Annotated in this window: 49 protein-coding genes and 1 pseudogene (1 of these 50 running past the window's edge); 22 read left to right on the top strand and 28 right to left on the bottom strand. The window is 71.1% G+C overall.

Going from position 1 to position 57,671, the window contains the following annotated elements; genetic code table 11:
- The 4 genes from ACFUNE_RS30830 to ACFUNE_RS30815 all read left to right on the top strand — a co-directional run.
- On the top strand, positions 1-281 hold the 3' end of the coding sequence (locus tag ACFUNE_RS30830; RefSeq protein WP_383574803.1) for an AAA family ATPase. 832 nt of this gene lie to the left of the window's left edge; only the last 281 of its 1,113 coding nucleotides appear in the window; its start codon lies off the left edge, out of view; its stop codon occupies positions 279-281.
- Positions 278-3,088, top strand: coding sequence for a hypothetical protein (locus ACFUNE_RS30825; RefSeq protein ID WP_383574801.1), 2,811 nt, complete (start codon positions 278-280; stop codon positions 3,086-3,088). Before ACFUNE_RS30830 ends, ACFUNE_RS30825 begins: the two co-directional genes overlap by 4 nt.
- 228 nt (positions 3,089-3,316) lie before the next feature.
- Positions 3,317-3,643, top strand: coding sequence for a transposase (locus ACFUNE_RS30820; RefSeq protein WP_383574799.1), 327 nt, complete (start codon positions 3,317-3,319; stop codon positions 3,641-3,643).
- A 29-nt stretch (positions 3,644-3,672) separates the two neighbouring features.
- Complete coding sequence (locus tag ACFUNE_RS30815; RefSeq protein WP_383574797.1) at positions 3,673-4,197, top strand: O-acetyl-ADP-ribose deacetylase; 525 nt, start codon at positions 3,673-3,675, stop codon at positions 4,195-4,197.
- 69 nt (positions 4,198-4,266) lie between these two features.
- On the opposite strand, the gene ACFUNE_RS30810 is transcribed toward ACFUNE_RS30815, so the two are convergent.
- Positions 4,267-5,415, bottom strand: coding sequence for a helix-turn-helix domain-containing protein (locus ACFUNE_RS30810; RefSeq protein WP_383574795.1), 1,149 nt, complete (start codon positions 5,413-5,415; stop codon positions 4,267-4,269).
- Between the two features lie 224 nt (positions 5,416-5,639).
- Between ACFUNE_RS30810 and ACFUNE_RS30805 the strand changes: the two genes are divergently transcribed.
- The 11 genes and pseudogenes from ACFUNE_RS30805 (at position 5,640) to ACFUNE_RS30755 (ending at position 17,749) form a co-directional block, all read left to right on the top strand.
- Positions 5,640-7,001 carry a flavin-containing monooxygenase gene (locus ACFUNE_RS30805; protein ID WP_383574793.1) on the top strand — a complete coding sequence of 454 codons (1,362 nt, stop codon included), beginning with the start codon at positions 5,640-5,642 and terminating at the stop codon, positions 6,999-7,001.
- Positions 7,002-7,069: 68 nt separating this feature from the next.
- Positions 7,070-7,930 carry an SDR family NAD(P)-dependent oxidoreductase gene (locus tag ACFUNE_RS30800; protein WP_383574791.1) on the top strand — a complete coding sequence of 287 codons (861 nt, stop codon included), beginning with the start codon at positions 7,070-7,072 and terminating at the stop codon, positions 7,928-7,930.
- Positions 7,927-9,339, top strand: coding sequence for an MFS transporter (locus tag ACFUNE_RS30795; RefSeq protein WP_383574789.1), 1,413 nt, complete (start codon positions 7,927-7,929; stop codon positions 9,337-9,339). Before ACFUNE_RS30800 ends, ACFUNE_RS30795 begins: the two co-directional genes overlap by 4 nt.
- Positions 9,340-9,407: 68 nt before the next feature.
- Positions 9,408-10,172, top strand: coding sequence for a GntR family transcriptional regulator (locus tag ACFUNE_RS30790; RefSeq protein WP_383574787.1), 765 nt, complete (start codon positions 9,408-9,410; stop codon positions 10,170-10,172).
- 142 nt (positions 10,173-10,314) lie between these two features.
- On the top strand, positions 10,315-11,439 hold the full coding sequence (locus ACFUNE_RS30785; protein ID WP_383574785.1) for a TIGR03364 family FAD-dependent oxidoreductase: 1,125 nt from the start codon (positions 10,315-10,317) through the stop codon (positions 11,437-11,439).
- A gap of 5 nt (positions 11,440-11,444) precedes the next feature.
- A complete protein-coding gene (locus ACFUNE_RS30780) occupies positions 11,445-12,149 on the top strand; it encodes a phosphonatase-like hydrolase (RefSeq protein ID WP_383574783.1) in 705 nt (234 codons plus the stop codon).
- Positions 12,146-13,303, top strand: coding sequence for an ABC transporter ATP-binding protein (locus tag ACFUNE_RS30775; protein WP_383574781.1), 1,158 nt, complete (start codon positions 12,146-12,148; stop codon positions 13,301-13,303). Before ACFUNE_RS30780 ends, ACFUNE_RS30775 begins: the two co-directional genes overlap by 4 nt.
- Positions 13,296-14,219: a 2-aminoethylphosphonate ABC transporter permease subunit gene (locus ACFUNE_RS30770; protein WP_383574779.1), complete on the top strand. Its 924-nt coding sequence runs from the start codon at positions 13,296-13,298 to the stop codon at positions 14,217-14,219. Before ACFUNE_RS30775 ends, ACFUNE_RS30770 begins: the two co-directional genes overlap by 8 nt.
- Complete coding sequence (locus tag ACFUNE_RS30765; RefSeq protein WP_383574777.1) at positions 14,206-15,003, top strand: ABC transporter permease; 798 nt, start codon at positions 14,206-14,208, stop codon at positions 15,001-15,003. The genes ACFUNE_RS30770 and ACFUNE_RS30765 overlap by 14 nt, the downstream gene beginning before the upstream one ends.
- Positions 15,004-15,052: 49 nt before the next feature.
- Positions 15,053-16,114: a 2-aminoethylphosphonate ABC transporter substrate-binding protein gene (locus ACFUNE_RS30760; protein WP_383574775.1), complete on the top strand. Its 1,062-nt coding sequence runs from the start codon at positions 15,053-15,055 to the stop codon at positions 16,112-16,114.
- A gap of 137 nt (positions 16,115-16,251) precedes the next feature.
- A pseudogene (locus ACFUNE_RS30755) lies at positions 16,252-17,749 on the top strand (alkaline phosphatase family protein).
- A gap of 77 nt (positions 17,750-17,826) precedes the next feature.
- On the opposite strand, the gene ACFUNE_RS30750 reads toward ACFUNE_RS30755, so the two are convergent.
- The 4 genes from ACFUNE_RS30750 to ACFUNE_RS30735 all read right to left on the bottom strand — a co-directional run bounded on the left by ACFUNE_RS30750 (position 17,827) and on the right by ACFUNE_RS30735 (position 23,626).
- Complete coding sequence (locus ACFUNE_RS30750; protein ID WP_383574988.1) at positions 17,827-18,669, bottom strand: GH25 family lysozyme; 843 nt, start codon at positions 18,667-18,669, stop codon at positions 17,827-17,829.
- A gap of 645 nt (positions 18,670-19,314) precedes the next feature.
- The gene (locus ACFUNE_RS30745; protein ID WP_383574773.1) at positions 19,315-20,676 is read right to left on the bottom strand and encodes an MFS transporter; all 1,362 of its coding nucleotides are present in this window, start codon (positions 20,674-20,676) and stop codon (positions 19,315-19,317) included.
- A gap of 180 nt (positions 20,677-20,856) precedes the next feature.
- Entirely contained in the window at positions 20,857-22,509 is a 1,653-nt protein-coding gene (locus ACFUNE_RS30740; protein ID WP_383574771.1) for an amidohydrolase, read from the bottom strand.
- 217 nt (positions 22,510-22,726) lie between these two features.
- Positions 22,727-23,626: an Lrp/AsnC family transcriptional regulator gene (locus tag ACFUNE_RS30735; RefSeq protein WP_383574769.1), complete on the bottom strand. Its 900-nt coding sequence runs from the start codon at positions 23,624-23,626 to the stop codon at positions 22,727-22,729.
- A 212-nt stretch (positions 23,627-23,838) separates the two neighbouring features.
- On the opposite strand from ACFUNE_RS30735, the gene ACFUNE_RS30730 reads away from it, so the two are divergent.
- From ACFUNE_RS30730 to ACFUNE_RS30720, 3 genes are all read left to right on the top strand, one after another.
- A complete protein-coding gene (locus tag ACFUNE_RS30730; RefSeq protein WP_383574767.1) occupies positions 23,839-24,852 on the top strand; it encodes a C-terminal binding protein in 1,014 nt (337 codons plus the stop codon).
- Complete coding sequence (locus ACFUNE_RS30725; RefSeq protein ID WP_383574765.1) at positions 24,849-25,634, top strand: class II aldolase/adducin family protein; 786 nt, start codon at positions 24,849-24,851, stop codon at positions 25,632-25,634. Before ACFUNE_RS30730 ends, ACFUNE_RS30725 begins: the two co-directional genes overlap by 4 nt.
- Positions 25,635-25,814: 180 nt before the next feature.
- Complete coding sequence (locus tag ACFUNE_RS30720; RefSeq protein WP_383574764.1) at positions 25,815-26,555, top strand: esterase/lipase family protein; 741 nt, start codon at positions 25,815-25,817, stop codon at positions 26,553-26,555.
- A gap of 137 nt (positions 26,556-26,692) precedes the next feature.
- Here ACFUNE_RS30720 and ACFUNE_RS30715 read toward each other — a convergent pair whose 3' ends face one another.
- The 6 genes from ACFUNE_RS30715 to ACFUNE_RS30690 all read right to left on the bottom strand — a co-directional run bounded on the left by ACFUNE_RS30715 (position 26,693) and on the right by ACFUNE_RS30690 (position 30,897).
- The gene (locus ACFUNE_RS30715; RefSeq protein ID WP_383574762.1) at positions 26,693-27,046 is read right to left on the bottom strand and encodes a cupin domain-containing protein; all 354 of its coding nucleotides are present in this window, start codon (positions 27,044-27,046) and stop codon (positions 26,693-26,695) included.
- Positions 27,047-27,130: 84 nt separating this feature from the next.
- The gene (locus tag ACFUNE_RS30710) at positions 27,131-27,508 is read right to left on the bottom strand and encodes a DoxX family protein (RefSeq protein WP_383574760.1); all 378 of its coding nucleotides are present in this window, start codon (positions 27,506-27,508) and stop codon (positions 27,131-27,133) included.
- 189 nt (positions 27,509-27,697) lie between these two features.
- Positions 27,698-27,949, bottom strand: coding sequence for a hypothetical protein (locus tag ACFUNE_RS30705; protein ID WP_383574758.1), 252 nt, complete (start codon positions 27,947-27,949; stop codon positions 27,698-27,700).
- A gap of 132 nt (positions 27,950-28,081) precedes the next feature.
- Complete coding sequence (locus tag ACFUNE_RS30700) at positions 28,082-28,990, bottom strand: restriction endonuclease (RefSeq protein WP_383574986.1); 909 nt, start codon at positions 28,988-28,990, stop codon at positions 28,082-28,084.
- Between the two features lie 298 nt (positions 28,991-29,288).
- Positions 29,289-29,552 carry a hypothetical protein gene (locus tag ACFUNE_RS30695; RefSeq protein ID WP_383574756.1) on the bottom strand — a complete coding sequence of 88 codons (264 nt, stop codon included), beginning with the start codon at positions 29,550-29,552 and terminating at the stop codon, positions 29,289-29,291.
- Positions 29,553-29,616: 64 nt separating this feature from the next.
- Entirely contained in the window at positions 29,617-30,897 is a 1,281-nt protein-coding gene (locus ACFUNE_RS30690) for a PIN-like domain-containing protein (protein ID WP_383574754.1), read from the bottom strand.
- Positions 30,898-31,147: 250 nt separating this feature from the next.
- On the opposite strand from ACFUNE_RS30690, the gene ACFUNE_RS30685 reads away from it, so the two are divergent.
- Positions 31,148-31,765: a hypothetical protein gene (locus tag ACFUNE_RS30685; RefSeq protein WP_383574752.1), complete on the top strand. Its 618-nt coding sequence runs from the start codon at positions 31,148-31,150 to the stop codon at positions 31,763-31,765.
- Here ACFUNE_RS30685 and ACFUNE_RS30680 read toward each other — a convergent pair.
- The 11 genes from ACFUNE_RS30680 to ACFUNE_RS30630 all read right to left on the bottom strand — a co-directional run bounded on the left by ACFUNE_RS30680 (position 31,762) and on the right by ACFUNE_RS30630 (position 45,688).
- Positions 31,762-33,297 carry a gamma-glutamyltransferase gene (locus tag ACFUNE_RS30680; protein WP_383574751.1) on the bottom strand — a complete coding sequence of 512 codons (1,536 nt, stop codon included), beginning with the start codon at positions 33,295-33,297 and terminating at the stop codon, positions 31,762-31,764. The genes ACFUNE_RS30685 and ACFUNE_RS30680 overlap by 4 nt on opposite strands.
- A gap of 262 nt (positions 33,298-33,559) precedes the next feature.
- A complete protein-coding gene (locus tag ACFUNE_RS30675) occupies positions 33,560-35,089 on the bottom strand; it encodes a helix-turn-helix domain-containing protein (RefSeq protein ID WP_383574749.1) in 1,530 nt (509 codons plus the stop codon).
- A 150-nt stretch (positions 35,090-35,239) separates the two neighbouring features.
- Positions 35,240-35,440: a DUF4236 domain-containing protein gene (locus ACFUNE_RS30670; protein WP_327113347.1), complete on the bottom strand. Its 201-nt coding sequence runs from the start codon at positions 35,438-35,440 to the stop codon at positions 35,240-35,242.
- Between the two features lie 71 nt (positions 35,441-35,511).
- Positions 35,512-38,379: an FAD-binding and (Fe-S)-binding domain-containing protein gene (locus ACFUNE_RS30665; RefSeq protein ID WP_383574746.1), complete on the bottom strand. Its 2,868-nt coding sequence runs from the start codon at positions 38,377-38,379 to the stop codon at positions 35,512-35,514.
- 40 nt (positions 38,380-38,419) lie between these two features.
- A complete protein-coding gene (locus ACFUNE_RS30660; protein ID WP_383574744.1) occupies positions 38,420-38,776 on the bottom strand; it encodes a GntR family transcriptional regulator in 357 nt (118 codons plus the stop codon).
- Between the two features lie 11 nt (positions 38,777-38,787).
- Entirely contained in the window at positions 38,788-39,732 is a 945-nt protein-coding gene (murQ, locus tag ACFUNE_RS30655) for an N-acetylmuramic acid 6-phosphate etherase (RefSeq protein WP_383574742.1), read from the bottom strand.
- Positions 39,733-39,805: 73 nt separating this feature from the next.
- On the bottom strand, positions 39,806-40,840 hold the full coding sequence (locus ACFUNE_RS30650) for a Gfo/Idh/MocA family protein (protein ID WP_383574740.1): 1,035 nt from the start codon (positions 40,838-40,840) through the stop codon (positions 39,806-39,808).
- A gap of 38 nt (positions 40,841-40,878) precedes the next feature.
- Positions 40,879-41,925 (bottom strand): N-acetylglucosamine kinase, encoded by a 1,047-nt coding sequence (locus ACFUNE_RS30645; RefSeq protein WP_383574738.1) that lies wholly within the window; start codon positions 41,923-41,925, stop codon positions 40,879-40,881.
- Entirely contained in the window at positions 41,922-42,833 is a 912-nt protein-coding gene (locus ACFUNE_RS30640) for a MurR/RpiR family transcriptional regulator (protein WP_383574736.1), read from the bottom strand. Before ACFUNE_RS30640 ends, ACFUNE_RS30645 begins: the two co-directional genes overlap by 4 nt.
- A gap of 16 nt (positions 42,834-42,849) precedes the next feature.
- Complete coding sequence (locus tag ACFUNE_RS30635; protein WP_383574734.1) at positions 42,850-44,169, bottom strand: MFS transporter; 1,320 nt, start codon at positions 44,167-44,169, stop codon at positions 42,850-42,852.
- A gap of 778 nt (positions 44,170-44,947) precedes the next feature.
- Positions 44,948-45,688: a GNAT family N-acetyltransferase gene (locus ACFUNE_RS30630; protein WP_383574732.1), complete on the bottom strand. Its 741-nt coding sequence runs from the start codon at positions 45,686-45,688 to the stop codon at positions 44,948-44,950.
- A 407-nt stretch (positions 45,689-46,095) separates the two neighbouring features.
- Between ACFUNE_RS30630 and acnA the strand changes: the two genes are divergently transcribed.
- The gene (gene acnA / locus ACFUNE_RS30625; protein ID WP_383574730.1) at positions 46,096-48,810 is read left to right on the top strand and encodes an aconitate hydratase AcnA; all 2,715 of its coding nucleotides are present in this window, start codon (positions 46,096-46,098) and stop codon (positions 48,808-48,810) included.
- A gap of 76 nt (positions 48,811-48,886) precedes the next feature.
- Here the strand turns inward: acnA and ACFUNE_RS30620 are convergent, their stop codons facing one another.
- Entirely contained in the window at positions 48,887-50,317 is a 1,431-nt protein-coding gene (locus tag ACFUNE_RS30620) for an MFS transporter (protein ID WP_383574728.1), read from the bottom strand.
- A 139-nt stretch (positions 50,318-50,456) separates the two neighbouring features.
- On the opposite strand from ACFUNE_RS30620, the gene ACFUNE_RS30615 reads away from it, so the two are divergent.
- On the top strand, positions 50,457-51,020 hold the full coding sequence (locus ACFUNE_RS30615; RefSeq protein ID WP_383574726.1) for a TetR/AcrR family transcriptional regulator: 564 nt from the start codon (positions 50,457-50,459) through the stop codon (positions 51,018-51,020).
- 13 nt (positions 51,021-51,033) lie between these two features.
- Positions 51,034-52,263, top strand: coding sequence for an ROK family protein (locus ACFUNE_RS30610; RefSeq protein ID WP_383574724.1), 1,230 nt, complete (start codon positions 51,034-51,036; stop codon positions 52,261-52,263).
- A 41-nt stretch (positions 52,264-52,304) separates the two neighbouring features.
- Here the strand turns inward: ACFUNE_RS30610 and ACFUNE_RS30605 are convergent, their stop codons facing one another.
- The 5 genes from ACFUNE_RS30605 to ACFUNE_RS30585 all read right to left on the bottom strand — a co-directional run bounded on the left by ACFUNE_RS30605 (position 52,305) and on the right by ACFUNE_RS30585 (position 57,472).
- On the bottom strand, positions 52,305-52,724 hold the full coding sequence (locus tag ACFUNE_RS30605) for a hypothetical protein (protein WP_383574722.1): 420 nt from the start codon (positions 52,722-52,724) through the stop codon (positions 52,305-52,307).
- Positions 52,725-52,977: 253 nt separating this feature from the next.
- Entirely contained in the window at positions 52,978-54,357 is a 1,380-nt protein-coding gene (locus tag ACFUNE_RS30600) for a GH1 family beta-glucosidase (protein WP_383574720.1), read from the bottom strand.
- Positions 54,358-54,366: 9 nt separating this feature from the next.
- Positions 54,367-55,221 (bottom strand): carbohydrate ABC transporter permease, encoded by an 855-nt coding sequence (locus tag ACFUNE_RS30595; protein WP_383574718.1) that lies wholly within the window; start codon positions 55,219-55,221, stop codon positions 54,367-54,369.
- Between the two features lie 5 nt (positions 55,222-55,226).
- Complete coding sequence (locus tag ACFUNE_RS30590) at positions 55,227-56,198, bottom strand: carbohydrate ABC transporter permease (RefSeq protein ID WP_383574717.1); 972 nt, start codon at positions 56,196-56,198, stop codon at positions 55,227-55,229.
- Between the two features lie 11 nt (positions 56,199-56,209).
- Positions 56,210-57,472, bottom strand: coding sequence for an ABC transporter substrate-binding protein (locus tag ACFUNE_RS30585; RefSeq protein WP_383574715.1), 1,263 nt, complete (start codon positions 57,470-57,472; stop codon positions 56,210-56,212).
- Positions 57,473-57,671: the final 199 nt, after the last annotated feature.

Raw genomic sequence — 57,671 nt, 5'->3', positions numbered from 1 at the left:
GCAGCGACGACGAGAAGCTGGAGTCCGCGCTGTCCAGTGCCGAACAGATCGGCGTACTGGAGGACGCGATCCTGCACAGCAACTTCTTCGGCGCACGCGAACTGACCGCCCGCACCCTCGCCTCCTCGCTCGTCGGGTCGCTGGCGCGGCGCGAACCGGAGGACCTGGCCATCCTCAACAAGTACCTGCACGGCATCGTCGAGCCGCGCAGCAAGGAAGAGGGCGGCTCCTGGCCGGAGTTCCTGGAGGGCGGCCGCGACGCGATCGCCACCCTGTCATGAGCACCCTGAGCGAAGGGACGCCCTTCGAGGCGCTCCGAGGACAACTGCAGGACGCCGCGACGGAGTTCGCCGACGGGCCGGACGCGCTGCAGGGCATCCTCCTGGGCATCGTCGACGACGTCGACCGCGCCGTGCGCGAACCTCTCGAGATCTTCCCCGTCTGTCACCACTCGCCCGCCTCGGCGGTCGCGATGGCGCGCCGGCTCCGGGAGAAGCAGCCGAAGGTCGTCTACCTGGAGCTGTGCGAGGACATGGCGCCCCTCCTGCCGGAGCTGAGGAACTGCCGGCTCCCGGTGGCCGTCCAGGCGTTCGCGAGCGAGGTCAAGGGGTTCCCCGCCGAGTGGGCGCCGCTCTCGGTGGTCGCTCCGATCACCGAGGCGTCCGCCGAGTACCAGGCCATCGCCTACGCCCTGGACACCCCGGGCGTCGAGCTGGTCCTCGTCGACCGCTCCTCGGACCACGTGTTCCAGTGGCAGGCCGGCGCGAGCGAGCCCCCCGGCCCGGACGCACCGGACGCACCGCCCGCCGAGGAGGAGGCGGCCCTGCACGGCGACGCCGTGGGGGTGGAGATCGGCGATCTCCGTCCCCGGTTCGCCGAGCTGGAGGAGCACCTCCTGCACCGCGGCCGTGTGCGGCACTGGTCGGAGTGGTGGCACCAGTACGTCGAGCTGCCGCTCGGCGACAGCGACCACGACACCTACCGCCAGGTCATGCTCCTGATCGGCAGCCTGTTCCGCCGTCTGGCGCCCGGGGAGACGGACCGCGTCCGGGTGGACGAGGACCGGGAGCGCTACATGTGGACCCGGATGCGCGAGCACCTGGCCGCGACCGGCACCGATCCCGAGGACTGCCTCTACGTCTGCGGCGCGTTCCACGCGTCGAGCCGCGTCGAGGAGTTCGGCGTCCACGGCAGCGACACCTTCGAGATCACCCCGCCGAGCGAGAGCACCTGGCAGCACGGCCTGATCCCGTCCAGCCACGCGTCGATCGAGGCGCAGTTCGGCCTCGCCGCAGGCTCCGTGTCGATCGCCGCGACCCAGTGGGCGAAGAACCTCAAGCGCACCCGGGTGCAGCCGTTCCGTCTCGCGGGTCAGGCAGGCGCCAAGAAGGCGGCGGCGAAGCCCCGGAAGAGCGCCGCGGCCGCCGTGCCGGTGGCACCGGAAGCTCCCTCCGACAAGCTCTCCGGCTTCCTGCAGAGCCCACCCGCCCTCGACCGGCTGGACGAGGCCGAGCTCCTCGGCTGGTCGGTGGAGATCGTGCGCTCCGCCCGTCGCAACGGCTACCTCGCCTCCACCGCCGACGCCATCGCCGTGTTCGAGACATCGATCCTGCTGGCCGGCATGCGCGACCGGGCCAGGCCGACGCCGTACGACTTCCAGGACGCGGCGGTCACCTGCATCGAGAAGGAGACCGTGCCGGGCAGGCGCGACGTGCGCCGCCTCGTGGAGATCCTGATGGGCGGCGACCGGATCGGCCAGGTCGGTTACGACGCGCTGCCGCCCCTGGCCCGCGACGTCCACGACCGCCTCGCTCCGCTGAATCTCAAGCTCCAGCAGCGTGGTGTGCAGCGGGCCCTGCTGGACATGACCTCCGAACCGGAACTGCGGCGCTGCTCCGACGTGCTGTGGATGCTGCGCCACCTCATGCCCCACGGCGCCGCGCGCCCGATCATGGGCGAACGGGAGCTCGGCAAGCAGTCGGTCCAGGAGTCCTGGGACCTCGCACTGGGCACCCACCAGCGGGCGCTGATCGAGCTCGGTTACGAGGGCGTCAGCATCGAGCAGGTGCTGGAGCAGCGCCTGCGCCGCGCCGCCTACGCCCCGAACGCCACCACGGCGCAGGTCCTGGCCGCCGTCGAGGATGCCGTGCTGCACCTGCGCAGCGGCCGCCTCGCCGACGAGCTGGGCACCCGCGCCCTGGAAGTGCTGGCCACCGAGCGCAGCGTCGACGGTGCGCCGGAGGTGCTGCGCAGGGTGCGCCGGCTCCTGGCGTACTACCGCATCACCCGGCCGACCCTGCCGTCGTGGATCGAATCCTTCGCCAAGACGGGATACGCGCACTACTGCACCCTCCTGCCGACGGCGTTCACCGACGACGACGCGACCGTCCGCCAGGTCGCCGCGATGCTGGGATTCCTCTTCAGCATGGAGAGCCTGGCCCTGTCGCTCGGCTGCGACCGGACCCAGCTGGACCTGGCCTTCGCGCAGTCCCACCCGCGGGAGCCGTCCAGGACGGCGCTGCTGTGGGCGGCGCAGGTGCAGCTCGGGCAGCTGTCCCGCGCCGAGCTGCGGGAGCGGTGCGACGCGCTGCTGGACAATCCCCTGGTGGTGCCGGCCTATCCGCGCTATCTCAGCGGTTTCCTGCATGCTCTGGAGCCCGTGCCGCAGCTGGCCGACTTCGTCGTCGAAGCGGTGTCGAAGGCGTTCGCGCGGCTGCCGGACCCGGTGCTGCTGCCCTGGCTGCCGACACTGATCACCACGCTGCGGTCCGAGGGCGCGGACCTCACCCCGCTGCTGATACGCGAGGCCGGACGCGTCTTCCCCGGCCGCCTCGCGGCTCTGGACGCCTGGGTGCCGCCGTGGGAGGCCGTCCCGGAGGCACCGGCCGCCCCGGCGGCGACCGGCGCCACCTCGCCCCGCCGTGCCGTGCTGCTCGCCGCGCACCCGGAGACGTGCGACAGCCTGGCGGAGCTGCTGGGCTGCGAGGGCACCTGGGAGGCGGAAGCACAGGAGCCCTCCGGTGCGGTGCTCGTCGGCCGTCACCCCGAGACGGCGTCGGCGCTGGAGGCGCTGCTGGCGGGAGTCTGACGGCAGTCCGACGGCAGTGGAAGCGGCGGTGCGGCGCGGACGGCACGTGCCGCCGCTTCCTCTGCCGGGGCCGCACCACGATGCTTCCGGCCCCGGCCCCGGCCCTGGCCCCGGCTCTAGCCCGGCCCGGTTCGGTGCGGGACCGGCGACACCCACGTGCCGACGGCCTCACCGGCGGACAACCACGGCCTGTCGTGTCCCGTCACTGAAGGGGTCGTTGAGCCCTCCGTGAGTGGTTCTGGAAGCGAATACCCGTCAGATCTGACGGATGAGCAGTGGATCCTGGTCGAGCCGCTGCTGCCGGCCGCGAGGATCGGCCCGAAGGGCGGGCGTCGGGAGAAGCACCCACGCAGGCGGATCGTGAACGCGCTTCTCTACGTGGTGAGGACGGGGTGCGCCTGGCGCGCGCTGCCCAGGTCCTTCCCACCCTGGCCCACCGTGTACTGGTACTTCACCTGGTGGCACGACGACGGGACCGTCGAGCGGATCCACGACACCCTGCGCGGCCAGGTCCGTACGGCGGACGACTGCGACGTGGGCCGGAAGGCGAAGTGACCCCGCGGCGGTTGCGGCAGGATGACCGCATGACGACACGACCGCACATCGTCCTCGTGCGCGGAGACATCACGGAGCAGCACGCAGACGCCCTGGTCAACGCCGCCAACTCCTCGCTCCTCGGAGGCGGCGGTGTGGACGGCGCCATCCATCGGCGTGGCGGGCCCGAGATCCTCGCCGCCTGCCGCGAGCTGCGGGCCTCGCACTACGGCAGGGGACTCGCCACCGGGCAGGCGGTGGCGACGACCGCCGGCCGGCTGCGCGCGGAGCACGTCATCCACACGGTGGGGCCGGTCTGGTCGCGCGAGGAGGACCGCTCCGCGTTGCTGGCCTCGTGCTACCGGGAGTCCCTGCGGGTCGCCTCGGAACTGGGCGCCCGCACGGTCGCCTTCCCCGCGATCTCGACCGGCATTTACGGCTGGCCGCTCGACGACGGGGCCCGGATCGCCGTTCGCACGGTACGGGAAGCGACACTTCCCCCGGTGGCCGAGGTGCGCTTCGTGCTCTTCGACCAGGAAGCGTACGTCCGCTTCGAAGAGGCACTGACCGACTGAGCCGACGCCGCGACGACCGGCCCGGACGGCGGCGGAACTTCAGCCCCGACCGGCCGGAAGCCTCCGGGGTCAGGGCTGTGCCAGCCAGGTCCTGCACAGCCACCAGGCGTCCACACCGCCGAAGGTCGTGTGCGGGTCGATCCCGGTGACCTGGGTGAACCGCTGGACGCGGTTCCGGATGGTGTTGGGGTGGACGAACAGGGCGGCGGCCGCCGCGGTGACGTCCCGGTCCGTCTCCAGCCAGGTCCCGACCGCCCGGGCGACGGCCCGCGCGGTGGAGCCGAGCGCCGCCAGAGCCGGGCGGTGGTGGTCGGCCAGCGCCGAGGACAGGTCGGCGCGGTCGAGGACCGCGGACAGGGAGGCGACGTCGGCGATGTGGACCGGCCCGGTGCGCCCCGCCGCCTCCGCCGCGGTCAGCGCGGCGAGCGCCAGCCTTCGTGCCGCGGCGAGTTCCTCCGGCCCTGCGGGGCCGGCCACTCCGGCGACGGCGCCGCCCGGCACCGGGGCGGAGCCGGGCGCGCGGGTGAGCACGCCGGTCAGCAGGCCGTCCACCAGGGCCAGCAGCGCCGGCGCCCGGTCACCCGGCGCCCGGTCACTTGGCGCCCGGTCCACGGCCGTGGCCGGGAGCGTGTCGCCGGGCCTCGCCAGCAGCACCCACAGCCCGTCCGTGCCCGTGAGGCCCGCCTCCGCCGCGGCCAGCGCGGCGGCCGAGCCACCCGCGAGGAGCCGGCGCAGCAGTGCCGCGTCCCGGTTCGCGGCGGGCAGGGCCCGCGCCAGCTCCGTCATCCGGTGAGCCGTGATCAGCCTGGCGCGGACCGCCTCGGACCAGTCGTCGTACAGCTCGCGGGCGTCGAGCAGAAGTCCGGCGGAGACCCCCTCCTCGGCGGCCGCCTCCCTGGCTCGTGACCAGATCGCCCGCTCCGCGACATGGATCGCGCTGAGCACCGCCTCGATGGGCACCCCCTGGAGGGCGCGCGCCGTGCCCAGCTCCGAGACGAACGACAGCTCCGCCTCCGTGGGGCCGCGACGGGCCGCCACCGCGCGCGTCGCCGCGGCGAGCAGAGCACGGGTGTGGCCGGAGACGTCGGCCGCGGGCAGCACGGCGACCTCGCGCACCATGGTGCGCACCCCGTTCACCACGGAGGGCAGCAGATCGTCCTCGCCGACGACCCGTTCGATCAGGTGGACCATGGAGGCCCAGTCGCCGGGGGAGTGCATCTCCGGACTATCGCCATCCTTGTGGGATTTCACAAGACCGGAGCGGAACCCCGTGAGGCACCCCATGTCGGAGGGCGTCCTCACCGCCTAGGTTTGGGCTTCACCACAGGGCGGTGCCCCGCGGCGGACCGGTCTTCGTGCGCCGCGGGCGCCCCTCGGCCCCGCGGGAGGCGCCCCCGGTCCCGGGGCCCGCTCCCGCCCGCACCCACCGGAAGAGACTCCGCATGACCACCGACCGCCGTGCCGCCGTGATCGGCGCCGGAGCGGCGGGCCTCGCCGCCACCAAGGCCCTCCTCGACGCCGGAGTCGACGTCGTCACCTACGAGAAGGGTGACGTTCCCGGCGGGCTGTGGGTCCGCGGCAACAGCAGCGGCCTCTCGCCCGCGTACGCGTCCCTGCACCTCAACACCAGCAAGGGGCGTACCGAGTTCGCGGACTTCCCCATGCCCCGTGCCTGGACCGACTATCCCTCCGCCGACCGGGTCGCCTGCTACCTCGGCGACTACGCCCGGACCTTCGGCCTCGACGGCCACATCCGCTTCGGTACCTCGGTGACGGGTGTCGAGCACGCCCGGGAGGGCGGCGGATGGCTGGTCACCACCGAGGGCGGCGACACCGGGCGGTACGACGCGGTGGTGGTGGCCAACGGGCACAACTGGAACCCCCGCATGCCGGAACCCGGTTACCCCGGGGCGTTCTCCGGGACGCAGATGCACGCCCACGACTACCGGACCGCCGAGGTCTTCCGCGACCGCCGGGTCCTCGTCGTCGGCATGGGCAACTCGGCGATGGACATCGCCGTAGACGCCTCCCACACCGCGCGTGGCCCGGTTCTCCTGTCGGCCCGCCGCGGCGTGCACATCGTCCCGAAGTACCTGTTCGGACGGCCCTCGGACGCGACCGGCGGCGCGCTGTCCGTACTGCCCTGGAGGCTGCGCCAGCGACTGGCCGGGACGATGCTCCGACTGGCCGTCGGCACACCGGAGCGCTACGGGCTTCCCGCACCGGCCGGGGGCCTCTTCCAGAACCACCCGACGATCAGCGACACGGTCCTGCACCGCCTCACCCACGGCGAGATCGTCGCGCGCCCCGGCATCGACCGCCTCGACAGTGACGGGGTCGTCTTCCGCGACGGCAGCCGTGACCCGGTGGACGTCATCGTGTGGGCCACCGGATACCGCGTGACGATCCCCTTCCTCGCTCCACGCTGGACCGGCGTAGACCCCGAGGAGCTCCCGCTCTATCAGAGGGTGTTCCACCTGGACGACCCGAGCCTCGCCTTCGTCGGCCTGATGCAGTCGACCGGTGCCGCCTTCCCCGTCGTCGAGGCGCAGGCGAAGCTGGTCGCCGCTCATCTCGGCGGTGCCTACGCCTTGCCCACGGCCGCGCGGCAACAGCAGTCCGCGGCCCGTGCGCTGAGCCGTGCGACGGCCCGCTGGGGCGCCGGCGGCCGGCCCATGATGCGCGTCGACTTCGACGACTACCTCGCCGCGCTGCCCCGTGAGATGCGGGCCGGACGCGCCCGGCAGCGACGAGGCGCCGGACGCCCCTCCGCCCCCGCCGCCCGACAGGAGAGCCCCGCGTGAGCAGTCCCGCCCGGCCGTCAGGAGAGTCCCGCGTGAACAGCCCTGCCCGGCCGACAGGAGATCCCCGCATGAACCGCCCCGCTCACGGCCGCCGCACCCGGCGCCGGCTCCGCCCGGCCGCCGGCCTGCGCGTGCTCGTCACCGGCGCGTCCGGCACCTTCGGGCGCGCCGTCTGCCGCCGCTTCGCCGACCTGGGCGCCGAGGTGGTCGGACTCGACCTCGTCCCGGGCCCGGACGAGGACATCACCGTCCTGCCCTGCGACCTCACCGACGACGCCTCCGTGACCGACGCGGTCGCGGCCGCCCTCGACCGGCTCGGCGGGCTGGACATCCTCGTCAACAACGCCGGGGCCGGTGGCCCCGCACCGGCCGAACTCCCACCGGGTGCGGAGGCGTTGCGCCAGCTCGACCTCAACCTCCTCGGCACCTGGCGGACCACCGCCGCCTGTGTCGACGCGCTCGTCGCCTCCCGCGGCCGGGTCGTCATGCTCTCCTCCCGCATGGCGGTGATGCAGCTGCCGCTCGCCGCCGCGTACGGCGCGTCGAAGCGGGCGCTGGTCGCCTACGCCGACGCCCTGCGCCTGGAACTGGGCACCCACGTCGGGGTCACCTGCGTGTATCCCTCCTCCGTCCGCAGCCCCATCCACGACTCCACCGCCGCCGCCGGCCTCTCCCTGGAGGGAATGAGCCGGTACGAGCCGCTGGAAGGTGTGGTGGACGCGGTGTTGCGTGCCGCGCTCGGCCGCCGGGTGCGCAGGGACCTGCCCACCACCCGGAGGGGAGCCGTCGAGTTCTTCCTCGCCCGCCATCTGCCGGGGCTCACGGACCGGATCGTCGCCCGGACCCTCGCCGGCCGGGTGCGGTCGGGCGCCTTCGCCGACGCAGGACTCGCCGCCGCCCTCGTCGCACGCCACGAGGACGGTTCATGAGCCGTACCGCCGCCGCGTCCACCGGCGCCGACGACGAAGCGCATCGGGCGGACGCCGGCGACGAAGCGCATCGGGCGGACGCCGCCGACCTTGTCCCCTACGCCGTCGGATCGGTCGGCATGGGCATCTGGAGCACCGTGCCGGGGCTGCTCCTGCTGTACTTCCTGACCCACACGCTCGGCGTACCGCCCTTCCTGGCGGGACTGGCCCTGCTGCTGCCCAAGGTCGTCGACACGCTGGTCCACCCCCTGCTCGGCACCCTGTCCGACCGGCACGCGCGCCGGAGCGGGAACCGCCTCGGGCTGCTGCGGACGGGGCTGTCCCTGGCGGTCGCCCTGGTCGCGATGTTCACCGTGCCGCCGGGCCTGACGGGGGCGTCGGCCGCGCTCTGGGTCGGTGGCTGGTTCCTCGCGGGGAACCTGCTCTACGGCTGCTTCCAGGTGCCGTACCTCACCACCCCCTCCGACCTGCGGATCGGCTACCACGAGCGCACGCGCGTCTTCATGTTCCGGATGCTGTTCCTGACCTTCGGCCTGCTGGGGGCCGGGGTCGCCGCACCCGCCCTCGTCGAGTCCGGCGCCCGCGACGACTACACGGTGATGGCCCTCGCGCTCGGTGCGTGCATGCTCGCCACCTGCGCGGTGGGCGTCACCGGGGTACGCCGCCTCACCGCCCGCTGCGGCTTCCGCGTCCCGGAGGGGGGTGGCGGACACACCACCGGGCGGGGGGACATCGCAGCGGTACTGCGTGACCGAGACTTCCGGGCGATGGTCCTGTCGTACCTCTTCACCGGCACCACCACGCACCTCTTCCTCGCGGCGCTGCCCTTCTACACGGAGTACGTCTTCGAGGACAGCGGGCTGACAGCGCTCTTCATGGGAGCCTTCCTGGGGCCCGCGGTGATCGCCGGGCCCGTGTGGCTGCGGGTGTCGCGGCGGATCGGAAAGCAGCGCGGACTGCTGCTGTCCCAGGCGGCGTTCACCCTCGGCTCGCTCGGCCTGCTGGTCGGCAAGGCCCTCGGAGCCGGCCCGACGGTCGCCGTCGTCGCCCTCCTGGGGGCCGCCTTCGCGGGCCTGCAGCTGTTCGCGTTCTCGATGGTGCCGGACGCCGTGGCCGCCGCCGAGGCACGCGGCGCGGCGGCGGCCGGCGCCTACACCGGTGTGTGGACGGCCACGGAGGCCGCGGGCACGGCCGTGGGCCCGTACGTGTACTCCGCCGTCCTCGCCGTGGGCGGCTTCGTCTCCACGACAGAGGGGCACACCGTCGCCCAGTCGGACACCGCCCTCACGGCGCTGCTGACCGGCTTCACCGTGGTGCCCGCCCTGCTGATGGCCATTGCCTTCCTGCTCCAGCGCCGCTGCGCCCTGGACGGCCCGTCCGGCGCGGATGCGGTGCGCGCCCGGAGATGACCGCGGGGACAGCGGCCGCTCGCACCCGGCCGGGGGGTGCGTTCACGTCCGTCTGACACGATCGGACGGTGGACTACCCGAACGACCAGACACCTGGCGCACCGATCCGCTCCGGCATCCCGGAGCACGGACGCGTCCCGAAGTACTACACGGTCAAGGCGCATGTCTCGCTCCTCCTCGACGAGTTGGGTGAGGGCGGGCTGCTGCCCACCGAGCGGGACCTGGCTCTGCGCCACGAGGTCTCGCGCGAGACCGTGCGCCAGGCGCTGCGTGAACTGCTGCTGGAGGGACGGCTGCGCCGGCAGGGACGAGGCACCGTGGTGGCCGGCCCCAAGCTCGAACAGCCGCTCTCACTGGCCAGCTATACCGAAGGTGTGCGGCTTCAGGGCCGCACGCCCGGCCGTCACCTCATCGGGCTCGAACAGTTCCCCTGCCCCGAGGCCCTCTCCGTCGAGCTCGGGGTGCCGCGCGGCGAGCCCGTATGGCACATGGAACGCGTCCTGCTGGCCGACGAGGAGCGTGTCGGCCTGGAGAGCACCTACGTCACCGTTGCCCGGGTCCCGCGCCTCGACGAGGAGTTCGACCCCGATTCCTCCTTCTACGCCTATCTGCGCGACCGGCTCGGAGTGTTCTTCGGCGACGCCGACGAGCGCATCGAGACCGTCCTCGCAACCCCCCGCGAGGCGCTGCTGATCGGGACGCCGCCCGCTCTCCCGATGCTGCTGCTGCACCGATTCTCCCGTGACTCCGCAGGGCTCCCGCTGGAGCGGGTGCGGACCCTCTTCCGCGGCGACCGGTTCTCCTTCACGACCCGCCTGGGACGCCACGGCTGAGGAGTCCGCACCCGGGGACGGCGGGAGCGCCCCTCTCTGATTACGAAAAGGTAACGGGTCTAGTCCAAGATTGACGCCCAGTTCACCGTTCCGTTGCCGCGTGGCCCCGTCCGGGCCATCCGCTCCCAGGAGCGTTGCCGTCGTGAGAGTCATCGTCGTAGGAGCCGGCGTGGTGGGAACCATGCACGCCTGGCACGCAGTGAACCGCGGCCACGAGGTCGTACAGATCGAGCGTGAGAGCGAGGCGCGCGGGGCATCCCTCCGCAATTTCGGACAGATCTGGGTGAGCGGCCGCGCGGGCGGCGAGGAGCTGGAGACCGCGCTGCGGGCGCGTGAGCAGTGGGAATCCATCGGGGAGCGGGTGCCGGATCTCGGCTTCCGTCCCTGCGGATCGCTCACCCCGCTCCGCACCGAGCTGGAGACCGCCGTGGCCGAGGCGGCCGTGGCCCGGCCCGACGCGGCCGCCCGCGGCTACAAGCTCCTCACCGCGGGCGAGGCGCGGGCCGTGAATCCAGCGCTGCGCGGGGCCTTCGGCGCGGCCCTGTGGTGCGAGCGGGATGCGGCGGTCGAGCCGCGTTCCGCCCAGCTCGCCCTCAAGCAGGCCCTGCTGTCCTCGGGGAAGTACACCTATCTCGGCGGCCGTGAGGTGCGCGAGGTGGTGGGCGCCGCGTCCGTCCGCGACGACCACGGTGACGTGCACCGCGGTGACGTCGTCGTCCTCGCCACGGGCGCCTGGCTCGGCGGCCTCGTCCGCGAACTCGCCGGTCCCGGCCTGCCGGTCCGCCGTGTCCGTCTGCAGATGATGCAGACCGATCCGCTCGGCGAACGGCTCACCACCTCCGTCGCGGACCCCGACAGCTTCCGCTACTACCCGGCCTACGCCGGGGAGGCCCTGGACGCTCTCGACGCCGGCCAGCCCCAGGCGCCGACCGCGGCGGCCCACCGGATGCAACTGCTCATGGTGCAGCGCCGCGACGGCGGACTGACCATCGGCGACACCCACGAATACGAGCACCCCTTCGCCTTCGACACCGTGGAGGAGCCGTACGAGCACCTCGCGGGTGTCGTCGAGTCCTTCCTCGGCCGCCCCCTGCCGCGCATCCGCCGCCGGTGGGCCGGGGTCTACGCCCAGTGCACCGACACCAGTCGCGTCGTCCACCGCCAGCAGGTGCGCGACGGAGTCTGGCTCGTCACAGGGCCCGGCGGGCGCGGCATGACGTGCTCTCCCGCCATCGCAGAAACGACCGCCGACGAACTGGGCTGGTGACACAGATGACTTCGACCACCGACAACAGGATGAACCTCGTCGTCCTCGACATGGCCGGTACGACCGTCGCCGACGGCGGGCTCGTCGAGGAGGCCTTCTCCGCCGCCGCGCAACGGCTCGGCATCGAGCCGGGATCGGCTGAGCACACGGATCAACTCGACTACGTCCGCGCCACCATGGGCGAGTCCAAGATCTCCGTCTTCCGGCACCTGTTCGGCGACGAGGAGGCTGCCCGGCGCGCCAACAGCGCCTTCGAGGAGGCGTACGGAGCCCTCGTCGACGGCGGCAGGATCGCACCCCTGCCCGGCGCACGCGAGGCCGTCGAGCGGCTCACGGCCGAGGGCCGTACCGTCGTCCTGACCACCGGCTTCGCCCGCACCACCCAGGACGCCATCCTGGAGGCTCTGGGCTGGCAGGACCTCGTCCCGCTGACGCTCTGCCCGGCCGACGCGGGCGGTCGTGGCCGCCCCTACCCGGACATGGTGCTGGCGGCGTTCCTGCGTACGGGCGCCGTGGACGGCGTAGGGCAGATCGCCGTGGCGGGCGACACCTCCTACGACATGCTCAGCGGCGTGCGCTCCGGGGCCGGGATCGTCGCGGGTGTCCTCACCGGGGCCCACGACAAGGACCAGCTGGCCCAAAACGGCGCCACGCACGTCCTCGGCTCGGTGGCGGAGCTCCCGGACCTCCTCGCCCGGGCGGAAGCATGAGCGGCGCGGCGGCGTCCGGCATCCGCTTCGACGAGGTCACGGTCGCGTACGACGGCAACGTCGTCCTGGACCGGCTAGATCTGACAGTCGAACCCGGTGAGGTCATGGCCCTCCTCGGCCCCTCGGGCTCGGGGAAGACCACCGCGCTGCGCGCCGTCGCCGGATTCGTACGGCCCGCGTCGGGGCGGGTGTACCTCGGCGACCGGGACGTCACCGACCTGCCCCCGCACCGCCGGGGCATCGGCATGGTGGTCCAGCAGTACGCCCTCTTCCCGCACATGCGGGTCCGGGAGAACGTCGCCTTCGGACTCAAGGCCCGCAAGACCGCCAGGGCCGAGATCGCGGGCCGGGTGGCCGACGCCCTCGAACTCGTGGGCATGTCCGCCTACGCCGACCGTCACCCGCGCGAGCTCTCCGGGGGCCAGCAGCAGCGCGTGGCCATCGCCCGCGCGCTTGCCGTCCGCCCCGGCGTCCTGCTGCTCGACGAACCGCTCTCCGCGCTCGACGCCCGGCTCCGCTCCGGGATGCTCGCCGAGCTCGCCCGCCTGCACCGCGAGCTGCCGGACGTCTCGATCCTCTACGTCACCCACGACCAGGTCGAGGCCCTCACGCTGGCGGACCGGATCGCCGTCATGGACAGCGCGCGGCTCCAGGACTGCGACACCCCGCAGGAGCTCTACCGCCGTCCCCGCACGGAGTTCACCGCCTCCTTCGTCGGCAACGCCAACCTGCTGCCCGTCACGGCCGGGAAGCGGCCCGGCAGCGTCGACTTCGCCGGCCACCCGCTCACCGTGGACGCCGGAGAAGCCGTGGCCGGTGCCGCGGCGATCCTCTGCGTCCGGCCGCACCTGGTCGGCCTCGGCGCCGGCCCCAACACCCTTACCGGCAAGCTCGCCGAGATCCAGTGGCGCGGCTCCACCCACCGGCTGTACGTCGACACCGCAGGGCACCGGGTCATGGCGGACGTCCGCGAACTGCGGGAGGCGCCGGCGCTCGGGGACACGGTCACCCTGCACTTCGCCCCCGAGGACGCGGTCCTGCTCCCCGCGGGGGCGGGCGACGGAGGGCGTGTGCTCCCCGAGGGGGCGGCCGACGCGGGGCGTGCCACCACGCCGCCCGTCCTCGCCTCCTCCGCCGGAGGTCCCCATGCCTAGCGCCTCCGGCACAGCCGACGTCACGCCGGCCGGCACGGCCCCGCGCACCGGAGACGTCCCGGTGCCGCCTGCCCCCTCCGCCGCGCGTGCCCCCCGGCGTGTCCCGGCGTCCCTCTGGGCCCTCCCGCCCGTCGTCGCCCTCGCGCTCGCCTTCCTCCACCCGCTGGCCCTCGTCGTCCAGCAGTCGTTCACCCCGGACGAGGGCGGCACCTCCCTCGCCCCCTATTCGGAGGTCTTCGCCTCCGAGTCCTTCCGCTCGGCACTCACCACGACGGTGTGGCTCGCCGTCGGATCCACCGTCGGCTGCCTCGTCCTCGGCTTCGTCCTGGCCCTGGTCATCGCCTTCGTCCCGTTCCCCGGCGCGCGGGCGGTAGCCAGGTTCATCGACGTCTTCCTCTCCTTCCCGTCCTTCCTGATCACGCTCGCCCTGCTCTTCGTCTACGGCACCGTCGGCATGGCCAACGGCATCTGGACGGGCGTCACCGGAGCGTCCGACGGACCCTTCCACTTCCTCACCACGCCCTGGGGCGTACTGCTCGCGGAGATCACCTACTTCACCCCGTTCGTGATGCGCCCCCTGCTGGCTGCCTTCTCGCAGCTCGACACCGCACAGCTGGAGGTGGCGTCCTCGCTCGGTGCCGGTCCGGCCCGCATCGTGCGCCGGGTGATCCTTCCCGAGGCGCTCCCCGCCCTCGCGGCCGGCGGCAGCCTGGTCCTCGTGATGTGCCTCAACGAATTCGGGATCGTGCTCTTCACCGGAGCGAAGGACGTCACCACGCTGCCGATGCTCGTCTACAGCAAGGCGATCCTGGAGTCGGACTACCCGGCGGCCTGCGTCGTCGCCGTGGTCAACATCGTCATCTCCGTCGGTCTCTACGGCCTCTACCGGGTGGTGAGCCGCCGTGCTGGTGCATAGCCGCGCCGGGAGGTGGGCCGCATGGGCCCTCTTCCTCGTGCTCTTCGTCCCGCTGTTCGCGGTGCCGCTGGCGGTCGTCGTCGCCGCGTCCTTCGCCACGAACTGGTCCGGTGCCTTCCCCTCCGGCCCCACCGGCGCGCACTACGCCGCCGCCACGGGCGCCGACTCCCTCCAGGCCCTGGGCACCAGCCTGATGACCGCGCTGGCCGCGAGCCTGCTCGCGCTCACCGCCGGCACCTGGGCGGCCCTGGCCGCCGCAGCCCTGCGCAGCCGCGGGAAGCGGATCCTGGACGCGCTCTTCGTGCTGCCGGTCGCCGTGCCGTCCGTCGTGGTCGGACTGTCGGTGCTCGTCGCCTTCAGCCGTCCGCCGGTCCTGCTCAACGGGACGCGCTGGATCGTGATCCTCGCGCACACCGTTCTTGTCACCGCGTTCGCCTACCAGTCGGTCTCGGCGGCGATCGTACGACTGGACCCCGTGTACGAACAGGCGGCGGCCGGCCTCGGCGCCCGCCCCGCGTACGTCCTGTGGCGGATCAGGCTCCCGCTGCTGCTGCCGTCGCTCACGGCGGCGGCCGGGCTCTGCTTCGCCCTGTCCATGGGCGAGCTGAGCGCCACGATGATGCTCTACCCGCCCGACTGGACCCCGCTGCCGGTGCAGATCTTCGCTGCCACCGACCGAGGTTCGCTCTTCACCGGCGCGGCGGTCGCCGTGGTCCTCATGGGAACGACGCTGCTCGTGCTGCTGGGCGTCTCCCGGATCAGGACCAGGGCCTCCTACCGCTGACCCGCCGGCATCCCCGTCAACCGAACGACCTCCTGGAGATTCGACACCCATGCGCACGAACCCCTTCAAGACCCTGGCCGCCGCGACCGGCTGCCTGGCCATCGCCACCACCCTCTCCGCCTGCGGCGGCACCTCCGCCGCCTCCGACGAGAAGGTCGTCACCGTGTACAGCGCCGACGGCCTGAAGGGCGAGAACGGCAAAGGCTGGTACGACAAGGTCTTCGCGGACTTCGAGAGGAGGACCGGCATCGAGGTCGAGTACGTGGAGGGCGGCTCGGGAGAGCTGGTGCAGCGGACGCTGCGCGAGAAGTCCAACACGCAGGCGGACGTCCTCGTGACCCTCCCGCCCTTCATCCAGCAGGCGGACACGAAGAAGCTGCTGGCCGCGTACAAGCCGGCCGGTTCCGACAAGGTCGACCCGGCGGACAAGGCGTCCGACGGCACCTGGACCTCGGTCGTCAACAACTACTTCGGCTTCGTCTACAACAAGAAGGAGCTGCCCGCCGCGCCGAAGAGCTGGGAGGACCTCCTCGACGGCTCGTACAAGGAGAAGGTCCAGTACTCCACCCCGGGCGTCGCGGGCGACGGTACGGCGGTGCTCATCAAGGCCATGCACGACTTCGGCGGCAAGAAGCCGGCGATGGACTACCTCGGGAAGCTCCAGGCCAACAACGTGGGGCCGTCCGCGTCCACGGGCAAGCTCGCGCCCAAGGTGGACAAGGGCGAACTCCTCGTCGCCAACGGCGACGTCCAGATGAACTTCGCCCAGGCCAAGGACATGCCCAACCTCGGCATCTGGTTCCCCGCCCCGAGCGGTGGCGCGCCCACCACCTTCGCCCTCCCGTACGCGGCCGGTCTGGTCGACCGGGCTCCCCACTCGGAGAACGGCAAGAAGCTCCTGGACTTCATGCTCTCCGAACAGGCCCAGCAGGACGTCAGCGCGGTCGGCGGGGGCTTCGCGGCCCGCACGGACGTGACGGCCACGGACCCCAACGCCACCGAACTGGCCGCGCTGATGAAGGGCGTGGAGATCTTCGAGCCCGACTGGTCGGACATCGGGACCAACCTCGACGGCTACGTGGACGCCTGGAAGTCGGCCACCGGAAGCTGACCGCCGCCGGGCGGTCCACCGGAGCGTCCGGGGCCGCCGGTATGCGGCAGTGGACGTCAACAGATCAGGATCCCTCCTCAACACCGCATGCGGCAGAGCGGTGTTGAGGCCCTTCGCCACCACCACGGAGGTCTCACATGTCCGCAGGCATACCCCGCCGATCGCTCCTCGCCGCCGCCGCGGCCCTCGCCACCGCCGCCGGACCGCTCGCGGCGCTCACCGCGCACGCCGCCGCCCGGACTCCCAAGGTCCTGGTCATCGGGCTAGACGGTGCGATGCTCGGCCGGATCAGGGACGCCGACGCGCCGAGTCTCGACGGCCTCGCGGCGAGCGGCCTGACCTCGGTCAGCCCGCTGTACGCCGAGCCACTGGCCCCCACGCTCTCCGGGCCGGGGTGGTCGACCGTCATCACCGGAGTGTGGCCCGACAAGCACCTGGTGAAGGACAACGCCTTCACCGGCCACGCCTTCGCCCTGGTACCCCGACTTCCTCACCCGGATCGAGACCGCGAAGCCCTCCCTCTCCACCTACGCGGTCGCTTCCTGGGCCCCCGTCACCACCACGATCTTCTCCTCGAAGGTCGACTCGCGGGTGTCCACGCCGTCGGTCGAGTACGACACCGGCACCACCAGCCGTGCGGTGGCCGAGCTGCGCGACGGCACGCGGGACGCGGTCTTCGTCCATCTGGACAACATCGACCACGCGGGCCACAGCCACGGCGCGGCCAGCAGCCAGTACCTCACCGCCATCCACGACGCGGACGCGCAGGTCGGCCTGATCCTCGCGGCCGTCAGGGCCCGGCCCTCGTACGCTTCGGAGGACTGGCTGATCATGGTCACCGCGGACCACGGACACACCGACGCGGGTGGCCACGGTGGCGCGAGCGCGGCGGAGCGTCAGACCTTCCTCATCGCCGCCGGCGGAGGCATCACCCCGGGCTCCACCCGCCACGACATCAAGATGCCTGATGTCGCCGTCTCGGCGCTCGTGCACCTCGGTGTCCCCGTCGATCCGTCCTGGGACCTGGACGGCCGGCCGCTCCAGCAGCCCACCCCGGACGCTTTCGACGCCCTCCGCCCCCAGCTCGGGACGCGTGTCGACGAGACCGGTACCGGCGCTTCGGTCGTCGGCTTCACCCACACGCCACCCGCGGGCTGGACCGTCGACAACACCGCCATGGGCGCCGGCGGCGTGACCGAATGGCGCGGCTGGACCTTCACCACCGACGAGTTCTGGACCGCGTCCGAGCGGGCCCAGGGCCGTGAGAACAACATCCGGGCCCGCAACGTCTTCGCCGTCGCCGACGGGGACGAATGGGTCGACAAGAGCTACAGCGGCACGTTCGACTCCACTCTCGTCACCCCTGCCTGGAGGGTCACCGGCGGTTCGACGGCCGTCCTGCGCTACACCACGTACTACCGGCAGGAGGCCCCCCAGAAGGGCCAGGTGCTGGTCTCGTACGACGGCGGGGCCCCCGTGGCCGTGAAGACGTACACCGCTGACGTCACGTCGAGGGCCGAGAGCGTCACGCTCCAGGTCCCCGCGGGGGCCACCACCGCGCAGATCCGCTTCCGTTACACCGGCGGGAACAACTGGTACTGGACGGTGGACGCGGTCTCCCTCGCCGCTTCCTGACCACTGGCCGGCGCGGCCGCACGGCGGTGCGGTGCGGCCCTCCGATCGCCGGAGGACCGCACCGTGCCCGGCGTCCGTCAGGCGGTGTTGTTGGCCAGGGCCAGCAGCCGTGCCTCCGTGCCGCTGAAGCGGTCGCGGTCCACGGCACCGCTGATGCCGCTCACCGAACCGGTGGAGCTGTACTGCCAGAAGGTCCAGTACGGGAAGCCCGCCGGGATCGAGGGGCTGGCCGCGGTGGTCCAGTGGGCCACGAAGAGGGGGCTCTTGGCGGACATGCCGCTCCAGCTGCCGGTGCAGGTGTTCCACCAGCTCGGACTGGTGTAGATGACGGCGTCGCGGCTCGTCTTCGCCTTGTACGCGTTGTAGAAGTCGGTGATCCACGTCCGCATCGCGGTCGTGGACATGCCGTAGCAGCCGCCTTCGAGGTCCAGCATCCCGGGGAGGGTCAGGTTGTCCTTGGACCAGGCCCCGCCGTGGGCGGCGAAGTAGTTGGCCTGGGCCGCGCCGCCGGAGAGGTTCGGGCGGGCGAAGTGGTAGGCGCCCCGGATCACCTTCTGGCTGTGGGCGTTCCCGTAGTTGGTGCTGAACTGGGGGTCCGTGTAGGTGGTCGACTCGGTCGCCTTGATGTACGCGAACTTGATGCCCGCGGCCTTGACCGACGCCCAGTTGATAGACCCCTGGTAGTGGGAGACGTCAATGCCCGGAAGCTGCGCGGCCAGAGGCGCCGCGGCGCCCTCGGCCCCGAGGTGGAGCGTTCTGGTGTCCGGGGCGAACGCTGCGCCGTCCTGGGTGTAGCCGACGCCCATGTAGCCGGCACCGACGGGAATCGTGCTGCTCGAAGGCGCCGGCTGCGCGGCGGCCGGGCCCGCCGACACCGCCGGCGCGATCACGGCGCCCATGGCGAGCGCGACGGCCGCCATGACGGTCCGGCGGGCGGAACGAGGGGTGCGGACTCGGAACAACACGGATGCCTCCAGGCGCGTCGGGGGTGCGGAAGACAGGTGCGGGGGTGCTCGTCGGCCCGCGGATCTACCCGCGTAGCCGGTGAGCGGTCGTGGTCGGATTCACCGTTTCGGACAGCAGTGCGTGCAAGGCGTGCAGAGCGTGCTGGCGTGCTGGGCAACGGGGTGAGAGGTCCCCGGCGTGCGCCACGGTCACGTGTGATTGATGTGGACGCGTCACGAGTGACCCATGAACGGGCCTGTGAAGTAAAGGGTTTTCGGGCGCCTCTATGGTCTAGACCATCAGGGGGGTCGTCGAGCTGCGGTGATGGCTCCGCGCGGAAGAAGAATTCACGCGCTGAAAACGTCTCGGCCCACGAGCCGCTCGACCGGAGGACCGACGGAGTCCGGCAGAGGCGAGTGCCCGGACACCGCCGGGTCGCCCGCGCCGGAGAGAAGCGTCCCACCGGCCGCCGGCCTGCCCTGCGGCGCGTCGGCGCGACCGTGCGACGGCAGGGTGCGGCTCGGCCGGAGTGAGGACACCGCCCTCGTCCCCGTGGGAGAAGGCCCGGCCGGCTCCGCGCGCTGCGGATACCGGCCGGGCCACCCGATGCCGGGTCGCCGTCAGGCGCCGACGGGCATCGTGACCCGCTCGGCGGGCGGTGTCCCGGCGTCGACCCGGATCCGGTGGTAGGCCCGCAGCCGCAAGGTGCACCAGATACCGATGACGGAGACCACCATCAGAGCCACCGCCGGCGGCCAGTACGCCCCGCCCGCCAGCGACGACAGCCAGACCGCGGTCACCGGGGCGAACCCGGCGAAGACCATGTTGCACACCTGGTAGGAGAGCGAGATGCCGGTGTAGCGCACATGCGGGGCGAAGCCGTCGGCGAGGATCGCCGCGATCGGCCCGTACAGCGCGGACATCACGAGCCGCATGGCCAGCATCGTCAGGTAGATCAGGACGACGCTGCCCGTGCCCATCACCATGAACTGGGGCAGGGACAGCAGCACGACGCCCGCGAGCCCGGCGACGACGACCCGGTGTGCCCCCACACGGTCACCCAGCAGGGCGAGGAAGGGGGTGACGACCAGTTCCAGGAACGCGGCGAGGGAGAGGCCGTTGAGGAGCATGGACTCGGACAGGTGCAGTTCGCCGGTGCCGTAGGACAGCAGGTAGCTGGTCACGACGTAGTAGCCGCCGGTGGCCGTGGCCAGCGCGAACACGCCCACCAGGACCGTCTTCCAGTCCTTCTGGAGCACCTCGGCGACCGGCAGCCGGCTCGTGCCGGACTGCTCCGCCTTCTCCGACTGCCCCGCGTGGATGTCGTCCATCACCGGGGTGTCCTCGAGCTTGGTGCGGACGACCAGACCGATGATCACGAGGACGGACGAAGCAAGGAACGGCACGCGCCAGCCCCAGCTGTGGAAGGCCTCACTCCCGAAGAGGTTCATCAGGCTGAAGGCACCGGTGGACAGCAGGGCGCCGACCGACGAGCCGAGCTGCGCGAACGAGCCGAAGAAGGTGGCTCTGCCCTTCGGGGCGTTCTCGACCGCGATGAGCACGGCCCCGCCCCACTCGCCGCCGATCGCGACGCCCTGGATCAGCCGCAGGGTGATGAGCAGGATCGGAGCGAGGGCGCCGACCTGCCCGTACGTCGGCAGCAGACCGATGGCGAAGGAGGCGATGCCCATCATCAGCAAGGTGATGACCAGTGTCTTCTTGCGTCCCACCCGGTCGCCTATGTGACCGAAGACGATTCCGCCGAGCGGACGGAGCAGGAAGCCGACCGCGAACGTCGCGAACGAGGCGATCGTCTTGAGGGCCGTCGGCATGTCGGCGGGGAAGAAGACGTCGTCGAAGACGAGCGCGGCGGCCGTGGCGAAGGCGTAGAAGTCGTACCACTCGATGGATGTGCCGGCCAGGGCGGCGAAGGCGGACCGGTACGGACTCTGAGGCTTGTTCGGGGTGGTGCGGTCCGTCATGGGGACCTCCGGCGGGATCAGCGGGCGGGGACGGGGGCGCCGGGGCGTCCGCCCGTGCCCCGCAGGGCATGGGCGGACGCCCCGGGAGGGGGCAGGGCGCGAGCGGTGGGAGCGGAGGCAGCGGTGCCCGAGCCTGCCGGGGACGGAGCGGGAGAGGGGTGGGGAGTGCCGGGTGACGGATCAGCGGCCCGGAGCGGCCCAGGCGCGCCGGCCGCCCACCCATGTCTCCCGGACACGGATGCCGGTGAGCTCCTCGGTGGGCACCGTCAGCGGGTCCGCGTCCAGCACGACGAAGTCGGCGAGCATGCCCGGAGCTAGCGCACCCACGGCGTCCTCACGGTGCAGCGCCTGGGCGGCGGCCGCCGTGTGGGCGTGCAGCCCTGCCTCGACGGACAGGCGCAGCGACTCGTCACCGAGGACCGTACCGAGCACGGTGCGGCGGGTCGCCGCTGCGGCCACGGCCTCCAGCGGGGCGGGCGGTGCCACGGGCGCGTCGGACGAGAAGACCACGGGGACACCGGCGTCCGCGCAGCGGCCCGCCGGGTTGTACCGGTGGCCGAGCTCGCCCACGGCGGTCAGCGTGCCGTCGCCGGTGCGCAGGTGGTGCTGCGGCTGCATGACGGGGATGACTCCGAGCGTCCCCATACGGTCGATCTGCTCGTCGGTGGGCAGGCCGCAGTGCTCGATGCGGTGCCGCATGCCTGGGCGCTCCCGGTCGGCCTGAGCCTTCTCGACGGCGTCGAGCACCATGCCGATGGCGTACGGGGACTGGGCGTGGGTGGCGGTCTGCAGCCCGGCGGCGTGGGCGCGGCGGACGATGTCCGCGTACTCCTCGACCGAGTGGTAGAGCTGGCCGTGGTGGCAGCAGTCGGCGGCGTAGCCCTCGGGGAAGTAGGCGGTCCAGCCGCCGAGCGTGCCGTCGGCGTAGAACTTCACGCCCTGGATACGGAACCGGTCGTCGCCGAATCCGCGTACCGCGCCGAGCTCCAGGGCGGTGTCCAGGAGCGCGGACGTCAGGTACGCCGACACCCGCATGCGGAGGCTGCCGTCGTCCGCGGCGCGCAGATAGGTCTCCATCTCGCGCCGCGAGACCTGGGCGTCCCCGATCGTGGTGACACCGGCCGCCAGGAACACCTCCTGGGCGCGCAGCAGATGGTCGGCCATGATCGCTTCGGGCTCGGAGAGGTGGAAGTTCGGCCCGTGGTTGCCGATCTTCACGCCGGCCGGTCCGGTCAGCAGGTCGCAGGCCGCGTCCCACAGCTGCCCGTCGGGCTCACCGTCGTCGAAGTGACCGATGCTGCCGCCCTCGGGCGACGGGGTGCCCGCGGTGATGCCGCAGGTGCGCAGGGTGTGGGAGTTGACGACGCCGCCGTGTCCGGAGGCGTTCATCACGTAGACCTCGCGGTCCTCGGCGACCCGGTCCAGGTCGTGGCACGTGGGGTGGCGCTGCTCTGCGAGCCTGCGGTGCTCGTAGCCGAAGCCGCGGACAGGGACGCCGGCCGGCAGATCGCGTTCCGCCTCGCGCAGCACCTCGACCAGGGTCTCGATGTCGGGCACGCGCTCGGGGCGGAGATCGACCCAGGCCAGCGCCTGCCCGTACATGACCGGGTGGCAGTGTGCGTCGATGAAACCCGGGTGGACGAGGCCGCCGTCCAGGGAGAGCTCCTCGTCGACCCGGCCGAGGGCCGCGCGGGCGTCCTCGGCGGTGCCGACGTGCACGATGCGGTCGCCGCGCACGGCCAGGGCTTCGGCGCGGACCGTGGTGCCCGCGGCGGCTACGGCGGCACCCGTGACGAGCAGGGTGCGCTCGGGTGTCTCGGTGTGACGGGACATGGGGAGGCTGCTTTCGAGCGGAGATGTACAGAAGAGTGCCGACAGGCGTTTCGGCTCGCTGAACGATATGAAACGAACGACTGATTGACCAGAGGTGAAGATGGTCAATTTTTGTAAAGCCAGATCGGTTCGTGGGTTACGTATCGTCAGTCCTGCTCTTCTCGGGACTCCTGCTCTACCCGGCCGCCTGGGCGCGTGCTCCGGCGGACCTTCCGGATCAGGCGGGTCGCGGACCGATGTCGTAGCGCTCCTTGACCAGCTCCAGGTGGAACCAGCTCTCGACCTCGCGCACCGCGGGCAGCGCGCGCATCTCCTCGAGCGCCGCGCGTACCGCGCCGATCGACTCCGCGGTGATCGTGCCGACCAGCTCGGCGCGGCCCAGGCACGTCGACAGGAACGTCACCCGGGTGAGCCGCTCCACCTGCGCGGCGACCGCGGACGCCTCCCCGGCCACCCGCAGGCTGAATCCGCAGAGGAAGCCCATCCCCAGGACGTCGGGCCGCACCAGCGCGACCACCTTGGCCACGCCGCCGTCGAGGAGCCGGAGCGTCCGGGACCGGGTCGCTCCCGCGGACAGCCCCACGCGCTGGGCGAGCTCGGCGAAGGGGAGCCGCCCGTCGTCCTCCAGCTCGGCGAGGATCCGCTGGTCGACGGCGTCCAGGGCCGTGACCGTCGGCTCCTCGGTCAGCAGGTACGGATCCTTGACGTGCCGAGTCGCGACCAGGGGGTCCACGGTGCGTACGCCCGGAGTCGCGCGGATGCGCTCGATCGCACGCTCCAGCTCGCCGAATCCTGCGGTCCGCAGCTCCGTCATGATCGCCCAGCGTCCGCTCGTCAGCGTCACGAAGGGGGCCTGGGGGAGCGCGGCGATCGCCCGCGCCACCTCGGCCGCGGCGCCCTCGGTGCTGATGGACAGGTGCGCGGAGGCGGACAGGCTGCGCACCGCCGGGTGCACGATGGCGACCACCCGCACGGCCCCCGACTCCTGCAGCCGCTGGACGCGCATCCGGGTCGCCGGGCGGGACAGGCCGACGCGCTGGGCCAGGGTCTCGTACGTGAGCCGTCCGTCCGTCTGCAGCTCCCGCACGATCGACAGGTCCGTCTCGTCGAGCTCCATGTGGTGATCCCCTCCGTGCTTCGGTTCCGCCCGGCCGTGCAGCGGCCGGGTGCCCGCTCATTGTCGGTCAGCCGCCCGGATGCTTCGTCGATGGAGCATCCGGGGGAGTCGATGGTCGTACGGTCAATCATCTCGTTCGATGTAGACAAGGCGTACAGCGGAAACGTAAGTTTCGGCATGAAGGAACGATCGAATCATCTATGGAGGTCGATGTGGCGCGCCCTGTCGCCGTGATCACCGACACGGAGGAGCTTGATCCCGCCCCCGGCGTGCAGCTGCTCGCCGACGGCGGATTCGAGGTCCGTGTGGTGAACAGTCGCGATCCGGAGAGGATCGCCGCCGCCGCCCACGACGCCGTCGCGCTGGTCGTCGGCTACGCGCGGGTCGACGCGGCCCTCCTCGACCGCCTGCCCGGGGTGCGGATCGTCGCCACCATGTCCGCGGGCCACGACATGGTCGACACCGCAGAGGCCGCCCGCCGCGGGATCTGGGTCACGAACCTGCCGCACGCGGCCACCGAGGACGTCGCCGTGCACGCCCTCGCCTCGTCGCTCTCCCTGACCCGCCGGCTGCCGCAGGCCGACGCCGTGGTCCGGTCCGGCGGCTGGAACGAGGATTTCGCCGAGGTGCCCCGCCGTGCGAGCGAGATGACCCTCGGCCTCGTCGGCTTCGGCCGCATCGCGCGCACCTTCGCCCGCCTCGCCGCCCCTGTCTTCGGCCGAATCACCGCGTACGACCCGCACGCGGGCGACGCCGACGGGCCGGAGGGCGTCGAACGGCTCGGCCTGGACGAGCTCGTCGAGCAGGCCGACATCCTGTCGCTCCACACCCCGTCCACCCCGGCGACGCGGGGCATGGCCGACGCGGCCCTGTTCGCCCGTATGCGCCCCGGCGGCCTGTTGGTGAACGTCTCCCGCGGCGACCTCGTCGACCCCGGGGCGCTCCTGGACGCCCTCGACAGCGGACACCTCGCCGGTGCCGCCCTCGACGTCTTCCCGGTCGAACCCCCGGCCCCGGACGACCGCCTGCGCACCCACCCCCGCCTGCAACTCTCGCCACACAGCGCGTTCCTGACCGACACGTCCCTGCGCGCCTACATCCTCGAACCCGCCCGAAACGTCCTCGCCTGGTGGACCACCGGACGCCCGCACACCCCCGTCGTCGTCCCGGACGCCCAGGCCGACGGATCCCAGCCCGCCTCCCTCCGGCAAGGAGCACCCGCGTGACCGAGACACCCACCACCCCCGCCACCGCCGAGGACATCGCGGCCGAGGAGCTGCGCCTGCGGCGCGAACTGGCCGCCGTCTACCGTCTGGTCGCGCACTTCCGCATGACGGACCTGATCTTCACTCACATCTCGCAGCGTCTGCCCGGCCCGGACAACCACTTCCTGATCAACCCCTACGGGCTGATGTTCGAGGAGATCACCGCCTCCAACCTGGTCAGGATCGACCTGGAGGGCAATGCGGTCGAGCCGACCCCGCATCCCGTCAACCCGGCCGGTTTCGTGATCCACAGCGCTATCCACAAGGCGCGCACCGACGCCCACTGCGTGCTGCACACGCACACCAGGGCGGGCTGCGCCGTCGCCGCGCAGCAGGGCGGGCTGCTGCCGGTCAACCAGATGTCGATGGAGTTCCACAACCGCGTCGGGTACCACAACTACGAGGGCGTCGCCCTCAACCTCGACGAGCAGGAGCGCCTGGTCGACGACCTGGGCGGCCATCCGGCACTCATCCTGCGCAACCACGGTCTTCTCACCGTCGGCGAGAGTGCCGCCCAGGCCTTCCTGCGCATGTTCTACCTGGAGAAGGCCTGCGAGATCCAGGTCACCGCACAGGCGGCCGGGGCCCTGCTGGTGCTGCCCTCGGAAAAGGTCTGCGAGTACACCGCCCGGCAACTCGCGGGCGAGGCCACGGCCGACTTCCAGGACGACATCGCCTACGACCTGGCCTGGGCTGCGCTGCTGCGTCTCGTCGAGCGGATCGCCCCCGACTACAAGGACTGACGGAGACGGGTCCACCGGCCATCGGGCCCGACGGGCCCGGTGGGCTCCGTCATGGCGAGGCGGGGCCACCGGGATCCGGGTGTGCGGCGCATGTACTGGCGATTTCGCCGATGGTGTCCGAGCTCCGGCGTGGAGAGTCTGGTCGCGTCAAGCACCCGCATCCCCGTCAGGAGTGCCCCCATGCGTCGTCGTTCACCGCGCCGGCTTCTCGGCGTTCTCGCGGCCGTCACGGTCGCCTTCAGCCTGTTCTCCTCGGCATCGACGGCCGGCGCGGCCGACACCGCCCCCAAGGCGGCCCCGGCCCCCGCCGCGTCCGCGGCTGCGGCGCTGTCGACCAGCACGCCAGTCGTCTTCGTCCACGGGTACACCGGCAACGCGTCCAACTGGGTCACGGCCAAAAGCGTCTTCCAGCTCAACGGCTGGTCCAGCTCCAAGCTGTTCACGTACGACTACAACTCCTACGGGAACAACATCACCAACGCCCAGGGCCTCGCGAGCTTCGTCAACAACGTGAAGTCGCAGACCGGGGCGAGCAAGGTCGCCATCGTCAACCACTCGATGGGCGGCCTCGTCAGCCAGTACTACCTGAAGGTGCTGGGAGGCAACACCAGCGTCAGCCACCTGGCCTCTATCGCCGGCGCGAACCACGGGACTACGTTCGCCAGCGCCTGTCTGATCTACGTGACCTGCCAGCAGATGTACCCGGGCTCCTCCTACATCTCCCAGATCACCTCGGGTGACGAGACCCCCGGCGCCACCAGGTACGCCACCTGGTACTCGGCGTGCGACGGCGTCATCCTCCCGTACACCAGCACCAAGCTGGACGGCGCGACGAACAACAACGTGGCCTGCCAGACCCACATCGGGTACCTGACGGACACGCTCACACTGGGAGCGATCGCCCGCTTCGTCGCTTCCTGATCCGAGCGGGACGCCTCCGCGGACCCCGGAAGCCGCCGGCGGTCCGCGCTGGTCGCCCCGGCACCCCGGGCCCCCGCAGAACCGCCCGGGAGACCTGTCCGGGCCGCCCGGCAGGTCTCCTGCCCGGATCCGCCGCCTCAGGGCAGAGTGATTTCGTACGCCTTGCGCAGGGTCTCGTGGACGGTCCAGGTGGTCCGGTCGCCCTCGCGCAGGACGCAGAGGTCACCGGCACCCACGGTGAGGGTGGGGCCGCCGTCCACCTCGATGGTGGCGCGACCGTGGACGACGACGAAGAGCTCGTCTGCCTCGGTGTCGGTCACCACCCCGGGGGTGATCTGCCAGATGCCGCGGATCCGCCGGCCGTCCTCCGACGCCCAGAGGACCTTCCCCGACACCTCCGGTGTCCCTTCGAGGATCTGCGAGGGATCGAGCGGGTCCGGCGCGAGTTCGGCATCGGGGATGTGCACGGCGAAGGTCGTGATCTGGCTCATGCAGGTGACGTTAGGCCGTCCTCAGCACGCTTTCCCATCGGCAGACTGTCGCGCCGAAGTCCACTGGGCGCGGCGATCCGTCGATCAAGCCTGGCGGCCGGCCGCGCGGGCCCAGAGGTAGAGCGGGAGCTGGAGCGGCAGCCTGCCGTAGGCGAGTGCACGGGCCGGTGCGGGCTGGTCACGCCAGTCGTACGCCATCTTGATGTTGGCGGGGAACACGCCGACGAAGAAGAGCGCGGTGGCGCGGGCGCTGAGGCTCCGGGTGCGCGGCAGGGCGAGCCCTGCCGCGAGCGCCAGCTCCACGGCACCGCTGGCCCGGGTCCAGGACCTCGGGCTGCCCGGCAGGCTTCGCGGCACGGTCCCGTCGAACGGTGCGGGGGCCGCGAAGTGAGCGACCCCCGCGGCGGCCATCAGCCCTGCGAGCAGCAGGGGCGAGCGCGGGACGAGCGGGACGCGTGCCATACGGGACTCCTGGAGCTCGGCCGGGGCGACGGGGCTTGATGTTACTAGGAGGTAGGAACGCCTGCGGGGCCGTAGCGGGAGTGCTGCCCGTGGCGTCGGATCCGTACTCCTCCTGCCCCAGCACACCTGTGTCCGGGACTCCGGCCGGAGTCCCGGACACAGGTGCCGAGGGGACGGGGCGCGACGTTCTCACTGTTCCACCGGATGCCCGCCGTCCCCCTCGACCACGACACGGTCCTCACCGGCCTCCTCGGCGCGCTCGACCATGGTGACGTCGATCTCTCCGTCGCCGGTGGTGTCGAACTGGTAGACGTCGGCCTTACCGTCGCCGGTGGTGTCCGTCATCCAGACGTCGGCCTTGCCGTCCCCGTTGGTGTCCGCCGCCAGCACCACGTGGTGCTCGTTACCGCGGGCCTCCACAACTTCACCGTTTCTGTCCATGACCGCCGCTTGCCCCTGGGCCGTCAACCGAAACGTCGGCCTGGCGGGCTTGCAAGGGCAGGGGGTTCGGTAAGTCTGCCGACGCCATCTCTACGGCTTGCCGGCGAGACGCACACCGGATTCGTCACGCCCTCACGGGCGCTGGTTGAGCTTCTTGGCGTCGGTGAGTATGCGGGCCCGATCCATGAATCCGACGCCACGATCCTTGAGGACCTTGTCGACGTGGTGCGGCTTGCTGCCGGCGCGGAGCAGAGATGCGGCCTCCGTCACCAGGCCGTCCTGCCGGGCCGTGGGGGCCACCGTGACGGGTTCGGGCGTGGGGCGCGGTACACGAGTCCGGACTGCCGCGGCCGCCGGGTGAGTCCCTGGTCGGCGAGCGATGGCTGCCCGAAAGGGCCGGAACGTGAAGGAGACGCGGTAGCCGAACCGCGTGGCCATCAGGAACGTGCCGAGCGACCAGCACACCAGGAGAATGCCGATGAACTTCAGGATGTCAAGGGCGAGCGGGCCGGTGTAGGTCTTTTCGTCCCCGATCGAGCCGAGTGGCGCCATGAGGAGGGAAACCCCTGCGACCACCCGCCAGTTCCGCTGCCAGAACGTAGGGACCGGGGGCGTTCCGGGATTCCGAGCCGCTGTGGGCAGGGCGGATACGGACGAGCGGTGGATGCGGCGTGCCACGTCGTTGACCGGCGTCATCGCGCCGTCCAGCCGATACGTGAAGAGCGCGATGCTCCACTCCTGGGCGTAGGCCGCAGCGGTGCTCGTGTATGCGCTGCCGGTGAAAAAGATGAGCTGCGCGGTCGATCCGTAGGGGCGCGCTCCCACAAATCGTTGCAATTCCGGACGTCCGACCTGAGCGGCTTGGTACTTGACCTGCCCCAGCGCACCACCGGCGCGGACATCGATGCCGGAGTCCGGCCCTCCGGGGTGCGCGACGGCATCGATGAAGCCCCAATGGCGCATCCAGCGCGCTGCGTTGAGCTCGGCCTGCTGCCAGGACGAGATCTGCATCGGCGCCGGCGGCTCGATCCTCGACTGCATTTCGGCCACGTCTCTCCTCATGTGCTCGCTCTCGCCCCGGCAGATCACTGCTCAGGGCGGAACAAGAACGCGCACCTGGCAGGGGTCATGATGTGCTGACGCCGAGCCGCCTCATGATACGGGGCGCAGTGATAGTCGCACCGGCGAGAAACGGTGCAGCCGGCCGCGCGACGATCTCCGGGGCGCCTCAACTTGATGAGGTTTGATCGAGCTCCTGTCGTCGGAAGCCCAGCGGATTCACAAGGCTCCGGAGGTGCCGGCTGGCGTAACCGTCACCGCGGCGCTCCGACGCCCACCGTCAAGAGGCGGCAGGCTCCTGGAAGCCGTTCGCTTCGATGTGGGCGATGGCTGACGGATGGGTGGTTAGCCACTCGCCGCACACTCGCCAGTGATGGACGCTGCCGTCGCGGAACTCGGTGCGCACTTCCGCGACGAGCTTCTTGTCGCACTCGCCGCTCGTGGCCATGGAACAGATGACCTTGTCGTGCTGCTCGAACGCTGGAATGTACGGGTCGATCGACAGGATCGGAGAGCGCATCTCCCGCGCTGCTGAGTGAGACATGGCGCGGAGAGTAACAACGCGGCTTCGCCGACTCCTTACGTTCCGTGAAATATCCGGTCGGCGGTCACGACTCGCCTTCCTCCCCCAACTCGTTGATGAGCGGTACGAGGAGCGGGTGGACGGAGAAGCCGGACGCGCGGCCGCCGGGGTCCGCGTCGTACTCGGCCTTCAGGACCTGGACGGCTGATTCCGGGATCTTGCCCAGGTTGAGCAACAGGCCGGCGATGCGGGTGACCGGTTTGGTAAAGCCTCTGAGGGAGCGGCCCGAGGGGTAGTGGCAGATGTCGTAGACACTCTTGGCGTCCGCGACGCCGCCCATATCAGCGGCGTACTTGATTACGGCGACCCTGTCCTCGTAGTTTTCGTAGGTCAACCGGTCGAAGAGTTCCTGGAGCGCGTCGGTCGTCCAGCCGCCGTAGGCTCCGTCGTCGGTCCCAATCCGCTCGACGCGTTCGATGTCCTTGACGGAGCCCTCGCGGAGACCGAACTCCAGGATCGGCGCCGCGACCTCCAGGAACTGCTTGGGCGTCAGCATGAAGAGCCGCCCGCCGCCCCGGGCCTTGAGCTCCTCGGTCAGTTCCGGACGAGGTCCGCGGTTGAAACCCTGCTCCTTGCGCCACCAGTCCTCCTTTACGTCCGCCGTCACGAACAGCACGTCGCAGTGGCGGAGGCTGGCCTCGCGGAGGATCTGCTCCCACACGAGATAGTCCGCAGCGGCTCCCACACCTTCCTTCGATTTGTCCATGTAGCCCGGAGGCAGCCGTTTCTCGACGCGGCGCATGCCCTCCGTGATCGCCTTGTCGTGGTCCTGCGGATCCAGCGGAGCGCCGACTCGCCCGCCGAGCGCGGGTTCCAGTTCCGCGATAACCGGATCAGTGCTCGTGTCGTGGGTGATGTTCTGCCACTCGCCCTCGCCGACCTTGACGATCGTCTCCTGCACGTCGTCGAAGACCTCGTTCAGCTGACTCCGCAGACGGTCGGTCTCCTGCTCCGGGAGGGCCACACGATTCGCCCAGGTGCGCAGGGTGCGTTCCGCCTGGGCCGCGTGACCGGCCATGTCCTCGGCGGCCTGCGCACCGGACGACCGTGCCTCGCTCAGGGTGCCCTCACGGTTCCGCCAGAACTCCACGAGGACCTGGTGAGGCACCCACAACCGGTCTTCCACTGCGCCGAGCGCGCGCAGCAGGTCGCCGCGCGCCTGCTCGGTGTACCGGTAGAGGTTGAGCAGGACGTTGGCGTCGGGGGCGACCAGACCGTGGGTCAGTACAGAGGTGAAGTCGTCGGTGGTCGGGGTCCGGAAAGCTCCGAAGTCGTCGAAAAGGCCTCGATTGTCGGCTCCGGTCATCGTGTCCTCTGCCACTGCGCCCCCGTTGCCGCCGTATGCCGTATGCCGTATGCCGTATGCCGTATGCGAGGGGCGTTTCGTAAGTCACGTCCCCTCGCGTTCACCTGTGGGACGGTAGCGCGGCCAAGGCTGCTGTCGGAAGTGAACGGGCGACTCTCGCCCGTCTGTTGACTGGGTGGCCGTCCCGTGTCAGCTGGACCGGTGGTTCACCTCGGCCCAAATTGTCTCGCCTCCCGGCGGATACGGTTCGGTGCCCGAGCGGTCGGCCATCGCGTCGACTCTGAGCAGACCGCAGCCTGTCTCGCTCCCGGCCGCCGAGTCGGTCGGTACGACCGGGCAGGAGGCACTGAGCAGCCCGGAGCTGCCGGACCTCCACGTCGTCATGGCCATCGGGCTTGTCCTGGCGAACGTCGTCCGCAGCAGCGACCAGGACGCTCTTCTCGACGACGTCCAGGAGCGCATCGAGACGCTGTGGAAGAAGGCTGCGCATGAGGGGCGCCCGCCTGCCGTAGGCACGATCCTGGAGGTCGTCACGGAGACGTGGGCCGAGTTCTCCCGGGGGGAAGGAATGGCCAGTTGGGGCATCAACCTCCCCGACTACTCCCAGCTCGCACGGTGCCCGTTCCTCTCCGTCACCCTGCGCAACGGTCTCGTGACCCTCGTGGTCTCCACCCCGGACTGGGCCGCCATCAACGCGGTCGAAGACCCGCAGCAGTGGCACCGGTTGTTCGAGTGCGCGGTGATCAAAAAGCTCGATTACTTCCTGCACGTCTGGGTCGAGCATGTGCCGGGCTTCGACACGATTGCGAATCCCTGCCCCCCGCCGTCCTACTTCGCCAACCTGCGCGCGGAGCGCGGCGTGCCCTAGGCATGGATCGGGGGGAGGCCGTAGCGACTGACGGCCAGGTATGTTTCCGGAGTGGCCGCCTCGAGAAGACCTTCGTCACCCGTCAGGTCGAGCTCCGGTTCCTCGGGACGGCGCAGCAGGTCGCTCCAGTCGCTCGTCGCTCCACGCTCGTAGGCTTCCCGGAGCAGGGAGCGCAGCCGGGGGCGGGCTTCCTCCTGCTGTTCGTGGAAAATCCGCCGCTGGGTGAGCCGCTGCTCGTCCTGAGCGTCTTCGCTGCCCCGCTCGTCGGCGGCCAGCTGGTTCTCGGCGCGCAGCCCCGGGGTACGCCAAGCGATCGCGAGATCTTCCTCGTGGAGGCGCGCGCAGACGGCGAACAGCTTCCGGGACATACCGAGATGTACCTCGGTGCTGGGGATACGACAGGTGAGGAAGTCGTCGATCCCCCAGGAACGGATCTGGGCACGTGGGAGGTGCGACTTGCCGTGAAGTGCCGCTCCGCGGAGGTCGGCCCGCATGGCGAGGGTGCGGTCGTCCTTCTCCAGCGGTGTGGTCAGTCCGTGGCGTCGGTGGCGCGAAGTGCGGTCGGCCGGCACCGGCACCGTGCGCAACTGCGAGGCCGACGCGGAGCGCAGCGCCAGGTAGACGAGCATCTGGGCGCGGGCCGCGCCGATGAGCGCGTCGTCGTTCTCGCCGAGGTGGTCTTCGAGGTTGCCCTCGCCCACCGCTGCCTCGCCGTCGGGGTCGGATCCGGCCGGGGGAAGGGGCGGCTGGCCGGGGTGCAGCGCGTGGTCGATAGTCAGGAAGAGGTCGTCCCCGGGCCGCACGGCGGCTCCGACCAGGACGCTGCGGTGCGCGTACGAGCCGAGGACCTTGCTCCCGGCCTCCAGCTGCGCCCACCCGTCGCGCAGAGTCTTGAAGTCGCAGATACCGCCCTTGGCCTCGATCAGCCAGTACGCCTTCTCCGCCTCGTGCCGTCCCCACAGGTCCGGCAGCTTCCTCTTGGGGTCCTTGAAGGTGGCGCTCAGGGCGGGGATGGGGCCGCCGAGTTCGAGGTGCTCGGTCTGCCCCAGACCCAGCAGTGAGCGGCAGACCCACTCGGTCATCGTCATGCCGAGCCGGTAGGCGGCAGCGCTCTTCGCGGTGCGCTCGGTGCCGTACGCGTAGACCGGGTTCAGCGTCAGGCGCTGGCCCGTGGCGCCCGGCACGGGGGGCTGATGCTCGAAGGGGTGCGCACCTAGGTAGGCGTACAACGGGGCGACTCGGGCGACGAGCTCCCCGTGTGCGTACTGCGGCTGGTTCTGCAGGTGCGGGGTGATGTCGCGGCCGACCTCAGTGGCCGCCTTGATGATCTCCCGCCACGTGGTGGTCGGGGCATACCAGCCGTCCGCCTTCGGGAACCCGTCCGTTGGGCTCCACGCCTTGTGCTCGGCCGTCCGCCACTGCTTCCTGGGCTTGGCCGCGGGCCCGTTACGAAACAGCACCGGTATGTCGAAGCTGTCGGCGTAGGTGAGTGGCGGCTCGTCGGGGACGTGCGCGGGGATCATCGGCGTCATGGGACAACCCTGGCACGAGCCTCGACGCCCCTGGGGCGGACGTTGCGAGGTTGCTTCGTTGACAACTCTGCGTGACGGCTGACGGCTGCTCAGGTTGGTCTGACGCATCGTCGACTATTCAAGATCATCTTGCACATGTGTTGCACAAGGCACTGAAAAACAACAGTGATCAGTGACGGGCCGTGAAGGTGAGTATTCGCAGCTCAGATGGCATGTTGCGGTGTTGTGCCCCTTGGGCCCAAGGGGCACAACACCCCGCCGGTCAGATGTCCCGGAAGATCTCGATCTGCGCCCCCACCGAGTTCAGCCGCTCCGCCAGCTCCTCGTAACCACGGTTGATCACGTACACGTTGCGCAGCACCGACGTGCCCTCGGCGGCCATCATCGCGAGCAGCACCACCACCGCCGGGCGCAGTGCGGGCGGGCACATCATCTCGGCGGCGCGCCAGCGGGTGGGGCCCTCGACCAGGACGCGGTGCGGGTCCAGGAGCTGGAGCCTGCCGCCGAGGCGGTTGAGGTCGGTGAGGTAGATCGCGCGGTTGTCGTAGACCCAGTCGTGGATCAGGGTCTTGCCGTGCGCGGAGGCCGCGATCGCCGCGAAGAACGGCACGTTGTCGATGTTCAGGCCGGGGAAGGGCATCGGGTGGATCTTGTCGATGGGCGCCTCCAGTTTGGAGGGCCGGACCGTCAGGTCCACCAGTCGTGTGCGGCCGTTGTCGGCGGCGTACTCCGCCGTGCGGTCGCAGTCGACACCCATCTCCTCCAGGACCGCGAGCTCGATCTCCAGGAACTCGATCGGGACCCGGCGGATCGTCAGCTCGGACTCCGTCACGACGGCGGCGGCCAGCAGGCTCATGGCCTCGACCGGGTCCTCGGAGGGGGAGTAGTCGACGTCCACGTCGATCTCCGGGACACCGTGCACCGTGAGGGTCGTCGTGCCGACACCGTCGACGCGTACGCCGAGCGCCTCAAGGAAGAAGCACAGGTCCTGGACCATGTAGTTGGAGGAGGCGTTGCGGATGACCGTCGTGCCGTCGTGCCGGGCGGCGGCCAGCAGGGCGTTCTCGGTCACCGTGTCGCCGCGTTCCGTCAGGACGATCGGGCGGTCCGGCCGGACCTCGTGGTCGACCTGTGCGTGGTAGAGCCCGTCGGTCGCCGCGATCTCCAGGCCGAAGCGGCGCAGCGCGATCATGTGCGGCTCGATCGTGCGCGTACCGAGGTCGCACCCGCCGGCGTACGGCAGGGTGAAGCGGTCCAGGCGGTGCAGCAGCGGGCCGAGGAACATGATGATGGAGCGGGTCCGGCGCGCCGCGTCGGCGTCGATCGACTCCAGTTCGAGCTGGGCCGGCGGCAGGATCTCGAGGTCGACGCCGTCGTTGATCCAGCGGGTGCGCACGCCGATGGAGTTGAGGACCTCCAGCAGCCGGAAGACCTCCTCGATGCGGGCAACCCGGCGCAGCACGGTGCGGCCCTTGTTGAGCAGGGAGCCGCAGAGCAGCGCGACGCACGCGTTCTTGCTCGTCTTGACGTCGATGGAGCCGGATAGCCGGCGTCCGCCGACGACCCGAAGATGCATGGGACCGGAGTAGCCGAGAGACACGATCTCGCTGTCGAGGGCTTCGCCGATGCGGGCGATCATCTCAAGGCTGATGTTCTGGTTGCCGCGCTCGATGCGGTTGACGGCGCTCTGGCTCGTGGCGAGCGCCTCGGCGAGCTGGCTCTGTGTCCAGCCGCGGTGCTGCCGGGCGTCACGGATGAGCTTGCCGATACGGGCGAGGTAGTCGTCTTCCATGCCTGCACGCTATCTCAGATATGAGATGAAGATCGTGCCGGGGGTGTGCGAGTCGGGTAACAGCACTGTGCCGGACCGCGGGCGGGCGCCTGATTCGAGGATCAGGCGCGCCCGACGGCCCGGCGTGCGGTGTTCCGCCGATCGGGTGATTCAGCTGCGCCGGCTGCGTTTTGTCGTCTTGCGCCATCCGAAGGGGCCCGGCAGGTCCATCGACGTGGTGCGCCTGCCGGTGCTGCTGTGGGTGCGCTTCGGGCCGTGCCGTCCACCGGTCGTGACGGACCACGAGCGACGGTTGATGTTCAGCCGGACGCCCGGAAGGATCTGGAAACTCTTGCGGAATGTGAGCGGCATCTGCGCCTCCTCTGTCAGGAGTACGGGTATCCCGAAGTCGCCCGCTCATGCCTGCCTGTCGGGCCCTGTTGTCATGCCCCCGGCCGGGTCGCCTCCTCCAGCAGTTCCAGTACATGGCGATACGGGTGGCCGGTCGCCCGGGTCATGCCCATCTCGCAGGTCCGGTTGCACGAGGCGTGCGCCGCGTACTGTCCGGCCACGACCTCCGCCGCCTGGGCCGCTGTGGCCGATGCTGTCAGCTCGGGGTGCAGCAGCCCTCGGTCACCGGCGAAGGCGCAGCAGCCCCAGCTGTCGGGCACGTCCGCGCGCTCGGCGACAGCCCGGCCCAGTGCGATCAGGGCGTCGCCGCTTCCGAGGTGCGTCGTCGAGCACGTCGGGTGAAGAGCCAGGGACGCCAGCCTGCGTGGCTGGGGCAGGCGGGGCAGCAGCGTGTCCGCGGCGAACTGCACGCTGTCCGTGAACCGCAGCGGCGCGTAGCGCCCGCGCTCCTCGGGCGGCAACGCGTCGAGCAGCTGGGTCAGGCCATGCGTGCAGGACGAGGCGTCGCAGACGACCGGCAGGCGGCCGCCGTCGGTCGCCTCCCACAGCACGGCCAGTGTGCGCTCGGCCATGGCCCTGTGGCCGTCCACGAATCCCTTCGACTGCCACGGCGTGCCGCAGCACAGGCCGTCCAGTCCCCGGGGGACGGTGACCGGTACGCCCGCCCTGTCGCAGAGAGCGAGGAACGCCCACGCGGCACCGTCCCCCGAACCGGTGGTGTCCCCCTCGGCCGCGAAGAGCGAACCTATGCACGCCGCGAAGAAGACCGCCTCGGCCCTCTCCTGAGCTCTGGCCCCGGGGCGGGGTCCGCCCGGCTTCGGCATGTCGGAGGGCCAGGAGGGCACCAGCTCGGTCGCGCCGAGCCGGCGGGCGGCCCCGGCTGCCCCGCGGACCAGCGGATCAGGCAGCGCGTGCGCGACGGACAGGCCGGCGCGCACTCCGCTCGCCGCCCCCGCCCAGTGACGGGCCACCGCCTGCCCGGCCTTCCGGGCGAGCGGGCCGTGCCTCTCCGCCCGCAGCCGCTTCATCACGGCACCGGTGTCGATGGCCACGGGGCAGGCCGTGAGGCACAGGCTGTCTGCGGCGCAGCTGTCGACAGCCGCGTACGCGTAGTCCGCGGCCAGCTCGGCGCGGCGCGGCTCGTCGCCCGCCGCCTCGGCGAGTGCCATCTCCCGCATCAGCGCGATCCGTTGCCGGGGACTCGTGGTGGCGTCGGCGCTCGGGCAGACGGGCTCGCAGTACCCGCAGTCCACGCACCGGTCGATGTCCGCGTCGACCTGCGGCACGATCTTGAGGTGTCGCAGGTGTGCCGTGGGGTCGTCGTCCAGGACGACCCCTGGGCTGAGGACTCCGGCAGGGTCGCAGAGGTTCTTGATCTCCCGCATGACGGCGAAGAGCTCGTCGCCGTACTGGCGGCGCACGTACGGGGCCATCACGCGGCCCGTGCCGTGCTCGGCCTTGAGCGAACCGCCCGCTCCCAGCACCAGGTCGACCATGTCGTCGGTGAAGCGCGCGTACCGCTCGACGTCGGCGTCGTCGTCGAAGCCCTGCGTGAGCATGAAGTGCAGGTTCGCGTCACGGGCGTGGCCGAAGACCACGGCGTCCTCGTAGCCGTGCCGCTCGAAGAGCTCGACGAGGCTCTCGCAGGTCGCGGTCAGTGCCGGCATCGGGACGACGATGTCCTCCAGGAGAGCCGTGGTGCCCGCGGGGCGGGCGCCCGCCACGGCGGTGTACAGCCCCTTGCGCAGTCTCCACAGATCCGCGCGGTCCTTCGGCGAGCGTGTCAGCGCGGTGCCGAGGGTGGAGGGCATGGAGCCGAGGACCGGGGACGCCGCGGCGAGCAAGGTCTCCAGCTCCTCCTCACTGTCCTCGGCGAACTCGACCAGCAGGGCGGCGTGGCGGTCGACGCGCAGCCCTTCCAGCGCGGGCGCGGGGAGGTGCCCCTGCTGGGAGACCCTGAGGGAGGCCGCGTCGAGGAGTTCGGCGGTGCGCACCCCGCACTCCTGGAGGGCCGGCAGGGTGTCGGTGGCGTGGGCGACGGACGGGAGCACGAGGAGCCCGGTCGCCGTGTGCGGACGCACGGGTACGGTCCGGAACACCGCTTCGGCGATGAAGCCGAGTGTTCCCTCGCTCCCGATCATGAGGCGCGTGAGGATGTCGACGGGGGCGGTGTGGTCGAGGAAGGCGTTCAGCGCGTAGCCCATGGTGTTCTTCATGGCGAACAGCCGCTCGACGGTGCGGCGGGAGGCCGTGTTGTCGCGGACCCGGTCCCGCAGGCGTACCAGCCCCTCGTGCAGCGCGGGCTCGTGGCCGCGCAGCAGCGCGTCGGCGCCGGGCACCCCCGAGTCCACGACGGTGCCCGACGGCAGGACGAATCGCAGGGATTCCACGGTGCGGTAGGAGTTGTCCTGCGTGCCGCAGTTCATGCCGCTGGAGTTGTTGGCCACCACCCCGCCGACGGTGCAGGCCCCCTCGCTCGCGGGGTCGGGGCCGAGGCGGCGCCCGTGCGGGGCCAGCCGCGCATTGGCCTGACGCAGCGTCATGCCGGGTTGGACGCGGATGCGTCGTCCCTCGTCCAGGACCTCCGCGTCCCGCCAGTGCGTCCGTACGTCCACCAGCACTCCGGGTCCCGAAGCCTGTCCCGACAGGCTGGTCCCACCGGACCGCAGGGTCAGGGAGAGCCCGGTGGAGCGGCAGGCGGCGATGAGTGAAGCCACCTCGTCCGCGGAGGTCGCGCTGACCACCGCCTCGGGCGTCAGCGCGTAGTGGGACGCATCGTGCGCGGCGGCCCGACGGGTCAGTCCCGTGTCGAACCGCGCCGGTTCGGTGAGCGAGGATCTGAGCGCGGCGAGCGTGTCGAGGGACATGTCCGTGGACGGCTGGACGTGTGCGGTGGGCACAGGGCTCCTTGGCAGGGGGAAGGAACGGGTACGGGTGGCGTCAACGGGCGCGCACCACGGCCCGCAGCAGCGTCGCGACACGTGACGCCGTCGCGGGGGAGCCCGTCTCCAGCATCTCGATCGCGGTGTTCAGGAAGGCGACCGGCACGTGGACCGCCGGGAGTTCGGGCATGGTGTGCACCGGGGCGCCGGTCGTCCCGACGACGTAGCCGACACCCTGCACCGGTACGGCGAGGTCCTCGTGCACCAGGATCTGAAGGCTGTGGCGCACGGTGGCGCGCGCCACCGAGAAGCGCCGGCACAGCTCGCGCTCCGACGGGAGCAGCGAGCCCGCCCGCCGCCGGCCGTCGAGGATGTCCCGGCGCAGGACCTCCGCGATGCGCCGGTAGACGGGCAAGGGGCGCGGGCTCATCGTGTCGCGTGCGCGCGCTCTCCGAGCGCGTCCCGCAGGGAGCCCCCGTGGGTTCCCAGGGCAGCGCGTGCCTGCTCGGCAGTGGTGCCGGCGAGGAGGATGTGCACGGCGGTCTTGACCTCGTCACCGGCGGCGTCCAGCGCCGCGTCGATCTCCTCGGTCCCCGCGCCCGTGGCGAGGGCGACGATGTGGTGGGAACGCTTGCGCAGCTTCTCGTTGGTCGCCTGGAGGTCGACCATGAGGTTCCCGTACGTCTTCCCCAGCCGGACCATCGTCGCCGTCGACAGGGCGTTGACCGCGAGTTTCTGGGCCGTGCCGGCCTTGAGCCGGGTGGAGCCCGTGATGAACTCGGGTCCCACCACCACCTCGACGGCGATGTCGGCCGCGCGTCCGAGGGCGGAGTCCGGGCTGCAGGAGACGCCGATGGTGGCCGCACCGAGACCGCGCGCGTGCCGCACCCCGGCGACCGCGTAGGGGGTGCGTCCACTCGCGGCGATACCGCAGACGACGTCCTGCGCGGTGAGCCCGATGGCCTCCAGGTGCTCGACGGCCATGTTCCCGTCGTCCTCCGCGCCCTCGACCGGCAGGGTGACCGCGGAGGGGCCGCCGGCGATCAGCCCGACCACCTGGCCCGGGCGGGTGTTGAAGGTGGGGACGCACTCGCTGGCGTCCAGGACGCCGATGCGCCCGGCGGTGCCCGCGCCCATGTAGACGAGCCGGCCTCCCGCCGCGAGCCGCTCGGCGGTGACGTCCGCGGCCCGGGCGATGGCGTCGGACGCGGCGTGCACCGCCTCGGGGACCCGGGTGTCGTCCTGGGTCATCAGCCGGACCAGTTCCGAGGTGGGGAGCAGGTCGATGTCCGCGCGGTCCGGGCGGTGCTGTTCGGTGGCGAGGGAGCTGAGTTCCTCGGCCGTGAGGGGTCTTGCGTGGGAAGGGAGCATCTCGGTTCTCTGTGTGAGGGAGGGCTGGTGCGGGGTGGGGCGGCACACGGCCGCCCCACCCCGCACGGTTACGTCACTGCCGCGTGCGGGGCTTCAGGTCGACCGGCATGCCGGCGCGCACCGAGTCCTCGATCGCGCACAGGATGCGGGTGATCTCGATGCCGTCCTCCCCGGTCGCGAGAACCGGCTTGTCGAAGACGACCGCGTCGACGAAGTAGGCGATGGCGTCCAGGACGAAGCCGGTCAGGTGCTCGCCGGTCGGCGGGGCGTACAGGTCCGGGAAGGAGCTGCGCTCCGAGGTGTAGATCTCCAGGGTGCGGTTGTGGGAGCCGTCGATGTTGACCGCTCCCTTGTCGCCGAGGATCTCCAGCTTGAGGTCCTTCACCGTCGAGTGCGTGTCGGGCAGGATCCACGCCGACTCGAAGACCGCGACGGTGCCGCTCGCGAACTCCACGGTCGCCACGTGGAAGTCGGCGGTCGGTACGCCCCGTTCGCGGAGGATCTTGTCGCGGCTCACCGCGTACACCCGTACGACCTCGTCGTTGAGCATCCAGCGGACGGCGTCGATGGTGTGGCTGGCGAGGAACCAGAGCGCCGAGGAGTGGCTCGCCCAGGAGAGCATGCCGGTGGCGACCGCCAGGGTGTTGCTCAGACGCGAGTAGACGTACGCGGGCGCGCCGATGTCACCGCGGTCGATGGCCTGCTTCGCGGAGACCATCATCGGGTTGACGCGGTTGTGGAAGTCGACCATCAGCTTGACGCCGTTCGCCCGGGCGGCGTCGTCGATGGCGACGGCGTCCTCCACGGTCGTGGCGAGCGGCTTCTCGACGAGTATGTGCTTGCCGGCCTCCGCCGCGGCCACGGCGAGCTCGCGGTGCAGGTGGTCGGGGGTGGCGATGGAGACCGCGTCGATCGTGGGGTCGGCGAGCACCTCACGGAAGTCGGTGGTCGCCCTGCCCGCGCCGTACGTCGCGGCGATCTCGTCGGCGCGCTCGGCCCGCATGTCGCAGACCGCGGCGAAGTCGGCGTACGGGGAGCGGCTGTAGGCCTGGGCGTGCCGCTCGCCGAAGAGGCCGGCGCCGATCAGGGCGAAACGATTGGTCTTCACGGTGGTTCAGTCCTTGCGTGGTGACGGGGGAGTGATGGTCAGACGGAGCCCGGTGCCCGGGGTGTCCCGGACGCGGGAGGGAGGGAACGTATGTAGGGCGCGGCGTCCGGGAGTTCGTCCGGTCTCTCCACGGACAGCCGCGCCAGGTGGGCGGCACCGTCCAGGGAGGACCCCGCGGGCGGGACGGGGCGGGCCTGGGGCGCGGCCGTCCTCAGCGCGTCCAGGAAGGGATCGGTGAGCAGGTCCCCTGCGGAGAACAACTGCCCGCACCACGAGACGACGGGGTCCACGCCCGAGGGCAGGGCCGCACCCACCGTCCTGGCGAGGTGTACGGCAGCGCGCCGCCAGATGTCGTGGGCGACGGAGTCGCCCCGGTGCGCGGCACGGGCGACGTCCGGTGCGAAGGCGGCCATCCGGCCGGCGACGTCGCCGTGCGGGTAGAGCCGACTCGGCAGGCCGGCGGGTTCCCCGAACCGCTCCACCGCGAGTTCCAGCAGCGGCGCCGAGCCGCCCGGCCGCCGGTCGTGCGCCCGCATGGCCGCTCGCAGGCCGGCGGCGCCGATCCACGCCCCGCTGCCCTCGTCGCCCAGGAGATGCCCCCAGCCGTCGCTGCGCAGCCACTGGCCGCGGAAGTCCGTGCCGAGGGCGACGGCCCCGGTGCCCGCGGCCACGACCGCGCCGGGCCGTATGCCGAGTGCCCCGACGTACGAGGTGACCATGTCCGAGGCGAGCACCACGCGCGGTGCGCGGAAGAGAGCGGACAGCCGGCCGAGCAGGCCGTCGGGCCGCGCGGTGAGTCCCAGCAGACCGCTCATGCCGACTCCCACCGCTTCGACCCGGAGGTCCCGGTGGGCGGTGCGCAGGGTGTGCAGTGCCGTGGCCAGTCCGGCCAGCAGGGCGGCGGAGTCGACGCCGGCCCCGGACACGGTCCTTCCCGGAGCCCGGACGACCTCGCTGGTCGTCCGGCCGTCGCTCAGCCGGACCCGGGCGCCGGTCCCACCGATGTCCACGGCGGCCACGCAGTCACCCGGAGCGCGGGCGTCACCGCGTGCCCCCGCGTGTGTGCCGGTGATCGGATCAGTCATGTGCGGTGCTTCCTGGGCGGGGTGCGTTGGCTCTGGAGGGCCGCGTGCGTGAGCGAGAGGGCCCGCATGCTCCGGTCGTAGGTGCGCTGGGCGATGCCCACGAACAGGCAGTCGATCGTGAGGAGCTGACTGATCCTGCTGGCCAGGGCGCCGGGGCGGAACGCGGTCTCGGCCCCGGCCGGGAGCAGGACGTGGTCCGCGAGCGTGGCCAGTTGTGAGCGCGGGTGGTTGGTGATGGCGACGGTGGCGGCGCCCGCGTCCGCGGCCTGGCGCACGGCCCCGATGACGTCGTTGGTCTCGCCCGAGAAGGAGATGCCCACCGCGATGTCCTCGGTGCCGAGCAGCGCGGCGCTGGTGAGCCCGCCGTGCACGTCGCAGTAGACGTGGCTGGGGAAGCCGATGCGCTCCAGCTTGTGGTGCAGGTCCATGGCCACGAGTCCGGAGGCCCCGGAACCGTAGATGTTGATCCGCCGTGCCCCGATCATCAGGTCGATGATCCGGCGCATCGCGTCGACGTCGAGCTGGGCCGCGGTGTCGGAGATGGCCTGCATCTCCTCGCCGGCCAGCTTCGCGACCACGTCGGCCAACGAGTCCGCGGGCGTGATGTCCCCGGTGACCTGCGGGCCGGTCGTGCCACGCGCTGCTTCGGCCGCGAGGGCCAGGCGCAGCTCCGCGTAGCCGCGGAAACCCAGTGCCCGTGTGGTGCGTACGACCGAGGACTCGCTGGTCCCGGCCATCTCCGCGAGTTCCGACATGGTCCGGCGTGACGCACCGGCTTGGTCGTCGAGAAGGATCTTCGCGATCCGGACACTGGAGGGGTTGAGACTGGGAAGCAGAGCTCGGATGCGGCTCTCCAGGCGTTCGCCACCGGGTGTGTTGACGGAATTCTCTGACGTCTTGTCGCTCATGCGGCGGAGATTACTTTCAGCGGTGGTCGGCATCAACGCTCTTCCTCCCGGACACGGCAGCGGGCGCGTCTCCCGGTTCGTGCGGTACGGAGCCCCCCTGCGCCTCCTGGCGCCGGAGGAGCCTGCCGGGGACGTCGAGCGCGACCAGCAGGACCAGGGTGACGACGCCGATCGCGGTGAGCGTGGCCATGGCCGTGCCGAGGCCCCAGGAGTCGCCCAGGATCGCCCCGAACCACGGGGCTACACCGCCCCCGATGGCGCCGATGTTGTAGACGGTGCCCATGCCGGAGGCGCGGGTGCGCGCGTCGAAGAAGTCGTAGAGGTACTTGGGGAGCAGGCCGGAGATGCCGAAGTTGGTCCCCATGAAGCAGAAGAGGAGGGCCACGAGCGCGATCGTGTGGTCGGCGCCGACGGCGAAGACCGGGAAGAGGAACGCCAGCGAGACGAAGAGGGTGCCCGCGTAGGTGCGGGCCGTACCGAACCGGTCGCCGATGAAGCCGGAGGCCGCGGTGCCGATGACGGTGCCGAGTCCGGCGTAGAACATGATGTCGCCGGTCGTCCCGCGGTCGTAGCCGATGGACTCGAGGTAGGCCGGCATCAGACCGGACACGGGCCAGTTGGTGCAGAAGGCCAGGAAGACGACGACGATCAGCATCAGGGTGACGGGAAGCCTGCGGCGGCCGAAGAGCGCGAGTGCGGAGAACCTGTGCTCCGTTCCGGCCTCCTGGGTCGCGGCCTCCCACTCAGGGGATTCCGGCGCCGACCGGCGGATGTAGACGGCGACGAACACCGGCAGGATGCCGAGGAAGAAGAGGGCGCGCCAGCCGAAGTTCTCGACGACGGGTGCGTACACCTGGGCGGCGACGAGGCCGCCGACGGCGAAGCCCGTGATCAGGAACGCGCTGGCCTTGTTCTTGAGGTGCTGGGGCCAGCTCTCCACCGCGTAGGTGCTGCTCGCGCTGTACTCGCCTGCCATCCCGATGCCGACGATCAGGCGGAAGACGAAGATGGCGGCGAAGCTCCAGGCGAGCCCGCACAGGAACGTGCCGGCCGAGTAGAGCACGATCGACCAGACCATGGCCGATTTGCGTCCGTACCGGTCCGCGACGGATCCGAAGAGGGCGCCGCCCAGCCAGCGTGAGCCGAAGGTCGCCACCAGAAGGGTGCTGGCGGTGGCGAGTGACACGTCGAACTCGGCGGAGATGTCGCTGAGCACATAGGTGAGCAGGACGAAGTCGAACCCGTCGAGCATGTAGCCGATCCATGCGGCCAGGAGCGCGCGCAGCTGCTCCCGGCCCAACTGCCGGAACCACGGCTTCTTCCTGGCTGGGCTCACAGACGACAACACGTACCTCCGAGGAGTGCGACTCACCGCTGGGGGAGATGTCGGGGCATGGGGCATGGATGAGGAAGGCCGGGTCGCCGGAGAACCGAGGGACACGGATGGCGATGCGGTGGAGTTTTCCGCCGCATCGATCTCGACTGGTGGAGATTAACTTCGTCCGATGGCTCGATTCAACCCCTGTTCACGTATTGGTCGGTCGCAGGGTGAGGGCGAGGCGCGTCGAGGTCGGTGCGGGAGGGGGTGGTGACGGGGTGTCCGATGGCGGAGCCGCCCTGCGTCAACGCCTGAGGATCGATCAACTCGCAGACCAGGACCGTGATGTGCGCCGCACCGGATCGTTTCCGGCTGTGAGGGTGCGGCTCGGCGCGGCCGGCGCATGTCGCTGCCCGTCGCCCGGGCTCTTCGGGCCGATGCGGGCAACCGCGCGAGGGGGTGCGCAGGTCGGGCGCTCCGGGCCGGGCGGCAGCTGCTGCGGGTGCCCCGCGGCCCGTGCTCCCGGCCACGGTCGGAGGTCCGGAGGTCCAGAGGTCTGAAGACCCGGAGGTCCAGAGGCCTGAAGACCCGGAGGTCCGGAGGTCCGGAGGTCTGAAGACCCGGAGGTCCGGAGGTCCGGAGGCCCGGAGGTGAGGCGGTGCCCGGGGGTGGCGTGTCGCCCGTGCGCGGCGGTGCCGGCGCCGGGGTGCTGTGGTGGACGCGCCGGCCTCCATCCGGCGGGCCGGGTGCGGTCGGCGCATGCGCCGGCCGCACACCGCTGTGGAGGGCTGTCCCGTCAGACGCGGTGTCCGGCGCCCGTGCCGGCCGAAGGCGGCCTGCCGGTCCCGCCCGCGTTCCTGGGGGTGAGGTCCGTCGGGGCCGGGTCCGGCCCCCTCAAGGCGTTGGCCAAGGGTGCCGCGACGCGCCACCCCGTCGCCTCGTACAGGGCGCGGCCCGCCGTCGTCGACGCCAGCAGGCCCACCGTGGCGCCCCGTTCGGCGGCCGTTCCGGTGAGGGTGCTCATGACCGCCCGGCCGAGCCCGCGGCGCCGGTGGGCCGGGTGGGTCTCCACCCTGTCGACGACCGCCGTGGTGCCGTCGACCGAGATCTGGCCGTGCGCGGCGGTGGTGCCGTCGGGATCGTGCACCCGTGCGTGGGCCACGCCCGAGCGGGTCCAGGTGCGCAGCCGGTATCCGGTGGGGAGCACGGGCGGTGTGCGGACGGCGTCGTGACGCAGGGCCGTGGACATGAGGAAGCCGGTCGTGCCGGTGAGTGCCCAGCCCGGCGCGATCCAGGATCCGAGCGACTCTGCCGGGACGAATGCCTTGAGTCTGACGCCGGGGCCGGTGGCGCCTGCGGTGAGTGCCCTTACGGTCGCCTCGTCGGCGGAGGGCAGGACGTGGCTCACGGGGTGGCCGGGGAGTCCGATCGTCACCGTGAAGCCCCAGGGTTTCGCGCTCGGTTCGCCGGCACCGCGCGAGAGGGCCCAGCCGTGGACCCATGCCCTTACGGCCTCGGAGGTGGTGGTGAATAACATGCGCGCCTTCTCTGGGCCGGGTGGTCGTCGTCGGTGTGCGGCTGCCCTGCCGTGGCGCCCCGGAACGCTGCGCACGGTGACGTCTCGTCACGCTCGGGTGCGCCGGTCCGCCCGCACCGCCGAGGACGCGGCCACCTCGGATTCGGACGGAACCCGTCCGGCCCCTGGTCGTGGCCGTGCGTCATCGCGGAGTGGCGCCGGACACGGACTCCCGGGCATGACCGCGCGGCGGCGATGTACTAGAGTTATCTCGACATCGAGATATCTGCCGAGGCGCACCGCAGCCGCCGCTCGGTAAGGGTTACCTAACTAACCCTTACCTTAGCGGATGGTGGGGGCCGCAGGCGGCGCCGGCCGCACATGAGGCGCGGCGCGGTTGAACGCGCACATTGAAGAAGGAGACTGTCGTGTCGGCGAACAGCTTCGACGCCCGCAGCACGCTGCGCGTGGGCGACGAGTCGTACGAGATCTTCAAGCTGGACAAGGTCGAGGGCTCCGCGCGCCTCCCTTACAGCCTGAAGGTGCTGCTGGAGAACCTGCTCCGCACCGAGGACGGCGCGAACATCACCGCCGACCACATCCGGGCGCTCGGAGGATGGGACTCGCAGGCCCAGCCCAGCCAGGAGATCCAGTTCACGCCGGCTCGCGTGATCATGCAGGACTTCACGGGCGTCCCGTGTGTCGTGGACCTCGCCACCATGCGTGAGGCCGTCAAGGAGCTCGGCGGGGACCCGGCGAAGATCAACCCGCTGGCCCCGGCCGAGCTGGTCATCGACCACTCCGTCATCGCCGACAAGTTCGGCACCAACGACGCGTTCTCCCAGAACGTCGAGCTGGAGTACGGCCGCAACAAGGAGCGCTACCAGTTCCTGCGCTGGGGCCAGACCGCCTTCGACGAGTTCAAGGTCGTCCCCCCGGGCACCGGCATCGTCCACCAGGTCAACATCGAGCACCTGGCCCGCACGGTCATGGTCCGCAACGGCCAGGCCTACCCCGACACCCTCGTCGGCACCGACTCGCACACCACCATGGTCAACGGCCTCGGTGTGCTGGGCTGGGGCGTCGGCGGCATCGAGGCCGAGGCCGCGATGCTCGGCCAGCCCGTCTCCATGCTCATCCCGCGCGTCGTCGGCTTCAAGCTGACCGGCGAGCTCCCGGCCGGCACCACCGCCACCGACCTCGTGCTGACCATCACCGAGATGCTCCGCAAGCACGGCGTCGTCGGCAAGTTCGTCGAGTTCTACGGTGAGGGCGTCGCCGCCACCTCCCTCGCGAACCGCGCCACCATCGGCAACATGTCGCCGGAGTTCGGCTCCACCGCCGCGATCTTCCCGATCGACGACGAGACGCTGAAGTACCTGCGCCTGACCGGCCGCGACGCCCAGCAGGTCGCGCTCGTCGAGGCGTACGCCAAGGAGCAGGGCCTCTGGCTCGACCCGGCCGCCGAGCCCGACTTCTCCGAGAAGCTGGAGCTCGACCTCTCCACGGTCGTCCCCTCCATCGCCGGCCCGAAGCGCCCGCAGGACCGCATCGTCCTGGCGAACGCCAAGGCGCAGTTCGCCCAGGACGTGCGCAACTACGTCGCGGACGACGAGGAGGCGGGCAAGGAGTCCTTCCCTGCCTCCGACGCCCCGGCCGCCTCGAACGGCGTCCCGTCGAACCCGGTCACCGTCACCGCCCCCGACGGTACGACGTACGAGCTCGACCACGGCGCCGTCACCGTCGCCGCGATCACCTCCTGCACCAACACCTCGAACCCCTACGTCATGGTCGCCGCGGCGCTCGTGGCGAAGAAGGCGGTCGAGAAGGGCCTGACCCGCAAGCCGTGGGTCAAGACCACCCTCGCCCCGGGCTCGAAGGTCGTCACCGACTACTTCGACAAGGCGGGCCTGACCCCGTACCTCGACAAGGTCGGCTTCAACCTCGTCGGCTACGGCTGCACCACCTGCATCGGCAACTCCGGCCCGCTGCCGGACGAGGTCTCCAAGGCGGTCAACGACCACGACCTCGCCGTCACCTCGGTGCTCTCCGGCAACCGCAACTTCGAGGGCCGGATCAACCCCGACGTCAAGATGAACTACCTGGCGTCCCCGCCGCTGGTCGTCGCGTACGCCATCGCCGGTTCGATGAAGGTCGACATCACCAAGGACGCCCTCGGCGTCGACCAGGACGGCAAGCCCGTCTTCCTCCAGGACATCTGGCCGTCCGAGGCCGAGGTCAACGACGTCGTCGCCAACTCCATCGGCGAGGACATGTTCAACAAGTCCTACCAGGACGTCTTCGCGGGCGACGCCCAGTGGCAGGCGCTGCCGATCCCGACCGGCAACACCTTCGAGTGGGACTCCGAGTCCACCTACGTGCGCAAGCCCCCGTACTTCGAGGGCATGCAGATGGACACGACCCCGGTCGAGGACATCACCGGCGCCCGTGTGCTCGCCAAGCTGGGCGACTCGGTCACCACCGACCACATCTCCCCGGCCGGTGCGATCAAGGCCGACACCCCGGCCGGCAAGTACCTCACGGAGCACGGCATCGAGCGCCGCGACTTCAACTCCTACGGCTCGCGCCGTGGCAACCACGAGGTCATGATCCGCGGTACGTTCGCCAACATCCGCCTGCGCAACCAGATCGCGCCGGGCACCGAGGGCGGCTTCACCCGCGACTTCACCAAGGGCGACGGCCCGGTGTCGTTCATCTACGACGCCTCGCAGAACTACCAGGCCGCGGGCACCCCGCTCGTCATCCTGGCGGGCAAGGAGTACGGTTCCGGCTCGTCCCGTGACTGGGCGGCCAAGGGCACCGCGCTCCTGGGCGTCAAGGCCGTCATCGCCGAGTCCTACGAGCGCATCCACCGCTCGAACCTCATCGGCATGGGCGTCCTCCCGCTCCAGTTCCCGGAGGGCCACACCGCCGAGTCCCTCGGCCTCACCGGCGAGGAGACCTTCTCCTTCACCGGCGTGACCGAGCTGAACGACGGCACCACGCCGCGCACGGTCAAGGTCACCACCGACACGGGCGTCGAGTTCGACGGCGTCGTCCGCATCGACACCCCCGGCGAGGCGGACTACTACCGCAACGGCGGCATCCTGCAGTACGTGCTCCGCAGCCTGATCCGCAGCTGACGGATCAGGTAGGCAGCGAGGGCCGCACCCCCGGCGACGGGGGTGCGGCCTTCCGCATGCGGGCCTCCGCGTGCGGTCAATTGCGCGGGCCTACCTCCGTTCCCCGGGAAGCGGGATCAGCGTGATCAGCGGGAGAGCCCGGCGGTGGCGTAGCGGCACGGGCCGCGGCCCGCGGGAGCAGCTGGGCGAGTCCGGCGAGGACCAGCGCCACACCGGCCAGGTAGAGCAGCCCGTGCCGGAAGGCGACCGACGGCCCCTCGGAGACGGCGCCGTAATAGAGCACCCCGATCACGCCCACCCCCAGCGCCCCGCCCGTCTGCTGCGCCGTGTTGAGGACGCCGGACGCGGCACCCGCGTGACGGGGGGAGACCCCTGCCAGCACGGTGGACATGATCGGGGCTAGGGCGAGGCCCATCCCGATCCCGTCGATGAGCAGGACGGGCACGAGCCACCCGATCGAGACCTCCTGGGCCACCATGACGCACAGCAGGACCAGCCCCGCCGCCCGCACCAGGGCGCCGATCGCGATCACCTGGCGCCCCATACGCGCCACCAGCCGGGGGGCGAGCATCGACGCGGCCAGGTAGCCCGCGCCGATCGGTACGAACACGAGACCGGCCTCCAGGGCGTCGAGCCCGCGCCCCTCCTGGACGTACAGGGCGAGGACCAGGAAGTACGCGGCCATCCCCATCGTGAACGCCAGATAGGCGAACACCCCTGCGGTGAAGCCTCGTTCGCGGAAGAGGGCGCCGTCGATCAGCGGCGAATCACGGTGCCGCCGTGCGCGGTACGCGAATCCCAGGGCGAGCGAACCGGCGAAGGACGCCCAGGTCCAGAGCGGCCAGCCCTGCTCCCGGCCTTCGGTCAGCGGCAGCAGTAACGCCACCAGGGCGAGGCCGATGAGGGCCGCGCCACCGAGATCCAGTCGTACGGCGTCCGAGGCCCGGCTCTCCGGGACCACCCGTCCCGCGACGGCCAGCACGGCGATCCCGACCGGCAGGTTGATCAGGAAGCAGGCGCGCCAGCCGAGCCCGAACACATCGGCCTGAATGAGCAGCCCGCCGATGAGCTGCCCGAACACCGCCGCCGAACCCATCGTCAACGCATAGGCGTTGACGGCCCGTGCGAGGTCCCGCCCGGTGTGGACGGTACGCACGATGGCGAGGACCTGCGGCATGAGAAGCCCGGCCGCCGCGCCCTGCACGATGCGTGCGGCGATCAGGACCGAGGTGTCGGGGGCCGCTCCGCAGGCGGCCGAGGCAAGGGTGAAGAGCCCGACGCCGATGAGGAACACGCGGCGGCGCCCGTACATGTCGCCGAGCCGGCTGCCGATGATCAGCGTGGATCCGCAGGCGAGGGAGTAGCCCGCCACCACCCACTGGACGGCTGCGGGATCCGCGTGCAGATCGCTCTGAGCCGTCGGGACGGCCACGTTGACGATGAAGAAGTCGAGAATCGTGATGAAGACGCCGGCCAGCACAGCCGGCAGGGTGCTTGCGCGAGGCATGGTCACTCCCGTTTGGAGAGAATGAACGGAGAGCACGAACGGATGGACAGAACCGATGGATAGAACGAATGGTCTACCTGTCGGGTCTCAGTAGATAGACCGGTTGTTCCACTGTCAATGTCGTGCCAGAATCGGAGGCGTGACGCCGACGAGACCAGGACCCCGCGAACGGCTGCTGGACGCCGCCCGCGACCTCACCTACACCCACGGGGTCCACGTGGGGGTGGACGCGATCCTCAAACAGGCCGGGGTCGCCCGGCGTTCGCTCTACCAGCACTTCGGCGGCAAGGACGGTCTGGTCGCCGAGGCCCTGCGCAGCCACCCGGGCGAGGCCCGCTACCGCGAGGTCATGGACCGCGCCGGTCAGGACTCACGGCAGCGGATCCTGGCGGTCTTCGACGAACTGGAGGCGATCACCCAGCGCCCCGCGTTCCACGGCTGCCGCTACACCTCGGCCGATCTGGCGCTGACGGACGCCGCCCACCCGGCCCATGTGGAGGTGCGCGCCTACAAGGACGCCCTGCACGTCCTGTTCGCCGAGGAGCTGACCCGGGACGGGCACCCCGACCCGGACTTCGGGGCGGACCAGCTCCTGGTCCTCGTCGACGGAGCCCTGGCCCACGCAGTCACCCGCCCCGCATCCCACCCCGCGCTCGCCGCCCGGAACATGGCGGAAATGATGATGAATCAGGCAAGGCCGTAGGCTCGACGGTCTGATGAAGAACACCCTCACCTCGCCTGCGGCCAAGGCCGGGCACGAGTCCGTGCGGCGTCACAACCTGAGCCTGGTCCTGCGGACCGTCCGGGACGAGGGCGAGGTCACCCGGGCCCGGGTGGCGAGCCTCGTGGGCCTGACCAGGGCAGCCGTCTCCTCCCTCGTCGAGGAACTCCTCGCCGTGGGCTGCCTCAGCGAGTCCGGCAAGACCTCCAGCGGATCCGCCGGGCGCCCCGGCACCGTGCTGAAGCTCTCCCGCACCGGTCCGGCCGGACTCGGCGTGGAGATCAACATCGACTACGTCTCGGTGTGCGCCGTCGACCTCACCGGCACCGACCGGGTCCGTGTCACCGAGCACACCGACCACCGGGACGTCCCTCCCGCCGAGGTCCTGGTCCACGCGGCACGCCTCACCAACCGCGTCATCGCCTCGGCCCAGGAACAGGAACTGCGCGTGGTCGGCGTCGAGCTGGCGCTCCCGGGCCTCGTCTCCGGCGGCGTCGTCCGGCAGGCCCCCAACCTCGGCTGGAGCAGGGTCGCGGCCGAGGGCATCTTCGGGCAGGCGCTCAGCACGCTGCGCCCGGCCGGCAGGGCGCTGGCCGTCGGCTCCGACAACGAGGCCAATTTGGCGGCCCTGGCCGAGCTGTGGTTCGGCGGACTCGGCGGCGTACGCACCTTCCTCTATCTCACCGGTGAGATCGGAGTGGGCGGCGCGCTCGTGGTGAACGGCGAGATGATGCGCGGAGCCCACGGGTTCGCCGGCGAGATCGGACACGTCGTCGTCGACCCGAGGGGTCCGCTCTGCCGGTGCGGCGCGCACGGCTGCCTGGAGCAGTACGCCGGCCGGGCCGCCCTGCTGCGGGCGGCAGGCATCGACCCGGACACGGGGGTGCGCGGGATCGCCGAGCTGGAGCAGCGGGCCGCGGCCGGTCAGGAGCGGGCCGTCACCGCGCTGTCCGAGGCGGGGGACCGGATGGGGGTGGTGCTGGCCGGCGCGGTCAACCTGTTCGACCCGGAGGCCGTCGTTCTCGGCGGGATCTACCGCAGCCTGATGCCCTGGCTGGAGAAGTCCGCGGACGCCCAGCTCACCGCGCGGGTGGTCTCCGGCCGCTGGCACGAGAACGGCAGCCGTCTGCGCGCCTCGTCCGTCTCCGGCGACGCGGCACGGGGCGCGGCGGCCCGGGTGGTGCACGAAGTGCTGGGCGACCCGGCGGCGTACGCGGTGCGGTGACTGCCGGGTCGCACAGCGGGACGAGCCGTCCGGGCGAGCCGTCAGATGATCCGGAAGGGCTCGCCGCAGACGACGTCGACCCCTTGGGCGGTCAGGCACTCCTGGACGGTGACCCTCCCGAAGAGCGTCAACCTGTCCTTCGTGACAACCCCCTTGCCCGATGCGCTGACGCTGGTGAGGACCTCGCCGCCGTCAGCGGTCTCGGAACGGAGGTTCACACGGGCGCCGTAACCGTCGTCCGCGGTGTCCTTGACGGTCACACCAACGGAGTAGGTGCGGATCTCGGCGGCAGCGATCCACGTGCCCGTTGCCTGCACGCCGGCCACGTCGGCGACCGTGCCGGCTGCGGTCCACGGGTTCTCGGCGACGGCGGCGCCCGCCGTCTGGGCGAGCAGGCCCACGGTGAAGAGTGCGGCAGCCGCGAGAGTGACCGAGGTCTTCAGTGCGGTGGTGACGGGCACGGGAGGACTCCTTGAGGTTGAGGCGCGGGACTCGATCACCGCCCCGGGCGGACCGGGTGACGGCCTCGCAGCCGGCGCCTGCCCCCTGAGGCGTCATGAAGGTACACCTGAGGCCGGCCTCCGGGGGTGTCCGTCGTGGGAATCGAGCCAACCCTGAGGGGTGCCCGAGCGGTGGTCCCGGAACCGCGCCGGAACCGGGTACGGGGGCGTACGCGCTGTGGATCACGCGTACGCCCCCGTCCGGAGGAGCCGATCAGGCCTTGTGCGCCGCGATCAGCTGCTGGTACCAGCGGTAGCTGTCCTTCGGGGTGCGTTCCAGGGTGTCGTAGTCGACCCGGATGATCCCGAACCGCTTCGCATAGCCCAGCGCCCACTCGAAGTTGTCCAGCAGCGACCACACGTAGTACCCGTGCACCTCGACACCGGCGTCCATGGCCGCCCGCAGCGCCGTCAGGTGGGTGCGCAGGTACTCCACCCGGTCCGCGTCGTGGATCGTGCCGTCCGCCTCGACGCTGTCGAACTCCGCCGAGCCGTTCTCCGTGATGTGCACCGGCGGCAGGGCGTCGCCGTACGTCTGCTTCAGTACGGTCAGCAGGTCGGTGAACGACTCCGGCACGACCGGCCAGCCCATGGCAGTCCTGCGGACGTCCGGGTAGCTGCCCTCCGCGTAACGGTTGTCCGTCGCCACGCGCAGCGCCGGGTCGGCCTCGCGGTGCGGGGCGGCAGCGACCACGATCGGCCGGTAGTAGTTGATGCCCAGGAAGTCCATCGGCTGGGAGATCAGCTCCAGGTCGCCGTCGCGGCGGAAGTCCTGGCCGGTGATCAGCTCGCCCCAGGTCTCCTCCTCGGTCGCCGGGTAACGGCCGGCGAGGAGCGGCTCGGTCCACACCAGGTTGTGCTGGGTGTCCGCCCGGACGACGGCGGCGAGGTCGGCGTCCGACTCGGTGGCCGGGACGTTGCGGTCCAGGTTGAGCGTGATGCCCGCCTCACGGACGCCCGCCGCGCGCAGTGCGTTCATCGCGTGGCCGTGGCCGACCAGCAGGTGGTGCGCGGCGGCCAGCGCCCCGCGGCCCTCCTTGGCGCCCGGCGCGTGACGGCCCACCGAGTAGCCGAGGAACGCGCTGCACCAGGGCTCGTTCAGGGTGATCCAGCGCGGCACCCGGTCACCGAGGTGCTCGGCCATGATCGCGGTGTACTCGCCGAAGCGCTCCGCCGTCTCCCGCACCCGCCAGCCGCCCTCGTCCTCCAGGGCCTGCGGCAGGTCCCAGTGGTACAGGGTGGCGGCCGGCTCGATGCCCGCCTCCAGCAGCGAGTCGACGAGCCGGGAGTAGAAGTCCAGCCCCTTCGGGTTGACCGCCCCGCTGCCGGTCGCCTGGATCCGGGACCAGGCGATCGAGAAGCGGTACGACTCCACGCCCAGGTCGCGCAGCAGCGCCACGTCCTCCGGGTAGCGGTGGTAGTGGTCGCAGGCGACGTCGCCCGTGTCGCCGCCGTCGGTCCTGCCGGGCGTGTGGCTGTACGTGTCCCAGATGGACGGGCCGCGGCCGTCCTCCTCCACGGCACCCTCGATCTGGTACGAGGCCGTGGCAGCGCCGAAGACGAATCCGGGCGGGAAGACCGGGAAGTCACTCATGGGGAACCCTTACTTGACCGAGCCGCCGGTGATACCGGCGGCGATGTACTTCTGGGACAGGACGAGGAGGACCGCGGCGGGCACCGCGGAGAGCACGGAGGCGGCCATGACCGAACCCCAGTCGCCGACGTGCGCGCCGATGTACTGGTAGATGCCCAGGGTGATCGGCTTGACGTCGTCGGTCGTGTTCAGCGTGAGCGCGAACATGAAGTCGCTCCACGCGTAGAGGAACGAGAACAGCCCGGCGGTGATGAGCGAGTTCCGGCTCATCGGCAGGACGACCTGGACGAACGTACGGATCCGGCCCGCGCCGTCGACCTCGGCGGCCTCGATGACCTCACGCGGGATCGACACCATGAACGACCGCATCAGCACGATCGCGAAGGGGATGCCCAGCGAGGCGTCCGCCAGCATCAGGCCGAAGTAGGAGTTGACCAGGCCGAGGTCCACGTACGCGCTGTACAGGGCGTTCGCGATGACGATGCCCGGCACCATCTGGGTGATGAGCGTGCCGAAGACGATGGTCTTGCTGCCGCGCAGCTTGAACTGCGCCAGGCCGTACGCCGCCGGAGCGGAGATCGCCAGGCAGATGGCCACGGCGCCGAGCGCCACGGCCAGCGAGGTCAGCAGGTTGGTGCCCTGCTCGGTGATGGCGGACGTGAAGCCGGAGAAGTCCACACCGGTCGGGACCGGGCCCACGTCCACGAGGCTCGCGTCCGGCTGCAGCGCGGTGTTGATCATCCAGTACAGCGGGAACAGCATGACCGCGAGGACGACGACGCCGAAGACGGTCGCGCCCCAGCGGCGCTCGGGCCGGTGGACGGCGGGAGCCGGGGCGGCGGGGATCTGGGTGTTGGTCGCCATGCCGGTCACTTCCCCTCGTTGCGGTTGACCCGCAGGTAGAACACCGCGAAGACGGCGGAGATCAGGATCAGGATGTTGCCGACCACGGCACCCGCCCCGAAGTCCATCTGGACGAAGGAGTTCTGGTACGTGAGCGTGCCGAGCGTCTGGGTGGAGTCGGCGGGTCCGCCGTCCGTCAGGGCGAGGACCAGGTCGAGGATCTTGACCGTCGACATGAAGCCGAGCACCAGCACCACGGTGATGACGGGCTTGAGCATGGGCAGGGTGACCGAGCGGAACGTGCGCCAGGCGGAGGCGCCGTCGAGCGCGGCGGCCTCGTTGAGCTCCTTGGGGACCTCCTGGAGGCCGCCGTAGAGGATCACCATGTTGAACGGGATGCCGATCCAGATGTTCACCAGGATCACCGAGATCAGCGCCATGCTGGTGCTCGTCAGCCAGGGCGTGTCACCGGGGAGGCCGACGGTGCCCAGGAAGCTGTTGAGGACACCGGTGTCCTGGTCGAAGATGCGCCGCCACACGATGCCGCTGACGACCATCGGGACCAGCCACGGAAGCAGGATCAGCGAGCGCAGGATGCCGTTCAGCGGGAAGCGCCGGGTGAAGAAGACGGCGAGCGCCAGACCGATGCAGAACTGGCCGACGAGCGATCCGACGGTGAAGAGGATCGTCTGCCAGAGCGCCTTGCCGAACAGGCCGTCCTCGAAGACGTTGCTCCAGTTGTCCAGGCCGTTGAACGGCGCCTCGCCGGTGAAGAAGGTGGACGGCGAGTAGTCCTGGAAGCTCATCACGATGTTGCGGACGAGCGGGTAGCCGAAGAAGAGCGCCATGAAGATCACGGCGGGAGCGATGAACCCCCACTGGGCGAGCGTCCTGCGCCGCTGGGCGCCGCGCGGGTTCACGGGCTTCTTGACCGCGCCGGCCGCGGGGGCCTGGGGGTCGGCCGGCAGCGCGGCGGCCGAGGCTGTGGTGGATGACATGGTTCGTTACCTCAGTTCCCGCTCGTGACCTGCTGCTGGGCACGCTTCAGAGCGGCCTCGCTGGACTCGCCGGTGAGCGCGGACTGGAAGGCGCTCTGCAGGGCGAGCGACACGGACGACCACTGTGCGCCGACCTTCGCGGTACGGGAACGGGCCGTCGCGACCTGACCGGCCAGGGCAGACAGCTCCGGGGCCTTCGTGCGCCACACGGCTGCGGCCTTGGCGTTGGCCGGGACCATCCAGCTGTTGAGGGCGTAGGTGATCTCCTCCTGCTCGCCGGACATGCAGCCGATGATCTTGGCGGACGTCTTCTCGCGCTCGGTGTCACCGGTGTTGGGCACGGTGAGCACGCCGCCGCCCAGCGGCCCGACGGAGTCGTCGCCGGCCTCGGGGACGGGGATCTCGGCGATGCCCCAGTCGAGCCCCTTCTTGGCGTTCAGCGTCTCGACCTGCCACGGGCCGTTGATCATCATGGCCGCGTTGCCGGCCATGAACTGGTCGTTCACGTCGGCCTGGGTCCAGTTGACCGTGGACTTGGAGAGCGAGCCGTCCTTCAGGAGCGCCTTCCAGTAGTCCAGTGCCTCCGCCACCTCAGGGGTGTCGAGCTTCGACTCGTCGCCGCCGTTGGACCACATGAAGGGGGTGAACTGGAAGACACCGTCCTCCGCGCCGCCCGCGCTCAGCGCCAGGCCGTACTGCTTGCCCTTGGTCAGCTCCTTGGCGGTCGACTGCATCTCGGCCCAGGTGGTGGGCACGTCGAGACCGGCCTTGTCCAGCGTGTCCTTGTTGTAGAACAGCGCCAGGGTGTTCACCGTGCGCGCCGCCCCGTAGTACTTCCCGTCGAACGAACCGAAGTCGACGATCCCCTCGGGGATGTCCTTCGTGGTCAGCCCCAGGTCCTTCAGCGGGATCAGCCCGCCGGCCTCGGCGAAGGTCGGCATCTCGGAGGCGTCCAGCTGGAGGACGTCCGGCAGCGACTTCGAGGACGCCATGCGCAGGGCCTTCGTCATGACCTGCGCGGCCGGCACGCTCTGCTGCTCGATGGTGATCCCGAGCTCCTTGCTGCAGCGCTTCAGCGTGTCACCGTCCCAGCGGTGGTACGACTCGTCCGTCGAGGAGTTCATGACGGTGTACACGTCCGGATCCCGCTGCTGCCCGCACCCCGAGAGAACGGTGCCGGCGACGATCGCGGAGACGACGGTGAAGGGGACGGCGATCCGCCTGGTGCGGCGGCTGCGGCGTCGGATCCATCCGTCCGGGGAGGGTTCTGTCACGGTGGTGCCCTTGCGGTGAGAGGGTGGCCGGAGCCCATGGGAACGCTCCCACGGGCTGGTGGTCAAGACCCTGCGCGGATCCGGCGTTGTCACGGCAGGGAGAGCCGGGGCGCCCGGTGTGGTGTGTCGGGTGCCCCGGGGGGTGGGTCAGCGGACGCCGAGGAGGTGTTCCATGGCGAGCTGGTCGAGGGCTTCGAAG

Source organism: Streptomyces sp. NPDC057287 (assembly GCF_042667905.1).
Taxonomy (GTDB): Bacteria; Actinomycetota; Actinomycetes; order Streptomycetales; family Streptomycetaceae; genus Streptomyces.
The sequence above is the reverse complement of the archived record's forward strand: the minus strand, read 5'-3'. Positions and strand labels throughout refer to the sequence as shown.

Bases quoted from the DNA above. Each gene is read 5' to 3' on its own strand.
- ACFUNE_RS30825 (WP_383574801.1), top strand. From the start codon at position 278: ATGAGCACCCTGAGCGAAGGGACGCCCTTCGAGGCGCTCCGAGGACAA.
- ACFUNE_RS30815 (WP_383574797.1), top strand. From the start codon at position 3,673: ATGACGACACGACCGCACATCGTCCTCGTGCGCGGAGACATCACGGAG.
- ACFUNE_RS30810 (WP_383574795.1), bottom strand. From the start codon at position 5,415: ATGCACTCCCCCGGCGACTGGGCCTCCATGGTCCACCTGATCGAACGG.
- ACFUNE_RS30805 (WP_383574793.1), top strand. From the start codon at position 5,640: ATGACCACCGACCGCCGTGCCGCCGTGATCGGCGCCGGAGCGGCGGGC.
- ACFUNE_RS30800 (WP_383574791.1), top strand. From the start codon at position 7,070: ATGAACCGCCCCGCTCACGGCCGCCGCACCCGGCGCCGGCTCCGCCCG.
- ACFUNE_RS30795 (WP_383574789.1), top strand. From the start codon at position 7,927: ATGAGCCGTACCGCCGCCGCGTCCACCGGCGCCGACGACGAAGCGCAT.
- ACFUNE_RS30780 (WP_383574783.1), top strand. From the start codon at position 11,445: ATGACTTCGACCACCGACAACAGGATGAACCTCGTCGTCCTCGACATG.
- ACFUNE_RS30775 (WP_383574781.1), top strand. From the start codon at position 12,146: ATGAGCGGCGCGGCGGCGTCCGGCATCCGCTTCGACGAGGTCACGGTC.
- ACFUNE_RS30770 (WP_383574779.1), top strand. From the start codon at position 13,296: ATGCCTAGCGCCTCCGGCACAGCCGACGTCACGCCGGCCGGCACGGCC.
- ACFUNE_RS30760 (WP_383574775.1), top strand. From the start codon at position 15,053: ATGCGCACGAACCCCTTCAAGACCCTGGCCGCCGCGACCGGCTGCCTG.
- ACFUNE_RS30750 (WP_383574988.1), bottom strand. From the start codon at position 18,669: ATGGCGGCCGTCGCGCTCGCCATGGGCGCCGTGATCGCGCCGGCGGTG.
- ACFUNE_RS30745 (WP_383574773.1), bottom strand. From the start codon at position 20,676: ATGACGGACCGCACCACCCCGAACAAGCCTCAGAGTCCGTACCGGTCC.
- ACFUNE_RS30740 (WP_383574771.1), bottom strand. From the start codon at position 22,509: ATGTCCCGTCACACCGAGACACCCGAGCGCACCCTGCTCGTCACGGGT.
- ACFUNE_RS30735 (WP_383574769.1), bottom strand. From the start codon at position 23,626: ATGGAGCTCGACGAGACGGACCTGTCGATCGTGCGGGAGCTGCAGACG.
- ACFUNE_RS30720 (WP_383574764.1), top strand. From the start codon at position 25,815: ATGCGTCGTCGTTCACCGCGCCGGCTTCTCGGCGTTCTCGCGGCCGTC.
- ACFUNE_RS30715 (WP_383574762.1), bottom strand. From the start codon at position 27,046: ATGAGCCAGATCACGACCTTCGCCGTGCACATCCCCGATGCCGAACTC.
- ACFUNE_RS30710 (WP_383574760.1), bottom strand. From the start codon at position 27,508: ATGGCACGCGTCCCGCTCGTCCCGCGCTCGCCCCTGCTGCTCGCAGGG.
- ACFUNE_RS30705 (WP_383574758.1), bottom strand. From the start codon at position 27,949: ATGGACAGAAACGGTGAAGTTGTGGAGGCCCGCGGTAACGAGCACCAC.
- ACFUNE_RS30700 (WP_383574986.1), bottom strand. From the start codon at position 28,990: ATGCAGTCGAGGATCGAGCCGCCGGCGCCGATGCAGATCTCGTCCTGG.
- ACFUNE_RS30695 (WP_383574756.1), bottom strand. From the start codon at position 29,552: ATGTCTCACTCAGCAGCGCGGGAGATGCGCTCTCCGATCCTGTCGATC.
- ACFUNE_RS30690 (WP_383574754.1), bottom strand. From the start codon at position 30,897: ATGACCGGAGCCGACAATCGAGGCCTTTTCGACGACTTCGGAGCTTTC.
- ACFUNE_RS30680 (WP_383574751.1), bottom strand. From the start codon at position 33,297: ATGACGCCGATGATCCCCGCGCACGTCCCCGACGAGCCGCCACTCACC.
- ACFUNE_RS30675 (WP_383574749.1), bottom strand. From the start codon at position 35,089: ATGGAAGACGACTACCTCGCCCGTATCGGCAAGCTCATCCGTGACGCC.
- ACFUNE_RS30670 (WP_327113347.1), bottom strand. From the start codon at position 35,440: ATGCCGCTCACATTCCGCAAGAGTTTCCAGATCCTTCCGGGCGTCCGG.
- murQ (WP_383574742.1), bottom strand. From the start codon at position 39,732: ATGCTCCCTTCCCACGCAAGACCCCTCACGGCCGAGGAACTCAGCTCC.
- ACFUNE_RS30645 (WP_383574738.1), bottom strand. From the start codon at position 41,925: ATGACTGATCCGATCACCGGCACACACGCGGGGGCACGCGGTGACGCC.
- ACFUNE_RS30640 (WP_383574736.1), bottom strand. From the start codon at position 42,833: ATGAGCGACAAGACGTCAGAGAATTCCGTCAACACACCCGGTGGCGAA.
- ACFUNE_RS30630 (WP_383574732.1), bottom strand. From the start codon at position 45,688: ATGTTATTCACCACCACCTCCGAGGCCGTAAGGGCATGGGTCCACGGC.
- ACFUNE_RS30620 (WP_383574728.1), bottom strand. From the start codon at position 50,317: ATGCCTCGCGCAAGCACCCTGCCGGCTGTGCTGGCCGGCGTCTTCATC.
- ACFUNE_RS30610 (WP_383574724.1), top strand. From the start codon at position 51,034: ATGAAGAACACCCTCACCTCGCCTGCGGCCAAGGCCGGGCACGAGTCC.
- ACFUNE_RS30600 (WP_383574720.1), bottom strand. From the start codon at position 54,357: ATGAGTGACTTCCCGGTCTTCCCGCCCGGATTCGTCTTCGGCGCTGCC.
- ACFUNE_RS30595 (WP_383574718.1), bottom strand. From the start codon at position 55,221: ATGGCGACCAACACCCAGATCCCCGCCGCCCCGGCTCCCGCCGTCCAC.
- ACFUNE_RS30590 (WP_383574717.1), bottom strand. From the start codon at position 56,198: ATGTCATCCACCACAGCCTCGGCCGCCGCGCTGCCGGCCGACCCCCAG.